This window comes from Pseudomonas sp. CFBP13528 (assembly GCF_005233615.1).
GTDB classification, from domain to species: domain Bacteria; phylum Pseudomonadota; class Gammaproteobacteria; order Pseudomonadales; family Pseudomonadaceae; genus Aquipseudomonas; species Aquipseudomonas fluorescens_AM.
Genome location: NZ_QGAJ01000002.1, coordinates 56,333 through 111,793, shown reverse-complemented (window position 1 = coordinate 111,793; position 55,461 = coordinate 56,333). Strand labels below are relative to the sequence as shown.

The window sequence follows — 55,461 nt, the reverse complement described above, 5'->3', positions numbered from 1 at the left end:
CTGGATTCTCGGCCTCACAGGCGGTATCGGCAGCGGTAAAAGCGCTGCGGCCGAGCACTTCACCAAGCTGGGTGTCGACCTGGTCGACGCCGATCATGCCGCCCGCTGGGTGGTCGAGCCCGGCCGGCCGGCGCTGGCGCGCATTGCCGAGCATTTCGGCAGCGGTGTGCTGCAGGCGGACGGCCAACTGGACCGCGCCGCGTTGCGCAAATTGATTTTTGAAGTACCCGAAGAACGTCGCTGGCTCGAAGGCCTGTTGCACCCGCTGATCGCTGACGAAATTCGCGATCACCTGGCACGCGCCCAGTCGCCTTACGCGATTCTGGTGTCACCGCTGCTGATCGAGTCCGGCCAATACAGCATGACCCAACGCATCCTGGTGATCGACGTGCCGCAATCACTGCAGATTCAGCGTACCCTGCAGCGCGACGGCATCAGCGAGCAACAGGTGCAGGCCATTCTCAAAGCCCAGTCGAGCCGCGAAGACCGCCTGAACCATGCCGATGACGTACTGGTCAATGACCAGGACCTTGCCTGGCTGCACGGCGAGGTCGAGCGACTGCACCACTTTTACCTTACTTTGCGTGGAGGCCGATCATGAGCCAACCCTTGACCGTCGATTGCCCAACCTGCGGCGCACCCGTGGAATGGAAAGCGACCAACCTCAACCGGCCGTTCTGCTCGGACCGTTGCAAACTCATCGACCTCGGTGCCTGGGCCGCTGAAGAACACAAAATCCCGGTGGCCCCGGACGCCGAAGACGAGTTGTTTTCCGAAGACCTGCCGCCGCGCCATTAAGGCCGCATAAAGGCGTACGCCTGTTGGTCGTCGAGGTTTTCCGCAAGGTATTGCAACTCGTCGGCCAAGTCTTCAAAGCTGCGAACGCCCTTGCTCTGCTGCACCACCGCGCTGAGCATGGCGCGCAGGGTCAAGCCCGGATCAAAACCGATTTCCTGCGCTGCATCCTGGCTTCTGCGCAACTCCTGCCGTGCCCATTCGTACACACTCATGATTGGTGCTCCTGAAGTTTCGCAGAGCATGGGCCTGTGCACTCATGCGCTTTTTGATCTGGATCAACGCCGCGAATCGTCGTCCTTCCACGGCGCCGAGAGGTAGCGGGTGCGGTTGAAAGTCTCCAGCCATTCAGGGCAGAACACCACCAGGGCACTGATCACCATGCCGTTGATAAAGGCTTCGGGAAAGATGATCAGCCAGAGGTAGCCGACAAAATCGCCCAGCCATTGCGGCATCGCAAATCGCCCGTCCAACCACAGCAGCCCCAGCCCGACCAACAGGCAAAGCAATGCCGACAGCGCCGCAGCGAAAAAGCCGGAACAGAAGATATACACAAAGGGGTTTCGCGGTTGCGCCCGCTCCACGAGTCGCGCGCAAAACTCGGTAATGAGTACCGGAAGACCAATCAGCAACAGACCATTGATGCCGACAGCGGCGAGGTCCTGCCGCCCCAGCCATACCAACCCCGACTGCGCGACAAACCCACCAACGATTGCCAGCGGCCAATCCAGCAACAGGGTCACTGCGGTCATGCCGATAAAGTGGTAGGACACCCCCGTATCGAAATCCCGTCGCACCAGCCACAACATGAACAGCGCGAACACCGTGCCGAACAGCAAATGCTGGCGCCGTCGATCAGCAAACAGTTCGATCCAGGGCGCACGCAAAATCGCCCAGATCACCACCGGGGCATACAACAACCAGCCGATGCCGAGCGTTTGCGGCGCCAGCACCGCCGCGCCGATCACCGTTTCACCTGCCTCACCGCCTCGCGACCTGTCACGGGCCTGGCTGCGTTGATCCTGCGCATAAACGCCTCGTTTCCAGAGTCATTGCCGGGTGGTCAGTCTACATCGCCAACGTTCGAGTTGCCGAGTAACGAGTTAGAGGCAGGCACGCGAAAAAGCCGGTACCGCATTGCGCTATTGATCGATAGAGAAACTAATACCAGCCGTAGTATTACTCCATTGCAGCCGCTGTCACCTTCAAATAAAACCTTGAGGTCTTTTAAACCAATCGAAGGAGCAGGAAAACAAGGCCTCTTGTGAGTACTGGGCGCATCTATGACAGACAGCATTACTTACCCGCTTTTAATCGATAAACACGTGGTAGCGAGTGACCGCGGCGCGCCGAAACTCGATGCGACTTTAAAACACACACTGATGAAGCGCACACCGCTACGCACCTCGCTCATTTATATCAACGCGGTATTGATCATTGCACTCGCCATGACCGGGCTACTGCTGGAAGAAAATGGCACGATTGATCTGCCCTGGTATGCCGCAAGCTTAAGCATGATCATCCTGGGGTTGGTTTACGCTCACTTTACCGAGCTACAACATGAACTGCTGCATGGACACGCCTTTAAATCACAACGGTTGAACCGGGGGTTGGGATTTATCTGCGGCCTGTTCATGCTTAACTCTTTTTCCCACTATAAATATCACCATCTTCGCCATCACCGGCATCTGGGCACTCCACAAAACAGTGAGTTTTTCAATTACCCGGAAAAAGGCATGGACAGCCCCTGGAAGCTGGCAAGTGCGGCCCTCAATCCAGGCAGATTCATTCGCGTGGGCGCGCTCATGTTCAAAAGCCTGACCGGAGCAAAATTGCAGGACATAGAAGACAGCAAAGCGCAAAAGCATACGAGGCAGGAATATTGCGCGTATTTTTTCATCGTTGCTGCGGCCGTCGTTTTCACCTTATTGACCGGCTCATGGTTTCTTGTGCTGGCCTGGCTCATCCCAATGGTGTTGATTGCCGAGCCCGCCCACTACCTGATCGAGCTACCGGAGCACTTCGGCCTCGATGCCTACACCGAACCGAACTTCAACAGGAATACCCGAAGCATCGAAGCATCCCGGTTGGCCCGTTGGTATACAAATGCAAACAACCTGCACACCGCACACCACAGTCTGGCGAGCGTGCCCATGGGTCGTTGCCAGACGCTACATGACTGCTCTCGTGCCAGCATGGAGGTGATCGAGCCGGATTATTGGACGTTTTATCGCAAGGTCATGTCCGGCGAGCTCAAGCCATTCAACCGCGCCAGTCAATGACCGCCCGACCTGGCTGACGGGCGTCGCAGGGAAACATAGATTATTTCCGATACCCGAAGACATAGATCATCCCTGCGCTCGCCAGGATTACGCCGACGACTTCAAGTGTGCTGGGCACCTCGGAAAGAACGAAGATTCCCAGCACACTGGCGATGCACGGGACCAGCCCACCGAAAATAGAGCCGCGTGTAGCGCCCAACACGGTCACGGCCTTGGTATAGAACAACAGCGCGACAATGGCGGCAAACACGCCTTGAAACAGTCCCTGGAACACTATTTCGGACAACGGAGCAGCCAGAATACCCGGCGTTCCCCACAGGACATACAGAGGCAGGTACAGCAGCATGGAGACTACGGACACCAGCGCCGTGGCCTGGAAGGCATCGACATCCCATGCGCGCGAGGCAATGGTATAAACCCCCCACAACGCGCCGGCCGCAATGAACAACAGATCCCCCAGCCAGACCTGCCCTCCACTGTCCGTCATACTCCGCCAGCCCGAGAGAGCAGCCCCCGCCATGACCACCAGAATTCCAATCAGTACGGCCTTCTCTGGTCGGTCGCGCAGTATGAACCAGCCTCCAAGGGTGGAAACCGCAATCATCGCACTGGGAATAAGCACACCGGCATGCCCGGCTGGCGCATAAGCCAGCCCGATGATACCAAGCAGTACGTGGGGAATACCCTGGCCCACCGTAAGAACCAGCGTCTTCGGCAAACCGAGGGTTCCGGTTCCTTTCTTCAGAACAAAAGGCAGCAGGATCAACCCGGCAACCATGAAACGCAGGGCGGCTATGTCATAAGCCGACAGCGTTTTTTGCACACCAAAACGGGAAAGGACAGGCCAGGCGCCCCAGATGAACGCTGACAGGAGCCCAAAGCAGACTGCGACGTAAAGTGTTTTTCGATCGACTGCATGCACGCTGCTCATGGCCTGTCCTTTTTCACTCACGCTGACTTTATGGAACGATCGGGTGCTGCGCTTTCAACCACATGCAGACCGTGGGTGAAATTCGAAAAGCGGTAAGGGTTCATAGGGTCATCACAACCGGCTTCAATCAGAATGTGCTGGCCCAGTCCGAGCGCCTGCGCCTGGTCGATCAAGACTTCAGTCATGATCTGATCCGCCAACGAAACGCCGGTGCTGTCGAAAATGGTTGGCTTCATCTGGTAGTGAGCATAGTCCTGCGGCGCTTTGACGATCTTGTGTAATTCAGGACCGATACAACCGTGTTCCTCCTCAGTCAATTGCTGACATTCACCCTCGTTCAACGCCTGCTCCAGGTAATCAGGAACCACGAACGAGCTTTTCAGCAATTGCGTCGATAACTCATATTTTCTTGGCGTGTCGGCCCCTACGGCATTGATATGCACATGCGGTTTCATGCCGCCCGCATGGACAACCGGCCCGGCATCAAGCCCGATAGAGGTCGCCACGCAAATAATGTCGGACTCGGCCAGCACCCTTTCCTTGGAAGCAATGGTCGGGGTAATGCCCAAGGCCGCTACGCGCTTGGCGAACGTAGCCTCCACTGTCGGATCTATGTCGTGTACCAAAACCGCGTCAAAATCATACATTCGGCTGAGCGCATGGGCCTGGGTCACGGCCATGGCGCCGGCGCCGATCAGTCCCAGCGTTTTACTTCCAGGGTGGGCCAGCAATTTTGATGCAACGGCCGATGACGCCCCCGTCCGCACCGCTGTCGCGAATACGCCGTCAACCACAGCGATAAGGTGACCGTCCCTGACGTCATATAAGGAGTTGGTCGCCATGACCGTCGGCATGCCGCGATTGAAGGGATTGCCCGGATGGTAGCCAACCACTTTGAGCGCAACGTTCTGGTCGCGGCGGTATGCGGGCATGAATTCAATCAGGCCCATCTCCGGCGTTTCATAGACAAATCCGGTACGCGGTTGGATTTCCACTTCGCCATTACCAAAAAGCGTAAGTGCATGACGTAACCTGGCAATCGTTTCGTCCATCAAGGTGTCGAGGCCGACTGCGGCGGCAATTTCACCGATATTTTCCTCCGAGAGGATAATGGTTGCTCGTTGTGCCACGGTGTCGCTCCTATAGGCTGCAAGCGTTGATTCAGAACTTAGGCGGGCGCCAAATGCTGTCGAGTGATTGATTCAACGAAAACGCCGAACGTTATTTTAAATAGAGGGATAGGCGGTGTATGGCATGAACACCCGCACACTGTTGACGCGATTTGATTCAGGCGATCACGCAGGTAAGTCAAAGGCTATTTAATCAAGCCTACGCCTGTTTCAAAAAATACGAGACTCTTGGAACAGAGTCGATGGAGTATTTCTTCAGGGGGCATTAGATTTACTAAAGGGCTAACGGCAGCGGATCCGGGCGGCCAATACCCTGCGCTGCGGCCCTGGGTTCATAAGCTTCTCAGCGAACCGGCCAGCGAACGGGTCAACCAGGCTTCGAACTTGTCCAGTGCCTGCATTTTCTGAGAGTACTCGGGTTTCAGGAAGGTATAGCAATTATTGCCAGGAAAGCGAGTCCCCAAGACTTTTTCCAACTGACCACTGCGTAACTCATGTTCGACCAGGATAGATTCTATTAACGCCAATCCCTGTCCATGTATGGCCGCGGTTAACGCCATATGCCCCTCGGTAAAGATCAATGCGGTCTTGCTGAGGTCCAGGGATAAACCCAGTTCACTGAAGACGCCCCTCCAGCTTTTATGCAGTTTTCTGTGGTCCTCAGTTTTTGATTCGTAACTGATTAACTTGTGCTCATACAGATCGGCATGATGATTGATCGCCGGTGATTTATTTATATAGGCAGGGCTGCCAACAATAATAATATCTGAACAGCCAAGCACCGTGCTGTTGGGTGGGAGGTTCTCACCCTTGCCGAACCTGATTGAGGCATCGATTCCATCACTGCGAAAACTCCTCACCTCGCAAGACGCATCAATCACAACATTGAGATCCACATGTTGTTCGTAAAACTTGTTCAAGTTTGGAATGAGCCACTTTACGGCGAATGAAGGCGGGGCGGAGATGGAAAGCGTCGTTCTTTGAGTACCGATAATTTCTTCGGCGACAGCGGCCAATTCGCCCAGTGCTTTCTGCGCTACGCCAGCGAGCCGCTGTCCGGCGTCAGTCAGCATCAGCCCCTTGGCATCCCTAATGAACAGTGGGCAGTTTACGTAGTTTTCAAGATTCTTGATCTGCTGGCTGGCCGCCCCTTGAGTGACGCATAGCTCCACTGCAGCCTTAGTTACACTCAAATGCCGAGAGACTGCTTCAAACGCTTTTACAGCATTCAGTGGCGGGGTCTTCATGGTCGTTTCTTATCTATCCATAGAAAATTCACTGTCTCGACTCTAACCCAAGCCACCGGTGTTGCCTAGACGTCCCCAAACTAAGTTCATCGCCAAACGCCCAGGCGCCGTTATGCGATATACGCAGTGGTCTTTTATCTCTCTCATGCAACTTCGCGCACTGTTTAAGTGCATGACGTAATGCCTTGAATACTTGCGCCAATGCGCCGCACCATCGCCGCGCACCCGGTGCATCGCCTGCCAGGCATCGGCGGTGTCGCAGCGAGTCTTCCTGCGGTCATCATTTGAACGCTAAGCTACGCAGATGGACGACTCAGATTATTTGCGGTTGCTCACCGTAGCAGCCGAACAAGCCAACGCGTTCCTGTCCAATGCCCGCAAATGGGAGCGTGAGCGTTGGGTCTGCCAGCGCCTGCTGCAAGGCTTGAACGTGCCCTATCGTGTCGAAGAGTTCCACGCCGCAGGCACCGAGCCGCCGGACGTGCTGTTTCGCGACGCCAGTTTTGAAGTGTTCTTTGTATTGGACGAAGGCCGCCGCCTGAACGACGAATGGCGCGACGAATTGCTGCGCAGGCGCAGCGCTTTCTCCTTGAGCCAACTGGTGCGGCGCGAAGCCAAGCCAAGGCGGATACCCGCCCATGAGTTCCTGTTGCGCCTGGCACCGACACTGCGCAAGAAAGCGCATAACTACAAAGAACGCGGCATGGACCTGGGGGAGCTGGACCTCATCGCCTTCACCAGCCTAAAGCGCGAAGTGCTGGACCTCAACAGCCACTTTCCGCCGCCAACCGAATATCTGCGCCAGGGCTGGCGCTCCCTGTCACTGGTGGGGCCTACCTTTGCGCGGGTACTGTTCGCTCATCCGGACGCGCCGGATTTCTTGCGCAACAACCTGGGCCGCAGCATAGTGTTCGATGTGGGCATCAGCCTTTGATCCACAGGCTGTAACGTGACGCCCTTTTGCAACGTCTACCTGACGAGGCCTTTATGACCAGCCGCCTGAAACCCGATGACCAACAGCATGTCGAAGAGTACCTGCAACTCTCCCAGCACAGAGTCGAGCGCAAGCCTTTCAGGCCCTGGCTGCTCCTCTGTGTGGTGCTGGTGGTGGTGATCGGGCTCGGTTTGCTGAGCCGCCTTTTGAGTTACCTGACGCTATGAGCTGCCTGGCGCTCGCGGGGGTAACTGCTCCGATTTCTTTTAGCCTTGCGAGATATCCCCATGACCCATCGTATTATTGTCGTCGGCGGCGGTGCCGGCGGCCTGGAGCTAGCGACCCGCCTGGGTAAGACTCTGGGCAAACGCGGCAAAGCCAGCATCACGCTGGTGGACGCCAACCTGACCCATATCTGGAAGCCGCTACTGCACGAAGTAGCGGCCGGCTCGCTGAACTCTTCGGAAGACGAACTCAATTACGTCGCCCAGGCGAAATGGAACCACTTCGAGTTCCAACTGGGGCGTATGAGCGGGCTTGACCGCGAACAGAAGAAAATCCAACTGGCCGCCACCCTCGACGAAGAAGGCCGGGAACTGGTGCCCGCGCGCGTACTCGGCTACGACAGCCTGGTCATTGCAGTGGGCAGCACCACTAACGATTTCGGCACCGAGGGCGCCGCGCAACATTGCCTGTTCCTTGACACCCGTAAACAGGCCGAACGCTTTCATCAACAATTGCTCAACCACTACCTGCGCGCCCACGCCGGGCAGACCGACACGGTTGAACAGATCAGCGTCGCCATCGTCGGCGCCGGCGCCACCGGCGTTGAACTGGCCGCTGAACTGCATAACGCCGCCCATGAGCTGGCGGCGTACGGCCTGGACCGCATCAAGCCGGAAAACATGCACATCACCCTGATCGAAGCCGGCCCACGGGTATTGCCCGCGCTGCCGGAGCGGATTGGCGGGCCTGTGCATAAAACCCTGGAGAAACTCGGGGTGACCGTGCTGACCAACTCGGCCGTCAGCGAGGTGACCGCCGACGCGCTGATCACCAGCAGCGGCCAAGTGATCCCGGCCAGCCTCAAAGTCTGGGCCGCCGGGATCCGCGCACCGGGCTTTCTCAAGGACATCGATGGCCTGGAGACCAACCGCATCAACCAGCTCCAGGTGCTGCCGACGCTGCAGACCACCCGCGACGAAAACATCTTTGCCTTCGGCGATTGCGCCGCCTGCCCGCAACCGGGCACCGACCGTAATGTTCCGCCACGCGCGCAAGCCGCTCACCAACAGGCTTCGTTACTCGCCAAGTCGCTGAAGCTGCGGATTGAAGGCAAGGAGCTGCCGACCTACAAATACACCGACTACGGGTCGCTGATCTCGCTGTCGCGCTTTTCTGCGGTGGGTAACTTGATGGGTAATCTGACCGGCAGTGTGATGCTCGAGGGCTGGTTGGCGCGGATGTTCTACGTGTCGCTGTACCGGATGCACCAGATGGCGCTGTATGGCTTTTTCCGCACGGCGATGCTGATGCTGGGCAGCAAGATCGGACGCGGGACCGAGCCGCGCCTGAAACTGCACTGACAACATAAAACATTGTGGGAGGGGGCACGCCCTCTCCCACATTTGATCTTCACCGTTAATAAGTTTTGCGCAGGCAAAAAAAATCCCCGTATCTTTCGATACGAGGATTTTTAATATGGTCGGGGTAGGGGGATTCGAACTCCCGACATCCTGCTCCCAAAGCAGGCGCGCTACCGGACTGCGCTATACCCCGGTAATAAAAAGGCGACCTTTCAGTCGCCTTCCTCGATCAGCGCTTTTGGCCTCTGATCTTAAGATCTGATTCCAGCGTGAGCTGGTCTCAAAAATGGTGGGTCGTGTGGGATTCGAACCTACGACCAATTGGTTAAAAGCCAACTGCTCTACCAACTGAGCTAACGACCCAAATATGGTCGGGGTAGGGGGATTCGAACTCCCGACATCCTGCTCCCAAAGCAGGCGCGCTACCGGACTGCGCTATACCCCGGTTTGAAATTGGCTCCGTGACCAGGACTCGAACCTGGGACCCAATGATTAACAGTCATTTGCTCTACCGACTGAGCTATCACGGAACTACATATTTCAAAGTACAACATTTACCGCCATGTAACCTTCTCTTCGACCCTGTCCGTATCGCTACGTTAGCGTCTCTGAGGCGCGCTATTCTACAATCTTAAAAACCCCTGTCAACCCTTTAAATTGCTTTTAAGACAATGATTTGCGCTTCTTTCTGATTTCTTCTTGGGGAGAAGAAACCCGTGGGCTGACGTTGCTGCGGGGCGCACTTTACAAGCCTTTGCCTTACAGTTCAACGCCCTATCGAAAAAAAAGGCCCCGCAATGCGGGGCCTTCTCTTATGGCACTGGCCGCGGGGCTTAATGGAAGACGATTTCGTCGTTCTCCACCGTCGCCTCGACGCTGGTGCCCGGCATAAAGCTGCCCGACAGGATCAGCTGTGCCAGCGGGTTCTCGATCCAGCGCTGGATCGCACGCTTCAACGGCCGCGCGCCATACACCGGGTCGTAGCCCACCGCGATCAGCTTGTCCAACGCCTCGCTGCTCAGCTCCAGGGCCAGCTCGCGCTCGGCCAGACGTGCACGCAAGCGTCCCAGCTGGATCTCGGTAATGCCGGCTATCTGATCCCGCGCCAACGGCTCGAAGATCACCACTTCATCCACCCGGTTGATAAATTCCGGCCGGAAGTGCGTGGTCAGCGCATCCATGACAGCGGCCCGCTGGGCCTCGCGATCACCTACCAGCTCCTGGATCTGCGACGAGCCCAGGTTGGAGGTCATTACGATCACCGTGTTGCGAAAATCCACCGTACGTCCGTGGCTGTCGGTCAGGCGACCGTCCTCCAGCACTTGCAGCAGGATGTTGAACACATCCGGATGCGCCTTCTCGACCTCATCCAGCAGGATCACCGAGTAGGGCTTGCGCCGTACGGCTTCGGTCAGGTAACCGCCCTCTTCATAGCCCACATAGCCTGGTGGCGCACCGATCAGGCGAGCCACCGAGTGTTTCTCCATGAACTCGGACATGTCGATGCGCACCATGGCCTCTTCAGTATCGAACAGAAATTCAGCCAAGGCTTTGCACAGCTCGGTCTTACCTACGCCGGTGGGCCCAAGGAACATGAACGAACCACTCGGGCGATTCGGGTCGGACAACCCGGCGCGGGAACGTCGTACCGCGTTGGACACCGCCACCACGGCCTCTTCCTGACCGATGACGCGCTGATGCAGCAGACTTTCCATCTTCAGCAGCTTGTCGCGTTCGCCTTCAAGCATCTTCGACACCGGGATACCGGTCCACTTGGAGACCACCTCGGCGATTTCTTCCTCGGTCACCTTGCTGCGCAACAGCTGGTTCTCGCTATGGCCATGCTGGTCGACCATCTGCAGGCTGCGCTCCAGGTCCGGGATCACCCCGTACTGCAACTCGGCCATGCGGTTCAGGTCGCCTTTACGGCGCGCGGCTTCCAGCTCCTGGCGCGACTGCTCGATCTTCTGCTGGATCTGCGCAGAGCCCTGCACTTCGGCTTTTTCCGAGGTCCAGATTTCTTCGAGGTCCGAATACTCGCGCTCCAGGCGCACAATCTCTTCCTGGAGTTTCTCCAGGCGTTTCTTCGCCGCCTCATCCTCTTCTTTTTTCAGCGCCTGGGATTCGACCTTCAGTTGAATCAGGCGGCGGTCCAGGCGGTCGAGCACTTCCGGCTTGGAATCGATCTCCATGCGGATGCGGCTGGCTGCCTCGTCGATCAGGTCGATGGCTTTGTCGGGCAACTGGCGATCGGTGATATAGCGATGGCTCAACTTGGCCGCCGCAATGATCGCGCCATCGGTAATCGCGACCTTATGGTGAACCTCATAGCGCTCTTTCAGGCCACGCAGGATGGCGATGGTGTCTTCTTCGCTGGGCTCTTCCACCAGAACTTTCTGGAAACGTCGCTCAAGCGCCGCATCCTTTTCTATGTACTGACGGTACTCGTTAAGCGTGGTTGCACCGACGCAATGCAACTCGCCTCGCGCCAGGGCGGGCTTGAGCATGTTGCCGGCATCCATGGACCCTTCGCCCTTGCCCGCGCCGACCATGGTGTGCAGTTCGTCGATAAACAGAATGATCTGCCCTTCCTGCTTCGATAATTCATTAAGCAGGGATTTCAGGCGCTCTTCGAACTCGCCACGGAACTTGGCGCCGGCGATCAACGAGCCCATGTCCAGGGACAGCAGGCGCTTGCCTTTAAGGCCGTCCGGCACTTCACCATTGATGATGCGCTGGGCCAGGCCCTCGGCGATGGCGGTTTTACCCACGCCAGGCTCACCGATCAGCACCGGGTTGTTCTTGGTGCGACGCTGCAGCACCTGGATAGTGCGGCGGATTTCGTCGTCACGGCCGATAACCGGGTCAAGCTTGCCCTCTTCGGCGCGCTTGGTCAGGTCAACGGTGTATTTATCCAGGGCCTGGCGCGACTCCTCATGGTTGGGGTCATTCACCGCCTCGCCGCCACGCAGGTTGTTGATGGCGTTTTCCAGGGCTTTCTTGCTCACGCCCTGGCCCAGCAACAACTTGCCGAGCTTGCTGTTGTCGTCCATGGCGGCGAGCAGCACCAGTTCGCTGGAGATGAACTGGTCACCTTTTTGCTGGGCCAGGCGGTCGGCCTGATTCAGCAGCCGCGCCAGGTCCTGCGACATATTCACGTCGCCGGTAGGGTTCTGGATTTTCGGCAGTTGGTCGAGCTCTTTGCTCAACTCCTTGCGCAGGCTGTTGACGTCAAAGCCCACCTGCATCAACAAGGGCTTGATAGAACCACCTTGTTGCTCGAGGAGCGCCTGCATCAAGTGCGCCGGTTCAATCGCCGGGTGGTCGAGACCGACCGCCAGGGACTGGGAGTCCGATAAGGCCAACTGCAATTTGCTGGTTAAACGATCAATACGCATTAGTCACCTTCCTTTTGAGCAGGCCGGAGCTATGAACAAACACATCCTGAATGAAGAAACCTGCCAGATACCCCTATAGATGGGGTGGATTCTGCGGGATTCAAGCAGTGGATGGTTGATACAGATCAGGACAGTCTAGCGGTCAAGCCAGACAAGGGAGGCGAATCGGCCCGTACGGGGGCTGCGTCGATAGGAAAAGAAACGCGGGTCGGTCACGGTGCAGTAACCGCCACCGTAGACGGCGGTAATACCCCGCACGGCAAGGCGCAGGCGAGCGAGCTGATAGATGTCAGCCATGAACTTGCCGGGATTACCGCTGGGAACGAAGGCCTGGGCAGTCGCCGGTAGTTGCTGCATGAACGCGTCACGCACCTCGGGACCGACTTCAAAGGCCTGCGGGCCAATGGCCGGACCGAGCCAGACCAGAACGTCGGCGGGCTTGCTCTCAAGGCTTTCGAAAGCCTTCTCCAGCACCCCCGCCGCCAACCCACGCCAACCGGCATGAGCCGCTGCGACACGGGTGCCCGCTCGATTACAGAACAATGCAGGCAGGCAATCAGCCGTCATCGAGGTGCAGGCGATACCCGGCGTGCTGGTCCAACTGCCATCGGCTTCGGCGATCCGGCCCGGATCGGCCTCGACCACCGTGGTGCCGTGGACCTGGCGCAACCAGGCCGGCTGGATATCGAACGCTTCGGTAAGGCGACGACGATTTTCGAGGACGGCCTCAAGGCTGTCCTCCACATGATCGCCCAGGTTGAGGCTGTCGAACGGCGCCACACTGACGCCGCCCGCACGAGTGGTGACGCAGGCTTTGACCTGAGACGGCGCGGGCCAGTCAGGCAGCAGCCAGTCACTCATCCGACAAACGCCTCACGATCCTGCTTGAGCAGTGACAACAGCCAGACCAGATCGTCTGGAAGCGGTGATTCCCAGCTCATGCGCTTACCGCTCGTCGGATGATCCAGCTCCAGGAAGCGTGCATGCAGCGCCTGGCGCGGGAACGTCTTGAGCGATTCAACCATGGTCTGGCTGGCCGCAGGCGGAATGCGGAAGCGACCACCGTAGGCCGGATCGCCGACCAACGGGAAGTTGATGTGGGCCATGTGCACGCGGATCTGGTGGGTACGACCGGTTTCCAGCTTGACCCGCACATGGGTGTGGGAACGGAAACGCTCCAGCACGCGATAGTGGCTGACGGCCTGCTTGCCGCCCTCCATCACCGCCATGCGCTGGCGCTGCTGGCCGTGGCGACCAATGGGTGCATTGATCTTGCCACCCGCCACCACCACCCCGATCACGATGCATTCGTAGATCCGGCTGACGCTGCGACTCTGCAATTGAGTAACAAGTTGCGTCTGCGCCTGAATGGTCTTGGCCACCACCATCAAGCCGGTGGTGTCCTTGTCCAGACGGTGCACGATGCCGCAGCGCGGCACGTTGATGATGTCCGGCACGTGGTGCAACAGGGCATTGAGCAAGGTGCCATCAGCGTGCCCGGCCGCCGGGTGAACCACCAGGCCTGCGGGTTTGTTGATGACCAGGATGTCATCGTCTTCATAGACGATATCCAGCTCGATGTCCTGGGCGACCCATTCTCCCTGGGCTTCCTGCTCGGCAGTCAGCTCAAGAATCGCACCGCCATGAACTATGTCTCGCGGGCGGATAACCGCTCCATCCACAGTCAGGCGGCCGTCTTTGATCCAGGCGGAAAGGCGCGAGCGCGAGTGCTCAGCGAATAATTGTGCGGCGACTTGATCGAGGCGTTGGCCGCCCAATTCGGACGGCACCTCTGCGCGAAGTTCAATTTTATCGGACATGCTCAGACTAGGCGTGGCACAGCCTTTGGTTTCGGCTGCGCGCTTGTGGTTAAATACGGCGTCTTTTGCCCCGAGGCTTTCAACGGGGCGCTCATCATAACAGGACGGCCCCGCCCAAGACAGCGGCCGTCATAGGGACGCAAGCCGCCATGCAAGTGAAACACCTGCTGCTGATCGCCATCCTCGCCATGACTGCTGCTTGCTCGTCAACAAAGGACGTCGTCGACGAAAACCTGAGCGAAGTCGAGCTGTACCAGCAAGCTCAGACAGACTTGGATAATAATAGCTACACCAGCGCCACAGCGAAGCTCAAGGCACTGGAGTCGCGCTATCCGTTCGGACGCTATGCCGACCAGGCCCAGCTCGAGCTGATCTACGCCAACTATAAAAACGCCGAGCCGGAAGCTGCCAAGTCCGCCGCCGAGCGTTTTATCCGCCTGCATCCGCAGCATCCGAACGTGGACTACGCCTACTACATGAAGGGCCTGACCTCGTTCGACCAGGACGTTGGCCTGCTGGCGCGCTTCCTGCCGCTGGACATGACCAAGCGCGACCCGGGCGCTGCCCGCGACTCCTACAACGAGTTCGCCCAGCTGACCAGCCGCTACCCGAACAGCCGCTACGCGCCGGACGCCAAGCAGCGCATGATCTACCTGCGCAACCTGCTGGCTTCCTACGAGATCCACGTGGCCCACTACTACCTGACCCGTCAGGCGTACGTAGCCGCTGCGAACCGTGGCCGCTATGTGGTGGAAAACTTCCAGGAAACCCCTTCCGTGGGTGACGGCCTGGCCGTGATGACCGAGGCTTACCAGCGCCTGCACCTGGATCAGCTGGCGACCACCAGCCTGGAAACCCTGAAGCTCAACTACCCGGACCACCCGAGCCTGAAAGACGGCCAGTTCGTGCCTCAGGTTGACGAAGCCGACAACCGTTCGTGGCTGAGCAAGTACACCCTGGGCCTGATCGAGTCCCGCCCACCGCTGCCGCCAGGCGAAACACGCGCCAACCAGGACGTGATCAAGCAATACCAGGACGCCAAGGACGCGATTCCTTCGGACCTCAAGCCGCACGACGAGAACGGCGATGTGATCGAAGAAGAAGAGCCGCAAGCCCTGGGTAACAACCAGGACCGCTCGTGGTTCAGCTACATGACCTTCGGTGTGTTCGACTGACCGTTTGACGCAACGCAAAAGGGAGCTCTCAGGAGCTCCCTTTTTCATGGGCGAGTATTTATTGCGCTGTGCGCCCACGGCGACCTTGGCTAAACTGGCGCATTCCTTATCGAGAAACTGCCCATCATGCTTCGTCTATTGTTCTGGATCGCCGTCATTGCCGCCGCGGTATGGCTCTGGCGCAAATTCAAAAGCCCTGCCGCCAGGCAACCGCGCACCGGCGAACCCAATGCCGCCTTGATGGTGCGTTGCGCCCATTGCGGTGTACACGTGCCGCAGGATCGGGCGCTGAGCTTGGGCCAGCAATGGTATTGCACCCAGGCGCATCTGCAGCAGGGGCCGAAGTCTATCCAGCGCTGACTCGACCGGCGGGCGCGTAAGGTGCCGGGTCGATAATCGGCGCATGCCCCAGCAGCAAGTCGGCAAACAGCTGGCAGGACGCCGGGGCAAGCACCAGGCCATTGCGGTAATGCCCGCAATTGAGCCACAGGCCCTTGAAGCCGGGTACCTCGCCGATATACGGGATACCTTCCGGCGAGCCGGGCCGCAACCCCGCCCAGTGCCCCACCACCTCGGCGTCCGCCAGGGCGGGAAGCAGCTCCTGCGCAGAGGCCTTGAGACTTTCCAGCGCGTTTTCAGTCGGCGTTTTGTCGAATCCCTCGTGTTCCAGGGTGCTGCCAATCAAAATATGCCCATCACGCCGCGGGATCGCATAGCGCCCTTTAGCCAGGACCATGCTCGACAAGAAGTCAGACGCGCATTTGTAGAGGATCATCTGACCCTTGACCGGCTCAACGGGCAGTGCCAAGCCTAGTTTTCCCAGCAAATCCCCGCTCCAGGCACCGGCTGCGAGCACGACCTGATCACCCGTCATGGCGCCGGCGCTCGTATTCACGCCTACCACGGTGTCGCCCTGCAAAATAAATCCATCGACTTCGCACTGCTCGTGAATCGTCACATCGGGCAGCGCCGACAACGCCGCCTTGAGGGATTTGACCAGGCGCGGGTTGCGCACATTGGCCACATCCGCCATGTAGATCGCCTGCGAATAACCGCCACCCAGCGCCGGAACTGCATCGTGGGCAGCCGATACGTCCACTTTGCTCAAGGGCCTGCCCTCACGCGCAGCCCAGGCCAGGGCATCGGCTTCGTCATCCAGATCGAGCCAATACAGACCTGTGGTGTGGACCTCAGGATCGACGCCGGTCGAGGCGAACAGCCGCTGTGCCAGTTGCGGGTAGAAATCCTGGGACCAATGAGCCAAGGCGGTCACCGCCGGGCTATAACGCCATGGATACAACGGCGAAACGATCCCGCCGCCAGCCCAGGAAGATTCCTGCCCAAGCCCGCCGCGCTCCAGCAAGATGACCGCTTGCCCCCGGTCAGCCAGGTTGTATGCGGTCAACAAACCAATCACTCCGCCGCCGACAATCACTACTCGCTGTTGCTTAGCCATCATTTGATCCAGCCGATAAAAAGGGAAAAGCGCGCCCGGCGCCCATTCATCCAGCACTCTCATCACTGCCCCCAGCATGCCTTGAGCGGCATTTGCGGCGTCGCTCCCGGATTGCTTCGCACACCGGTGCTGGTCAAGCTGAATTGGCCGCAGGCGTCGTCCGCCATGACTGAGTCCGCGGCAGGCGTGGCGAGCAGGACAAAATCATGAGGGTTCAATACGGCGCTGATTCTATAGTGATCATTGCCTGTACTGACGCCGCTTGCATCAATAAAAGTGCCGTTGCGAGTGTAAAAACGCTCCAGATGTTGAGCGTGCTCGCTCAGCAGCGCGACGACTTGCACCCGATACACCTTTTTCACCTGGCCGGTATATCCGGGGTAAGCGATCCCGGCCAGCAACGCGATGATCGCCACCGCGATCAACAATTCGATCAGGGTAAAGCCCTGGCTATCCATGCCCATTGAATTGCTCCTTATTGAAGTTGCCGCCATAAGACTCGCCGAAACCTCGCGCCGTCGCCCTCCTCCACCCGCGCATACACGGTCTCAAGCACCGTGCGCGACTGGCCACCCAGCCCCACGGCCGTCACCCGGAAGAGCGCAGCCGGTGTGAGCGGCGGTAAATGCGCCAGGCCCATCCCCACCCCCAGGGATTGAACGCCATACACCCCGTCCTTGAACGCCACCCAATTCACCGCCGAGACCGGATTTGGCCCAGGGCCAACCACCGAAAATGCATCAGCGGGCGGCGCGCAGTTGATGATCGAGTGGCAAAGTGGCAGCGCAAGCCCGCCCCTGCGCACCGCCGACTCCCCCAGCCGCAGGCCACTTTCGGCCGTCTGGAACGATTGATTACGTTGCCACAGGCTACTGGCGACCTTCTGCTGAGAGATCGCGCCCTGCATTGATGACAACCCCACCAGTGACAACAACAGCAGAAATACCAGGCTGATCAGCAATACCATCCCGGCCTGGCGCACAGCGTTCCCCCCCATCGAGATCATCGTCCTACGCCAGCCGGTTGCGCAGTGCGGCCACGACGCTGTAGGCCTGATCCTTCACTCGTCCGGTCGGGTCACGCAGGGTCATGCGGATGCGCACGCTGCGGATCAACGATGCGTCGGCCGGGTGGCTGTCGTAGCGCGCCACGTCCGTCGATTCAGGCCTGGCCGCTACCCCGAAACTGATCTCGAAGGCCCGCACGTTATCTATCAGCACTGCCTTGGCCGGTACCGACGGGGTACTGATCTTCAACTGCCCCGCCTCATAGGTGTAGGTGAGCTCACGGATGGCAAACCGAATCTGGCCGGGCGCGATCGCAGGCGGTGCGCCGGCGTGAGCCTGTGCCGCGTCCTTGCAGTCGGACACCACCGTCCAGTCTGGCTTGCCGGCACCGTCGCCGGCATTGGCGGTCACCAGCGTCAGTGACGTCGCGCTTGCCGACATTTCCCAGTCAATCGGCCGATCAAAGGTCGCCGGGGCATTGTCGATAAAAGCCGGGGCCAAACACCCCAGCATGCCTGCCTGGCGAATATCCAGGACCAACTTGCTCAGGACGAATCGGGCATCATCCTGCAGCACCATAGCGGCCTGCTGGCTGGCCTGGGTCAGCCGCGAACCGATCAGCACCTGGCTTGCGCCAAGGATCAGCACCAGCCCGACAGCCAGCGCCAGCAGCAACTCCACCAACCCGAAACCACGTGCAGGACGGATCATTGCAAGCTGCCTTGGCCATTGGCGATACGGCTGGTCAGGGTGAAGGTTTGCCGCGCACCCAGGCTGCTCGCCGCCCGGGTGTCCGCCCAACTGATGCTGATAGTGACTTCATTGCCGCTGACCGCCACGGCACCTTTGGCGTCCTTGCCGGCAAAACCTGTGATATTGGCTTCGAAATCATGCAAGTCCAGGTCGCGCACGCTGGCGGTCGAGGTGCTGGGCGGCGCGCGCTCGGCTTGGGCCCAGGCGTAATCGACCCCGGCATTGGCGCGAATTCGATCGAGCATGTCGTAGGCAATGAAACTGGCCTGGCTGGTCATCCGTGCACTGTCAGTGTATTTGAGCGCGTTGAGCTGGATAGCCGCGGCACCCAGCAGCCCGAGAGCCAGGACCAGTACCGCTACCAGTACCTCGATCAGGGTCATGCCGGATTGAGGTCGAAGAACTGCGCGTAGAAATAAGGTGTTCCGGCAGAAAGGCATTACCGTCGTCATCCATGTCGAAGGCCTTAGAAAAACAGCAGAACCCTGCTGCACGCCCCCAAGACTAGCGCCGGTTTTTGGCGGCTGCCGCTATCGGAACAAAGGGAAATACATTGGACGTAAAGGCCATCATTCAACATCAGGGCCCAAACGCTATACCTATGCCTGTCACTTGAAGATCAACCCGCATCCACGGAGGGGCGCACATGACACAACGAGGGTTCACCTTGATTGAATTACTGCTGGGGCTGGTCGTGACGGGCGTCCTGGCGCAACTGGCCCTACCCGGCTTCAAGGGGTTGCTGGCATCGCAGCAGCAACAAAGCGTGGCCCAGTCACTGGCCGACGGGCTGCGTTATGCGCGCACGGAGGCGATCACACGCAGTCGTGCAGTGGTCATCCACGCGCGGGAGCAAGACTGGAGCCAAGGGTGGCGGGTGATCCTGGATATCAGTGGTCGCGGCCATCTGGATGACGAGAATCCGGTGCTACTGGAGCGACAGGACAGCGGGCGTGTGCCGATGGCAGGTAATGGCCCGGTCAGCAGCCAGGTCCGTTTCAACGCTTTGGGAGAACCGGTGTTTGCCGGCGGCGGGTTTCGTGCCGGCACCGTGCATGTGTGCGACACGATGCACGCGCAGAGCCTGTATCAGGTGGTGCTGGCGCCGAGCGGGCGTGTCAGCCTGCGCAGTGACAAGACCGAGCAGGCATTATGCCGCGGTTAATCAAGCCGCCAGGGGTTCAGAGCAGCGAGCGCACCCGCAATTCCTTGGGCATCGAAAACGTAATATTTTCTTCGCGCCCCGCCAATTCATCGGCGCCGGTGGCCCCCCAGGCGTGCAATTGCTGGATGACGCCACGCACCAGGACTTCCGGGGCCGAGGCGCCCGCCGTGATGCCGATGCGCTCGACGCCGTCGAACCAGCTACGCTGCATATCCTCGGCGCCGTCGATCAGGTACGCCGGTGTCGCCATACGCTCGGCCAGCTCTCGCAAGCGATTGGAGTTGGAGCTATTGGGGCTGCCGACCACCAGCACTACATCACACTCATCGGCCAGTTGCTTGACCGCGTCCTGGCGGTTTTGCGTGGCGTAGCAGATGTCGTCTTTGCGTGGGCCGCCAATGGCCGGGAATCGCGTGCGCAGCGCATCGATAACGCGACTGGTGTCGTCCATGGACAAGGTAGTCTGGGTAACGAACGCCAAGCGCTCCGGGTTCTGCACGTGCAAGTTGGCGACGTCTTTTTCGTCTTCCACCAGATAGATGGCGCCGCCATTGCTGGCGTCGTACTGGCCCATGGTGCCTTCGACTTCCGGATGACCGGCGTGGCCGATCAGAATGCACTCACGACCATCACGGCTGTAGCGCGCCACCTCGATGTGCACCTTGGTCACCAGCGGGCATGTGGCATCGAACACTTTCAGGCCACGGCCGGACGCTTCGGTGCGCACCGCCTGGGAAACACCGTGGGCACTGAAGATAACGATGACATCGTCAGGCACCTGGTCGAGTTCTTCGACGAAGATGGCGCCGCGAGCACGCAGATCTTCAACCACGAATTTGTTGTGAACGACTTCATGCCGCACGTAAATCGGCGGCCCGAAAACTTCCAGGGCGCGGTTGACGATTTCGATCGCCCGGTCCACACCGGCACAGAAGCCACGGGGGTTGGCGAGTTTGATTTGCATGCTGTGCCTCGTGTCTTGCCATGTAGGAGCGAGCTTGCTCGCGAAAATTTCACAGGCACCGCGATCATGCAGGATGCCAGGATTATCGTTGAAGACCTTCGCGAGCAAGCTCGCTCCTACAATAGGCTGAAATCGTCAGTTAGAGCGCTTTGACGTTGATGATCTCGACGTCAAAGGTCAGTGTCTTGCCGGCCAACGGATGGTTGAAGTCGATGGTCACTTGCGTGTCATCGAAGGCTTTGACCACACCGGGCAATTCCGTATTCGCCGCATCATTGAAGATCACCAGCAGGCCTTCCGACAGGTCCATGCCTTCGAACTGCGAACGCGCGATGATCTGCACATTTTGCGGGTTGGGCTGGCCGAAGGCGTTTTCCGGCAGAATCTGCAGGGTACGCTTATCGCCGGCCTTGAAGCCGAACAGAGCCGCTTCAAACCCCGGCAACAGGTTGCCGTCACCGACCTTGAAGGTAGCAGGGGCTTTGTCGAAGGTGCTGTCGACCGTGTCGCCATTCTCCAGGCGCAATGCGAAATGCAAAGTGACTTCCGTGTTCTGGCCGATGCGTTGCTCAGCCAATACCTGATCAGTCATTGACGGTCTCTCCGGTTTTCTTGCTCTTGAACATGTCCAGCGCCAGCATGATTGCACCGACGGTGATAGCGCTGTCGGCGAAGTTGAACGCCGGGAAGTAATGGCGGTTCTGCCAATGCACCAGGATGAAGTCGATCACATGGCCCAGGGCAATGCGGTCGTACAGGTTACCCAGCGCGCCGCCCAGCACCAGTGCCAGCGCGATCGCCAGCCAGGTGTCGTCCCGGCCCAGGCGCTTGAGCCAGACCACCAGCACCGCACTGACCACAACGGCGATCAGCGCGAACAGCCAGCGCTGCCAGCCACCGCCATCGGCGAGGAAGCTGAAAGCGGCGCCGGTGTTGTAGGCCAGGGTCCAACTGAAGTAATCCGGGATCACCACGATTTGCTGGAACATCTCCAGGCTGCCTTCGAAATGAGCCTTGCTGACCTGGTCGATGACCAGGACCAGCACGCTCAATACAAGCCAGCCAAGACGCCCGAAACGACTGGCAGAGTTAGGCATAGTGACGAACCTCGCCTTCGCCGCTGATGTTATCAACGCAACGACCGCAGATTTCCGGATGCTCGGGGTTCACGCCGACATCTTCACGGCAGTGCCAGCAACGGGCGCATTTAGGGAAGGCCGACTTGACCACCTTGAGCTTCAAGCCCGGCACATCGGTCGCCACGGCATCTGCCGGAGCGTGGGCGAAGGGGGCCAGGCTTGCGGTGGAGGTGATCAACACAAAGCGCAGTTCGTTGCTCAGCTTGGCGAGGTCGGCGGTCAGGCCGTCCTCGGCAAACAGGGTGACTTCGGCTTGCAGGTTGCCACCCACGGCCTTGGCCGCGCGCTGCACTTCCAGCTCCTTGTTCACCGCAACCTTCACGGCCATCACGCCTTCCCAGTACTCGCGGCCCAGTTCGAAGTCGGCCGGCAGTTCGGTCAAGCCTTCGTACCAGGTGTTGAGCATGACGGACTCGTTACGCTCACCCGGCAGGTACTCCCACAATTCGTCGGCGGTGAACGCGAGGATCGGTGCGATCCAGCGCACCAGCGCTTCGCTGATGTGGTACAGCGCGGTCTGCGCCGAGCGGCGCGCCTTGCTGTTGGCACCGGTGGTGTACTGGCGGTCCTTGATGATGTCGAGGTAGAAACCACCGAGCTCCTGCACGCAGAAGTTGTGGATCTTGGAGTAGACATTCCAGAAGCGGTACTCGCCGTAGTGTTCCTGCAACTCGCGCTGCAGCAACAGAGCGCGGTCCACGGCCCAACGGTCGAGGGCGAGCATGTCTTCGGCCGGCAGCAGGTCGGTGGCCGGGTTGAAACCGGTCAGGTTCGACAGCAGGAAGCGCGCGGTATTACGGATGCGACGGTAGGCATCGGCGCTGCGGGCCAGGATCTGGTCGGAGACGGCGATCTCGCCCGAGTAATCGGTCGAAGCGACCCACAGACGCATGATATCGGCGCCCAGGGTCTCGTTGATCTTTTTCGGCTCGATCACGTTCTTCAACGACTTGGACATCTTGCGGCCGTTTTCGTCGACGGTGAAGCCGTGGGTCAACAGCTCCCGGTACGGCGCGTGGTTGTCGATGGCGCAACCGGTCAGCAGCGACGAGTGGAACCAGCCACGGTGCTGGTCCGAACCTTCCAGGTACAGGTCGGCACGCGGGCCGGTCTCGTGGCCCATCGGGTGCGAACCGCGCAGCACGTGCCAGTGGGTGGTGCCCGAGTCGAACCATACGTCGAGGGTGTCGCTGATCTTGTCGTACTGCGGCGCTTCATCACCGAGCAGTTCGGCAGCGTCCATCTTGAACCAGGCTTCGATGCCTTCCTGCTCAACGCGCTGGGCCACGACCTCCATGAGTTCGACGGTGCGCGGGTGCAGTTCGCCGCTTTCCTTGTTCAGGAAGAACGGGATCGGCACGCCCCAGTTACGCTGGCGGGAGATGCACCAGTCCGGACGGTTGGCGATCATCGAGTGCAGGCGCGCCTGGCCCCAGGCCGGGACGAACTTGGTGCCTTCGACGGCCTTGAGCGAGCGTATGCGCAGGGTTTCGCCGCGGGTCGGCTCTTTGTCCATGCCGATAAACCACTGCGCGGTGGCGCGGTAGATCAACGGGGTCTTGTGGCGCCAGCAGTGCATGTAGCTGTGCTTGATAGTTTCGGTGTGCAACAGCGAACCGACTTCGCGCAACTTGTCGATGATCGGCTCGTTGGCCTTGAAGATGAACTGGCCGCCGAAGAACTCCAGCGACGGCGCGTACACGCCATTGCTCTGCACCGGGTTGAGGATGTCGTCGTTGACCATGCCGTAGGCTTTGCAGGTCACGAAGTCGTCCACACCGTAGGCAGGCGCGGAGTGAACCACGCCGGTGCCGGAACCCAGTTCGACGTAGTCAGCCAGGTACACCGGCGACAGGCGGTCGTAGAACGGATGACGGAAGGTGATCAGTTCCAGCGCGGAGCCGGTAGTGGTGGCGATCACCGAACCTTGCAGCTCGTAACGCGCCAGGCACGACTCGACCATTTCTTCGGCCAGCACCAGCAGGCGATCGCCAACGTCCACCAGCGCGTAGGTGAACTCGGGGTGCACGTTCAGCGCCTGGTTGGCCGGGATGGTCCATGGCGTGGTGGTCCAGATCACGATGGCCGCCGGCTTGGCCAGCGATGCCAGGCCAAAGGCCTCGGCGAGCTTGGCCTCATCGGCAACCGGGAAGGCCACGTCGATGGTCGAGGACTTCTTGTCCTCGTACTCGACTTCCGCCTCGGCCAGGGCCGAACCGCAGTCAAAGCACCAGTTCACGGGCTTGAGGCCCTTGAACACGAAACCGCCCTTGACGATTTCGGCCAGGGCGCGGATTTCACCGGCCTCGTTCTTGAAGTTCATGGTCTTGTACGGGTTGTCCCACTCGCCCAGGACACCCAGGCGGATGAATTCGGACTTCTGCCCTTCGATCTGCTCGGTGGCGTAGGCACGGCACAGTTCGCGGGTTTTATCCGCGCCCAGGTTCTTGCCGTAGGTCACTTCGACTTTGTGTTCGATCGGCAGGCCGTGGCAGTCCCAACCCGGGACATACGGCGCGTCGAAGCCCGACAGGGTTTTCGAACGCAGGATCATGTCCTTGAGAATCTTGTTCAGCGCGTGACCGATGTGAATGGTGCCGTTGGCGTAAGGAGGGCCGTCGTGCAGGACGAACTTCGGACGATCCTTGCCAATTTCGCGCAACTTTCCGTACAGGCCAATACTGTCCCAGCGCTGCAGGATCTGCGGTTCGCGCTGTGGCAGGCCGGCCTTCATTGGGAAGGCGGTGTCCGGAAGGTTTAGCGTGGCTTTATAGTCGGTCATTTAAGGCTCTTCGGTTAGCGATGGGCGCTAGGTGCGGCTAGTGCACGGGCGGCGGCGACATCCGCATTGATCGCCGTTTTCAACGCCTCAAGGGAGGCGAAACGCTGCTCTTCACGCAGCTTCTGGTGGAAAACCACCGTTAAACGCCGGTCATACAAGTCACCGGCAAAATCCAAAAGATGAACTTCCAGGTGGGCCTTGCCATCACCTGCAACCGTGGGCCTGACGCCTATGTTGGCGACTCCCGGCCACGATTGGCCGTCGATATCGACACTCACCAGGTAAACCCCGGTCAGCGGCACACGACGGCGCTTGAGTTGCACGTTGGCGGTTGGCGTACCCAGTTGGCGCGCCAGCTTCTGGCCGTGCAGTACCCGCCCGGCAATGCGGAACGGGCGACCGAGCAAACGCTCGGCCAAGGCGAAGTCGGCAGCGGCCAGGGCGTTACGCACCTGGGTACTGCTCACGCGCAGGCCGTCCAGTTCGACGGTTTGCGCGGCTTCGACGGTAAAACCCTGGTTGACGCCGGCGTGTTGCAGGAAATCGAAATCGCCGACGCGGTCGCAACCGAAACGAAAGTCGTCGCCGACCTCCAAATGCTGCACGCCGAGACCATCGACGAGGATGCGGTCGACAAACTCGGCAGCGCTAAGGCTTTGCAGACGCTGGTTGAAAGCCAGGCAGAGGACGCGGTCTACGCCTTCTTCAGCCAACAGTTGCAGCTTGTCTCGCAGGCGGGCCAGCCGGGCCGGTGCCGTTTCCGGGGTGAAGAACTCCCGCGGCTGCGGCTCAAAAATCACCACGCAGCTGGGCACGCCCAACTCGACCGCACGCTCGCGCAGCCTGGCCAGGATAGCCTGGTGGCCACGGTGAACACCGTCAAAGTTGCCAATAGTGGCGACGCAGCCCCGGTGCTCGGGGCGCAGGTTGTGGAGACCTCGAACCAGCTGCATAACGCGCTTCTTGCTCATAAAGTGGTCGATTATAACCACACCCGGCCCCGGACGACAGGCAACACCGCAGGCCAAATGGATCGATTCGATAAAACAGCCGTTTTATCGCGGCAAACTCTCTACCCCAGCGACTTGCGATTGAAATCGCGCAGGCGGAAACCCTGCAGCAGCAACATCCCGAAGTACACCACCACGCCAGCCACTACCAGCACGCCCAGGCGCATGAAGCGCTCCAGCATATGGCCCTGGTCCCAGGCCGGCATCACGTGCATCAGCCCAATCAACACGGCCGACATCGCGGCGACCGCCACCAGCAACTTGAGGGTGAACGCCCCCCAGCCAGGCTGCGGCTGGTACATCTGCTGCTTGCGCAGTTGATAAAACAGCAGGCCGGCATTGATACAGGCACCGGCACTGATCGCGAGCGCCAGGCCGGCATGGGCCAGCGGGCCGATAAACACCAGGTTGAGCAGTTGCGTGACGACCAGTGTGAAAATCGCGATCTTCACCGGTGTGCGGATGTTTTGTTGGGCATAGAAGCCCGGCGCCAGCACTTTGATCACGATAATGCCGAGCAAACCCACGGAGTAAGCCACCAGAGCATGCTGGGTCATCAGGGCGTCGTGCGCATCGAATTGCCCGTATTGAAACAGCGAGACCGTCAGGGGTTCGGCCAGGATTCCCAGGGCCAGGGAGCATGGCAGCACCAGCAGGAAGCACAGGCGCAGGCCCCAGTCGAGAATGCGCGAGTATTCCTGGCGGTCCTTGCTCGCATAGGTGCGCGCCAGGGTCGGCAGCAAAATGGTGCCCAAGGCCACCCCGAGCACGCCGGACGGCAATTCCATCAGGCGGTCGGCGTAGTACATCCACGACACCGACCCGGACACCAGCAACGACGCGAACGCCGTATTGATGATCAGGGAGATCTGACTCACCGACACGCCGAGGATAGCCGGCAGCATATTGCGCATCACGCGCCAGACGCCGGTGTCCTTGAGGTTCAGCCGGGGCAGTACAAGCATGCCGATCTTTTTCAAATGCGGCAGTTGGTAGAGCAATTGTGCCAGGCCGCCAGCCAGGACGGCCCACCCCAGGGCCATTACCGGCGGATCGAAGTACGGCGTAAGGAACAGCGCGAAGATAATCATGCTGACATTAAGCAGCGTCGGCACGAAGGCCGGCACCGAGAAACGGTTCCAGGTATTGAGAATCGCCCCGGCGAGCGATGACAGCGAGATCAGCAATATATAAGGAAAGGTCACGCGCAGCAGATCAGTGGTCAGTGCGAACTTTTCCGGGGTATTGGCAAAGCCGGGAGCCGTGGCCCAGATCACCCAGGGCGCGGCGAGCATGCCGAGCACGGTCACCAGCATCAACACCAGCGTCAGAAGGCCCGAGACATAGGCGATAAAGGTGCGGGTCGCCTCCTCCCCCTGCTGCGTCTTGTATTCGGCCAGGATCGGCACGAAGGCCTGGGAAAACGCGCCTTCGGCGAAAATCCGGCGCAACAGGTTGGGCAGTTTAAAGGCAATGAAGAAGGCATCCGTGGCCATACTGGCGCCAAAAATGCGTGCCAGCAGGGTGTCACGCACAAACCCCAAAACCCGGGAAATCATCGTGATAGAGCTGACGGCGGCCAACGATTTGAGCAGATTCATTGAAAGAGTTTGCGCCTATAGATAAAGAGCAGGCGAACAAAGCGCCTACTTATGCGATACTGCGCGCCTGCAACAGCACAGCGCCAAAGCTCGCGAGTTTACAGGTCAAGCGCCGGAAATAAATCACCCGCCTCTTCAGATCGACCACTCAGCAGTTCGCATCAGCCGCCCTTGACAACCCATCAAGTCATCGGCATGATTCGCGGCCTATTTTGTTTGCTATTTCCTAAAAAGTCTTTCGAGGAGCTCGACGGTGGCCAACACACCTTCCGCCAAAAAACGTGCAAAACAGGCTGAGAAGCGTCGCAGCCACAACGCCAGCCTGCGTTCCATGGTTCGTACCTACATCAAGAATGTAGTTAAAGCCATCGACACCAAAGACGCTGAAAAAGCTCAAGCTGCTTACGTTCTGGCCGTGCCAGTTATCGACCGTATGGCCGATAAAGGCATCATCCACAAGAACAAGGCCGCTCGTCATAAGAGCCGCCTGAATGGCCACATCAAGGCTCTGAACGTTGCTGCTGCAGCCTAAGTGGTAACAACTGCCACGCGACCTCAGGTTGCGTACAGTTAAGAAATGCCCCGTACCGAAAGGTCCGGGGCATTTTTGTTTTCTGGAATACACAGATCAAAATGTGGGAGGGGGCTTGCCCCCGATAGCGGTGTATCAGTAAGAAATACTTTGACTGACACACCGCCATCGGGGGCAAGCCCCCTCCCACATTTGGATTGCGGTGAATTTCAGATAAAAAAACGCCCCGAACCAGTCGGGGCGTTTTTGCTACCGATTGATCAAACCACAATCAATGGTGATGACCGCCTTCACCGTGGACGTGGCCATGAGCCACTTCTTCTTGGGAAGCGTCGCGAATGGCAACGATCTTCACCTGGAAGTTCAGGCGCTGGCCAGCCAGAGGGTGGTTACCGTCAACGGTCACGTCGTCGCCGTCCAGATCGCGGATGGTCACGATCTGCATTTGGCCGTCCGGCGCGGAAGCGTGGAACTGCATGCCGACTTCCAGCTCATCAACACCTTCGAACATGCTGCGGCTCAAGGTGCTGACCAGTTCGGCGGAGTATTCGCCGTAGGCATCTTCAGGTTCTATGGCAACGGTCAGTTCATCACCAACCGCCTTGCCTTCCAGCGCCTTTTCCAGGCCTGGGATGATGTTACCCGCGCCTTGCAGGTAGACCAGCGGCGCGCCGCCGGCTGAGCTGTCGATGACCTCACCAGCGTCGTTGGTCAGGGTATAGTCGATGGAGACAGCCTTGTTAGCGGCGATCGTCATGGGGCGAGACCTTTTGCATAAGAATGAAGAACGGACAAGTCTAAACAAGGATTTGCCCGAAAGCGAACAGAACCCGGACGGACGGGGCCGACCAACGGTCTCGACGATAACCGGATTCCACCAGGACGACGACCTGCACTGGGTCGCCGAGCTGTCCTGCGGCCACACCCAGCATCTGCGCCACCAGCCGCCGTGGCAGTCGCGCGCCTGGGTGCTCGACCCCGCGCTACGCCTTGAAAAAATAGGCCAACCCTTTGCCTGCGGCTGGTGTGCGCAACAGCACGAATAACGATAACCTTGGCGCCTGATTCGCGGTAGGCGCTCAAGCATAGAGCGCCACCCCAGCCATGCACCTCCAGAGAATTCGCATGCAGACTTTTTTTATCGCGCCCACCGATTTTGGTGTGGGCCTGACCTCCATCAGCCTTGGGCTGGTGCGTACCCTGGAACGAGCCGGGCTGAAAGTCGGTTTTTTCAAACCGATTGCCCAGCCACATCCTGGCGATACCGGCCCTGAGCGCTCCACCGAACTGGTGGCGCGCACCCACGGCCTGAAACCGCCCCACCCCCTGGGCCTGGCCCATGTCGAGCGCATGCTCGGCGACGGCCAGCTGGATGAGTTGCTCGAAGAAATCATCACGCTGTACCAGCAAGCCGCCGTGGGCAAGGATGTGCTGATCGTCGAAGGCATGGTGCCGACCCGCAGCGCCAGTTATGCGGCCCGGGTCAACCTGCACCTGGCCAAGAGCCTGGATGCCGAAGTAATCCTGGTCTCGGCCCCGGAAAACGAAGTGCTCACCGAACTGTCCGGTCGCGTGGAACTGCAGGCGCAATTGTTCGGCGGCCCGAAAGACCCGAAAGTACTCGGCGTGATCCTCAACAAAGTGCGCACCGACGAAAGCATGGAGGCCTTCTCGGCGCGTCTCAAGGAGCACTCGCCGTTGTTGCGCAGCGGTGATTTCCGCCTGCTCGGCTGCATTCCCTACCAGCCCGAACTCAACGCGCCGCGTACCCGCGACGTGGCCGACCTGATGGGCGCGCAGATTCTCAATGCCGGCGACTACGAAACCCGGCGCATGACCAAGATCATCATCTGCGCCCGCACCATGCGCAACACCGTGGAGCTGCTCAAGCCCGGCGTGCTGGTGGTGACACCCGGCGATCGCGACGACATCATCCTCGCCGTCAGCCTGGCTGCAATCAACGGCGTGCCGCTGGCCGGCCTGCTGCTGACCAGCGACACCCTGCCCGACCCGCGCATCATGGACCTGTGCCGCGGTGCGTTCCAGGCCGGGTTGCCGGTGCTGTCGGTGAGCACCGGTTCCTACGACACCGCCAACCAGCTCAATAGCCTCAACAAGGAAATCCCCATCGATGACCGCGAACGTGCGGAGATCATCACCGACTTCGTCGCCAGCCACCTCGATGCGCGCTGGCTGCACCAACGCTGCGGCACACCACGGGAGATGCGCCTGTCACCTGCGGTATTCCGCTACCAGTTGATCCAGCGCGCCCAGGCCGCCAATAAACGCATCGTGTTGCCCGAAGGCAGCGAGCCGCTGACCGTGCAGGCCGCCGCGATCTGCCAGGCGCGGGGCATCGCGCGCTGCGTGCTGCTGGCCAAGCCGGCGGACGTGGAAGCCGTCGCTCGCGCCCACGGCATCGATTTGCCCGAAGGCCTGGAGATTCTCGACCCGGACCTGATCCGCCAGCGCTACGTCGAGCCAATGGTGGCACTGCGCAAGAGCAAGAGCCTGAACGCACCGATGGCCGAGCAGCAGCTGGAAGACACCGTGGTGATCGCCACCATGATGCTCGCCCTGGACGAAGTGGACGGCCTGGTCTCCGGCGTTATCCATTCCACCGCCAACACCATCCGCCCGGCCCTGCAGCTGATTAAAACAGCACCGGGCTGCACCCTGGTGTCGTCGGTGTTCTTCATGTTGTTCCCCGAGCAAGTGCTGGTGTACGGCGACTGTGTGATGAACCCGCACCCCAGCGCTGCGGAGCTGGCGGAAATTGCCTTGCAAAGCGCCGACTCGGCGGCCGCGTTCGGCATCGCCCCGCGCGTGGCGATGATCAGTTATTCCAGCGGCGATTCGGCCAGTGGCGAAGAAGTGGAAAAAGTCCGCGAGGCCACCCTGCTCGCCCACGAACAGCAAAGCTCACTGCTGATCGACGGCCCGCTGCAATACGACGCGGCCGCCAATGAAAGCGTGGCCCGGCAATTGGCGCCCAACAGCCAGGTCGCCGGCAAGGCTACGGTATTCGTGTTCCCCGATCTGAACACTGGCAACACCACCTACAAAGCCGTGCAGCGCAGCGCCGATTGCGTAAGCCTGGGGCCGATGCTCCAAGGCTTGCGCAAACCGGTCAACGACCTGCCACGCGGCGCCCAGGTGGATGACATCGTATACACCATCGCCCTCACCGCGATCCAAGCCGCCAACCGACCTATGGATATCTAAATGCTGGATTTTCTACCTGCCGCCGTGCGCGGGGTAATCGCTTCCCTGCTGCTGGCGCTGAACACGATCCTGCTGTGCTCGTTCCTGTTTATCGTCGCGCTGTTCAAGGCGCTGCCCTTCGCCAAGCGCTTCAGCGAATGGCTGATGAATCACACCCACGAGGCCTGGGTCACCAACAACAAGGGCTGGATGAACCTGGTACGGCGCACACGCTGGCACCTGAGCGGCCTTGAAGGCCTGGATTATCAGCATTCCTATCTGGTGACCAGCAACCACCAGAGCTGGGTCGACATCATGGTGCTGCAATACGTACTCAATCGGCGGATTCGCCCGCTGAAGTTCTTTCTCAAACAGGAACTGATCTGGGTGCCGGTGATTGGCCTGGCGTGGTGGGCCCTGGGCTTTCCGTTCATGAAGCGCTACAGCAAGGCGTACCTGGAAAAACACCCGGAAAAGAAAGGCAAGGACCTGGAAACCACGCGCAAGACCTGTGCGAAGTTTCGCGACAACCCGGTGGGCATCTTCAACTTCGCCGAAGGCACGCGGTTCACGCCGGGCAAGCATGCGCAACAGAATTCACCGTTTCGCTATCTGCTCAAGCCCAAGGCCGGCGGAATCGCGTTTGTGCTGGATGCCATGGGTGAGCAATTGAAGTCACTGGTGAATGTGACCATTCACTACCCTGGCGGGCGTCCGGGGTATTGGGACTTACTGTGCGGGAATGTGAAGGACGTGGTGGTGCAGTTCGAAGAAGTGCGGATTCCGGCCGAGTTTATTGGCAGGAATTATGAGCAGGATGGGGAGTATCGGTTGGCGTTCCAGGGTTGGATCAACCAGCTGTGGGAAGACAAGGATGCATTGCTGGACAAGCTGCACACCGATTTCCCAGACAAAAGATAATCAAAATGTGGGAGGGGGCTTGCCCCCGATTGCGGTGTGCCAGTCAAAAGATGCAGTGACTGACACTCAGCAATCGGGGGCAAGCCCCCTCCCACATTTGACCGAGTACTGGCTTAGATCGCGCCACGCTGGCGCAACAACTCCAGCACCTGCTTGACGCTGTCTTCCAGCGACAGGCTCTGGGTGTCGATCACCAGATCGGCATTCAACGGCACGTCGTACGGGAACGACTCGCCCGGGATGTTATCGCCACCGGCAGCGTACAAGCCTTGCGGATCACGCTCGGCACACACCAGCGGCGAAGCCTGCACATAGACGGTCAGCAGACGGTCAGCACCAATCAACGCCTTCGCCTGCTCACGGCCTTCGGCATCCGGGGCGACGAACGCAGCCAGGGTCAGCAAGCCAGCCTCGTTGAACTGGCGCGCCACGTGAGCGGCGCGGCGCCAGTTTTCGGTACGCCCGGCGCGGTCCTGCGGCAGACCTTTGTTCAGGTCGTGACGCAAGTTCTGGCCGTCCAGTACAAACACCGCACGCCCCATGTCGAACAGCTTGCGCTCGACCGCATAAGCCAAGGTGCTCTTGCCGGCGCCGGACAGGCCGCTGAACAACACGGTGGCTGGCTGCTGGCCGAAGCGCAGGGCACGTTCTTCGGTAGCCACATGCGCGAGGCTGCCGTGCTGCGCAGAACCGCCATGATTGACCGGTGGCGCGATGATCATGCCCGCAGCCACAGTGCCATTGGTCAAACGGTCGATGACGATGAAGGCGCCCGTGGTGCGGTTGCTGTCATAGCCATCCAGCGCAATGGCGGCATCGAGACTGACCTTGACCCGACCAATTTCATTCAACTGCAGGGAACTGGCCGGGCCTTCGGCCAGGGTGTTCACGTCCACACGGTGCACGATGCTGGTGATGGAACCCGGCACGTAGCTGGTGGCGCGCTTGATGTCATATTTCTTGCCCGGCAGCATCGGCTCTTCGGCCATCCACACCAGCATGGCGTCGAAGGCGTCGGTCACTTGCGGCACGTTGTCGGCGTGTACCAGCAGGTCGCCACGGGAGATATCGATCTCGTCTTCCATGGTCAGCGTCACCGCCTGACCGGGACCTGCGTGCTCCAGCTCGCCCTCGAACGTGACGATGGATTTGACGCGGCTGCTCTTGCCCGACGGCAGCACCACGACTTCGTCGCCCTTGTGCACGATGCCGCTGGCCAGGGTGCCGGCAAAACCACGAAAGTTCAGGTTCGGGCGGTTGACGTACTGCACCGGGAAACGCAGGTCGGTGTAGTTGCGGTCGTTGGCGATCTCGACGGTTTCGAGGATCTCCATCAGCGACTGGCCGGTGTACCAGGGCGACCGCTCGCTCTTGTTCACCACGTTGTCACCCTTGAGCGCCGACATCGGCACAAAGGCCAGGGTGCTCGGCTTGAAGGCGATGCCGTCGGCAAACTTCAGGTAATCGGCCTTGATCGACTCGAACACGCGCTGGTCAAAGCCGTTGATGTCCATCTTGTTGACGGCAACCACGATGTGCTTGATGCCCAGCAGCGAGGCAATGAAGCTGTGGCGCCGGGTCTGGGTCTGCACGCCGTAGCGGGCGTCGATCAGGATGATCGCCAGGTCACAGGTGGACGCACCGGTGGCCATGTTGCGGGTGTACTGCTCGTGGCCTGGGGTGTCGGCGATGATGAATTTGCGCTTGGCGGTGGAGAAGTAGCGGTAGGCGACATCAATGGTGATGCCTTGCTCACGCTCGGCCTGCAGGCCGTCGACCAGCAAGGCCAGGTCGATGTCATTGCCGGTGGTGCCGGATTTCTTCGAATCGCGGGTGATGGCTTCCAGGTGATCTTCGTAGATCATCTTGGAGTCGTGCAGCAGGCGCCCGATCAGGGTGCTCTTGCCGTCGTCGACGTTGCCACAGGTCAGGAAGCGCAACATTTCCTTGCGCTCGTGCTGGCCCAGATAGGCGAGGATGTCCTCGCTGATCAAATCAGATTGATGGCTCATTGGGTTCAAGCTCCGAGCTGTAAGCTTCAAGCGGCAAGCTTGTCGGCGTACAGCTAGTCAGAAATTTTGTTGATCAGGGCGCAAAGCATTTTAGACAGCTCGCGAGTTTCTGTAATCCAGTTGGCAGCCAGCGGTTGAGCGATGTAAGCGATGTCGCTGCCGATGAGAATCTGCGTACGCAACTCTCCACAAGAAGCCTTAGCAATCCAAAGAAAACGGACCTTCTCTTTGGCACTGCAACGCTCCATGCCTTCAGCAATGTTGGAGGGCACCGAAAGTGCCGAGCGGGTAATCTGATCCTTGAAACCAAAATCCCGACACTGCGCAAACTCTCGATAAATTCCCACCGCCAGACATTTGCTTCTCTGCCAAACAACCAACTTCTCGAAATCCATTACGAGTCACTCAATAGCGGCTCGCAACAACCGGCTGCAAGCACCAAACTGCAAAATTACGCATACCGCCTTTAACTTGCAGCTTGCCGCTTGTAACTCGAAGCTTAAAAGTACCCTTGACGTTTTTTATCTTCCATCGAGCCTGCGCCATCGTGGTCGATGACCCGGCCCTGGCGCTCGGAAGTTCGCGTCAGGAGCATTTCCTGAATAATGTCCGTCAGCGTCTCGGCTTCGGACTCCACCGCGCCCGTCAACGGGTAGCAGCCAAGGGTGCGGAAACGGACTTTCTTTTTGACGATGCGGGCTTTGTCTTCGTCGGACAGGTGCTCGAGGATGCGGTCGTCGTCGATCATGATCAACGTGCCGTTCTTCTCGATCACGTCGCGCTCGGCGGCGAAATACAACGGCACGATCGGTATGCCTTCCAGGTAGATGTACTGCCAGATGTCCAGCTCGGTCCAGTTGGACAGCGGGAACACGCGGATCGACTCGCCCTTGTTGACGTTGCCGTTGTAGACGTTCCACAGCTCCGGGCGCTGGTTCTTCGGGTCCCAGCGGTGCTTGCTGTCGCGGAATGAATACACGCGCTCTTTGGCACGGGATTTCTCTTCATCGCGACGCGCGCCGCCAAAGGCAGCGTCGAAACCATGCTTGTCCAGGGCCTGCTTGAGGCCTTCGGTCTTCATGATGTCGGTGTGCTTGGCGCTGCCGTGGGTGAACGGGTTGATGCCCTGCGCCACACCGTCAGGGTTGACGTGGGTGATCAGGTCCAGGCCCAGCTCCTCGACCATTTTGTCGCGGAACCTGTACATCTCCTGGAATTTCCAGCGGGTGTCGACGTGCATCACCGGAAACGGCAATTTGCCCGGGAAGAAGGCCTTGCGTGCCAGGTGCAGCATCACGGCGGAGTCTTTACCGATCGAGTAGAGCATCACCGGGTTGTCGAACTCGGCGGCGACCTCGCGGATGATGTGGATGCTTTCCGCCTCCAGCTGTTTCAGATGCGTCAGTTTGTCGACCATGGCTACTCACGGAAAAACGATCTTGTGGACGGCCAGCGGGCCGTGTTCGAGCGGGGCATGCTAGCACAGCACCTGCTTCTATTCAGGGCGCCAACTAGATCGAAACGGTATATGAATATACCCCTGAGTTTGGCCTCGAGTGTGGAAGGGGGCTTGCCCCCGATAGCGGTGGAACAGTGAAATAGGTGCTGACTGACACACCGCAATCGGGGGCAAGCCCCCTCCCACATTGTGCCCTGCGACAGGTTTAGATCGGGTTGGGGCAATCGATGAACAGATGTTCCAGGGCAAAGCGTCGCGCCAGGTAATCGCCCAGTGCCTGCACGCCATACCGCTCGGTGGCGTGATGGCCGGCGGCGATGAAGCTGATGTCGTTTTCGCGGGCGCTGTGGAAGGTCTGCTCGGACGCTTCGCCGCTGATGAACAAGTCGACGCCCGCGGCAATCGCGTTGTCGATGTAACCCTGGCCGCCTCCGGTGCACCAACCGACGCGGCGGATCATCTCGCCGCCTTCGATCAACAGTGGCTCACGGCCCATCACGTCCTGCACGCGACGGGCAAAGTCGCGCGGTGACAGCGGCTCGGCAAGCGAGCCGACCAGGCCAACGATTTTGGGATTGCCGGGGTCCAGCGGGCCTTCGACGGTGATGTCCAGTTGCCTGGCAAGCTGCACGTTATTGCCTACCTCTGGGTGCAGGTCCAATGGCAGGTGGTAGGCCAGCAGGCTGATGTCGTGCTTGAGCAAGGTTTTCAGGCGGCGCTGCTTCATGCCGGTGACGCAGGGGTTTTCACCCTTCCAGAAATACCCGTGGTGCACCAGGATCAGGTCGGCCTGGGCTTCGACGGCGGCGTCCAGCAGGGCCTGGCTGGCGGTGACGCCGCTGACGATGCGCATCACCTGGGGCCGGCCCTCGACTTGCAGGCCATTTGGGCAGTAGTCGGCGATTTTCAGGCTGCCAAGGTAGCGGTCCGCTTCCTCGACGAGGGTGGTAAGGGGGACGGCCATAAAAGACTCCTAAATATCCGGTTCGCAGGCGTCACAGCCTCGTATAATGCGCGACATTATGGGCGCTCCCGCGCCCCCTGCAACCTGTCAGGACTTACTTGATGCTCAAGGCACTGCGTTTTTTTGGATGGCCATTGCTGGCTGGCGTGCTGATCGCGATGCTGATCATTCAGCGTTATCCCCAGTGGGTGGGCCTGCCCAGCCTGGATGTGAACCTGCAGCAGGCCCCGCAAACCAGTACCGTGGTGCAAGGCCCGGTGACCTATGCGGACGCCGTGGTCATCGCCGCCCCCGCCGTGGTCAACCTGTACACCACCAAGGTCATCAACAAGCCGGCACATCCCCTGTTCGAAGACCCGCAGTTCCGCCGCTATTTCGGTGACAACGGGCCCAAGCAGCGCCGCATGGAGTCCAGCCTCGGTTCCGGGGTGATCATGAGCCCCGAAGGCTACATCCTCACCAATAATCACGTGACCACCGGCGCCGACCAGATCGTGGTGGCCCTGCGTGACGGCCGCGAGACCCTGGCCCGCGTCGTGGGCAGCGATCCGGAAACCGATCTTGCGGTACTGAAGATCGACCTGAAGGACCTGCCGTCGATCACCCTCGGCCGCTCCGACGGCCTGCGCGTCGGTGACGTGGCGCTGGCCATCGGCAACCCGTTCGGCGTCGGCCAGACGGTGACCATGGGCATCATCAGCGCCACCGGGCGTAACCAACTGGGCCTTAACAGCTACGAAGACTTCATCCAGACCGACGCGGCGATCAACCCCGGCAACTCCGGCGGCGCGCTGGTGGACGCCAACGGCAACCTGACAGGCATCAACACGGCGATTTTCTCCAAGTCCGGCGGCTCCCAGGGCATCGGTTTTGCGATTCCGGTGAAGCTGGCGATGGAGGTGATGAAGTCGATCATTGAACACGGCCAGGTGATTCGCGGCTGGCTGGGCATTGAAGTCCAGCCCTTGACCAAAGAGCTGGCCGAGTCGTTCGGCCTGACCGGACGCCCGGGCATCGTGGTCGCGGGGATCTTCCGCGACGGGCCGGCGCAGAAAGCCGGCCTGCAACTGGGCGATGTGATCCTCAGCATCGACGGCGCACCCGCCGGTGATGGCCGCAAGTCGATGAACCAGGTGGCGCGGATCAAGCCGACCGACAAGGTGGCGATCCAGGTGATGCGCAACGGCAAGGAAATCAAGCTGTCGGCGGAAATCGGCCTGCGCCCGCCGCCGGCCACGGCGCCGGTGAAGGAAGAGGAATAAGCGGCAGCGCACCAGTGCCCGTCAGTGGGCGCTGGTGCATTGATATTACCTAGCAATCCCTCTCATTAGACATGTTATATTGTTTCAATATCGACATTGGAACGCTCTATCATGCCGTCTCGAAAGTTTGCGCCCCTGGCCGGGCTGGCCCTGGGTTTGCTGCTCGACCCTGCCTACGCCGAAGAAAACACCCTGGAACTGGACACCATCAGCGTCACCACCGACGCCTATGAGTCGGCGACCGGCCCGGTGCAGGGTTACCGCGCGACCCGCTCCGCCAGCGCCACCAAGACCGATACCGCCCTGCGCGATATCCCGCAATCAATCAGCGTGATTCCCGCCACGGTGCTCAAGGACCTGGGCAGCACCAGCGTGGAACGCGCCCTGGAGTTTGCCGGCGGCGTCTCCAAGCAAAACAATTTCGGCGGCCTGACCCTTTACCAATACAGCGTGCGCGGCTTCACCACCTCCGAGTTCTACCAGGATGGCTTCAGCGCCAACCGCGGCTACCCGAGCACGCCGGACGCGGCGAACATCGAACGCATCGAAGTGCTCAAGGGGCCTGCGGCCAGCCTGTACGGGCGTGGCGACCCCGGCGGCACAGTGAACATCGTCAGCAAGAAACCCCAGCCCGAGGCCTTCACCACGTTGCAAACCAGCGCGGGCAGCTGGGATCGCTACCGCACCGCACTGGACGTGAATACGCCGCTGGACAATGAGGGCCGCGTGCTGTCACGCGTGAACCTGGCGGTTGAAGACAACCACAGTTTTCGCGATCACGTGGACGCCAAGCGAGTGTTCGTCGCACCGTCCTTCAGCTGGCAACTGGACCCGGACACCAGCCTGCTGGTGGAAAGCGAGTTCGTGCGCCACAACTCCACGTTTGACCGCGGCATGGTCGCCAACACCGGCATGTCCCGCTCCACGTTCCTCGGCGAGCCCGACGACGGCAATATCCGCAACCACAACAACCGCATCCAGGCGGCACTCGAGCATCACCTCAACGATGCCTGGAAGCTGCGCCTGGCCAGTCATTACAAACAAGGCAGCCTGTGGGGCGACGCGTCGGAAAGCCGTGCGCTGAATGCCGATGGCCACACCGTCAACCGTCTCTACCGCGAGCGCTCAACCGGTTGGCACGACAGCATCACCCAACTGGAACTGCGCGGCCTGTTTGATATTGGCAGCTGGCAGCATGAATTACTGCTCGGCACCGAATACGAGGACTACCGCAAGAAGGAACGGGTGACCGCCATAGGCGGCAGCCACTACCCCATTGATCTCTACAACCCGGTGTACGGCCAGCCAAAACCCAATGGCACGCGCACCGGCACCGATTTCTTCGAGCAGACCCAAAGCCATGCGCTGAACCTGCAAGACCAGATCGTCTTCACCGACCGCCTGCGCGGCATGGTGGGCGCGCGCTTCGAGCATTTCGAACAGAGCACCGACGACTTCACCCGCAACCATGCCAAAAGCCGGCAAACCCATGACGCCCTCACCCAGCGCGCCGGCCTGCTTTATCAACTCACGCCGCAGGTTGGGGTATTCGCCAATGCCTCCACCTCGTTCAAGCCCAACAGCGGCCTGGATGCCGGTGGCAAGACCTTCAAGCCGGAAGAAGGCGTGGGCTATGAAGTCGGGGTCAAGAGCGAGCTGTTTGACGACCGCCTCAGCGCCACCGTCGCCGCCTTCCATATCGAGAAGGAAAACGTGCTGACCCTCGACCCGGCGACCAACACCAACCGCGCCATGGGCAAGGCGCGCAGCCAGGGCCTGGATGTGCAACTGACCGGGCAGGTCACCGACGCCATCCGCGTGATCGGCGCTTTGGCCTACATCGACGCCGAAGTGACCAAGGGCGATAAGACCCTTCCTGCCGGCAGCCGCATCCTCGGCGTCGCCAAACGCAGCGGCAGTCTGTTGGGGGTGTACGAATTCCAGGACGGCGCGTTGCGCGGTTCCGACCTGGGGGCGGCGTTTACGTATGTGGGTGATCGCTCCGGTGAGGCGGGAACAGGTTTTGAACTGCCCGCTTACCACACCGTCGATCTGCTGGCGCATTACAAGGCGACGGAGAATGTCACCGTGGGGCTGAACCTCAACAACCTGTTCAATGAGAAGTACTACGAGCGGTCCTACAGCAGCTACTGGGTCAACCCGGGCGAACCGCGTAACTTCACCGTCAGCCTTACACTCAATCTATAAACGGGCACCGTACAAATGTGGGAGGGGGCTTGCCCCCGATGGCGGTGTATCAGTCAAACATGCTGAGACTGACACTCTGCTATCGGGGGCAAGCCCCCTCCCACAATTGGATCACCGCAAGGCTTGATTGAGCCGCACAACGTCACCGTCAGCCTGAGCCTTAACCTTTGACAGACATGGGACTCAATGTGGGAGGGGGCTTGCCCCCGATAGCAGTATGTCAGTCTCAACATTTCTGACTGATACACCGCTATCGGGAGCAAGCCCCCTCCCACAATTGGATCACCGCAAGGCGTGATTACAACGTAACCGGCGCTCTTTCGCAGAGGGTATTGAGCGCCTCCGCCCACTGCGGGTCATCGTTCAAGCAGGGCACCAGCACCAACTCTTCGCCCCCCGCCTCACGAAACTGCTCCAGCCCGCGATCACCGATTTCCTCCAGGGTCTCGATGCAATCGGCGACAAACGCGGGGCACATCACCAGCAGTTTTTTCACGCCTTGCTGCGCCAGGGCCTCAAGACGCGCCTCGGTGTAGGGTTCGATCCATTTGGCGCGGCCCAGGCGCGACTGGAACGCCACCGACCACTTGCCGTCCGGCAACCCCAGCCGCTCGGCCACATCGCGGGCAACGCTGAAACATTGCGCGCGGTAACAGGTGGCAAGCACCTCAGGCGAGGCATTCTTGCAGCAATCGGCATCCTTGAAACAATGCTGGCCGGTCGGGTCGAGTTTGGTCAGATGACGCTCGGGCAAGCCGTGGAAACTCAACAACAGATGATCGTAAGCCTGTTCCACATGCGGCCGCACACTTGCGGCCAAGGCATCGAGGTACTCAGGCTGGTCGTAGAACGGCTGCAGGATGGAGAATTGCACCTTCAGTTTCTTGTCGCGCACCACACGCCTGGCTTCCTCTACCACCGTGGTCACGGTGCTGTCGGCAAACTGCGGGTACAGCGGCGCCAGCGTCACGTTCTGAATGCCCTGGGCGGCCAGGCGCGTCAGCACCGTTTCAAGCGAAGGCTCGCCATAACGCATGGCCAGTTCTACGGGGCCTTGGGTCCATTGCGCGGTCATCTGCTGCTGCAGGCGACGGCTGAGGACCACCAGTGGCGAGCCTTCGTGCCACCAGATGGACGCATAGGCATGGGCCGACTGCTCGGGGCGCTTGATCAGGATCAGTGACACCAGCAAGCGACGTACCGGCCACGGCAGGTCGATGACATAAGGGTCCATCAGGAACTGATTGAGGTAGCTGCGCACATCGGCCACCGAAGTGGACTTCGGCGAGCCCAGATTGACCAGTAACAACGCGTGATCGCTCATGCAACATCCTATTTCTAGAGGCGGCCGGACAAGTCGTCCAGGGCCGCACGCAACTCAGTGAACTGGAAAGTGAAACCTGCGGCCAGCAGCCGCTCGGGCAGTGCCTTTTGTCCGCCCAGCAACAAGCCCGATAACTCGCCCAAACCGACCTTCAGCGCAAAGGCCGGCATCGGCATGAACGCCGGGCGGTGCAACACCTGGCCCAACGTCTTGGCAAACTCGCGGTTGCGCACCGGGTGTGGCGCGCAGGCATTATAAGGACCACGGGCGTCAGCCTTGTGCAGAAGAAAATCAATCAGGGCGATTTGATCGCGGATATGCACCCACGGCATCCATTGCCGGCCATTGCCGATCGGCCCGCCCAGCGCCAGTTTGAACGGCAGCAACAGGCGCGACAAAAAGCCGCCCTCGGCCGCCAGCACCAGGCCGGTACGCACCAGCACCACGCGAATGCCCAAGGCCTCGGCACGCGCGGCGGTTTCTTCCCAGGCGATACACAACTGGCTGGGAAAATCATCCTGCACAGGGCCGCTGTCTTCAGTCAATTCGCGCTCGCCGCCATCGCCATACCAGCCCACGGCGGAACCTGAGATCAGCACCGCCGGCTTCTGCTCCAGGCGTTCCAGCCACGCCAGCAGGCTTTCGGTCAGGCTGATGCGACTGCTCCACAACAAGGCCTTGCGCTTGTGGGTCCAGGGACGGTCGGCAATCGGCGCACCGGCAAGGTTGACCACCGCATCCACCGCGCCGATCACGTCCTGCAGGCGCCCAACGCCCAGGACCTGCGCGCCGCAAATACGCGCAACGGATTCGGGTGTACGGCTCAACACGGTCAAGCGATGGCCCTGGGCAAGCCAGTGCCGGCACAGTTGACGGCCGATCAAGCCGGTACCGCCGGTCAGCAAAATATGCATGGGACTCTCCTCATGTAACGTTCGCCGCCGCTCACTGGTCTATTTTATAAGCAGGGATCGATTTGATATTCGAGCGTGACCATCGTTTAGCCTGTTGGCTTAACCATAGGCCACGTCACACAATCAGGCACGCCAAAACTTATACCAAAAAACAATATTGTACAGCTATTGGTGTCGGCGTAGTCTGTACCCAACGGTAAAACGAGGCCTCCCATGACTGTCCCCATCGCGATCATAGGTGCCGGCATCGCCGGTCTCTCCGCCGCCCGAGCGTTACGAGACGCGGGGCACGTTGTACAACTCTTCGATAAAAGCCGCGGCAGCGGTGGCCGTATGTCCAGCAAGCGCAGCGACGCCGGCGCGCTGGACATGGGCGCACAGTACTTCACCGCCCGCGACCGGCGCTTCGTCAACGAGGTGCAGCGCTGGCAAAGCCATGGCTGGGCCGAGCAGTGGAAACCCCAGCTGTATAACTTCAAGGCCGGCCAACTGACGCCCTCCCCCGATGAACAGATCCGCTGGGTCGGTACGCCGCGCATGAGCGCCATTACCCGCGCCCTGCTCGATGACCTGCCGGTGCAATTCGGTTGCCGCATTACCGAGGTGTTCCAGGGCACCCAGCACTGGAACCTGCTCGATGCCGATGGCGGCAGTCACGGTCCGTTCAGCCATGTGATCATCGCCACGCCGGCGCCCCAGGCCACCACCTTGTTGGCCGCCGCACCGAAGCTGGCGAGCGCCGTGGCCGGGGTGAAAATGGAGCCGACCTGGGCCATCGCCCTGGCCTTCGACACGCCTCTGGATACGCCGATGGAAGGTTGCTTCGTACAAGACAGCGCCCTCGACTGGCTGGCACGCAACCGCAGCAAGCCCGGGCGTGATGTCAGCCTCGACACCTGGGTGCTGCATGCCACCAGCACCTGGAGCAAGGCGCACCTGGACCTGTCCAGGGAAGCTGTGATCGAACACCTGCACGGCGCCTTCGCCGAATTGCTGCACTGCACCATGCCCGCGCCATCATTCAGCCTGGCGCATCGCTGGCTCTACGCCAGGCCGTCCAGCAGCCATGAATTCGGTGTGCTGGCCGATGCCGACCTGGGCCTGTTCGTCTGCGGCGACTGGTGTTTGTCCGGACGCGTCGAAGGCGCCTGGCTCAGTGGCCAGGAGGCGGCGCGACGGTTGATCGAGCACCTGCAATGAACCGCTTGAATCCGGCCAAATTGCTGCTGTCGAAATGGACCGCGACATCTCCAAAAAACAAGGAAAAACACTTCCTCGTCACCGAGCTGTTCCGTGACGAGGAAGGCACCGTACTGGAAATCGAACTGCAAGCGGTGATGACCCGGCGCAGCGAACGCCTCCCATGGCAGGCCCTGCAGAACCCTGAAAGCTGGAAAATGGGCTGGACGTAAATCAGGGCGAAAATACCTGTACAAAATTATTGACTTGTACAAGATCAAATCTATGATGAGATTAGTTGTACAGGGATAAAAGACTGTACAGGAATTTCGCAGAGGTTTACCCATGCCCCATTCCGTGAAACCCAAGATCGGCATCAGCGCCTGCCTGCTGGGCGAGAACGTGCGTTTCAACGGCGGGCATAAGCAATCCCTCCTGTGCACCCAGACCCTGGCCGACTACTTCGACTACGTGCCGCTGTGCCCGGAAGTCGCCATCGGCCTGGGCATCCCCCGTGAAACCATTCGCCTGGTCGGCGACGCGGCCAACCCGCAGGCCGTGGGCACCGTGCACCGCGAACTCAACGTGACCCAGCCGCTGGATCAATACGGCCAGCAGATGGCGGCCGAACACACCGACCTGTGCGGCTACATCTTTATGCAAAAGTCGCCCTCCTGTGGCCTGGAGCGGGTCAAGGTGTACCGGGAGAACGGCGCCCCGGTGGATGGCGGCGGGCGCGGCATCTACGCCCAGGCGTTCTGCGCGCGCCACCCCAATCTGCCGGTGGAAGAGGACGGTCGCCTGAATGATCCGGTGTTGCGCGAAAATTTCCTCACCCGCGTATTCGTCTACGCCAGCTGGCAACGATTGCTCGCCGAAGGCCTGACGCGTCACCGCCTGCTGGCCTTCCATTCGCGCTACAAATACTTGTTGATGGCCCACAGCCCGGCGCATTACAAAAGCCTCGGCCACCTGCTGGGCAGCATGACCAAGGACACCCACCTGGACGAATTGGCCAGTTGCTACTTCAGCGACCTGATGACCGGCCTGACCAAGTGCGCTACCCGTGGCACCCACACCAATGTGCTGCAACACATCAGCGGCTACCTGAAGCAGGCGATCAGCGCCGATGACAAACAGGAAATGCAAACCGTCATCAGCCAGTACCGCCAAGGCATCGTGCCGCTGGTGGTGCCGCTCACGTTGCTCAAGCACCACTTTCGTCAACACCCGGACCGCTACATTGCGCAGCAGGCCTACCTGCAACCGCACCCGGAAAACCTCAGCCTGCGCAATGCGATCTAAACCATGACAGCTGCCCTGCAAGACGAACCCGGCGAAGACATCGCCCAAGCCCTGCAAAACGGCTGGCTGCCGATCCGCGAGGTGGCGCGCCAGACCGGGGTCAATGCCGTGACCCTGCGCGCCTGGGAGCGCCGTTACGGCCTGATCGTGCCCCAGCGCACGCCCAAGGGGCATCGCTTGTTCAGCGCCGACCACGTGCAACACATCCATGCCATCCTCACCTGGCTCAATCGCGGCGTGCCTGTCAGCCAGGTAAAAGGCTTGATCGACTCCGCCCAAGCCTCCCCCGAACCGATGGAAAACGAATGGCACACCTTGCGCCAAACCTTGCTGACGGCCATCGCTGAGCTGGCTGAACGTCGGGTCGACGATGCCTTCAATCAGGCCATGGCGCTCTACCCGCCACGCACCTTGTGCGAGCAATTGATGCTGCCACTGCTCAGCGAGCTGGAACAGAAATGGCAGGGTCAGTTCGGCGCGCAGATGGAGCGGGTATTTTTCCTGTCCTGGTTGCGCAGCAAGTTCGGCGCGCGCATTTACCACAACAACCGGCAAGTCCACGGCGCCCCGCTGCTGCTGGTCAACCACTCCGACTTGCCCCTGGAGCCGCACCTGTGGCTCAGCGCCTGGCTGGCCAGCAGCGCCGACTGCCCGGTAGAGGTGTTCGACTGGCCGCTGCCCCCCGGCGAATTGGTGCTGGCGGTGGAGCATCTGCAACCGCGCGCGGTACTGCTGTATTCCAGCAAGGCGCTGCAGGTCGCGGCACTCACAAAACTGCTGGCAGGCATCCGTTGCCCGATATTGATTGCCGGACCGACGGTCTGCATCCACCACGCCGAGTTGGCCGTATTAACCCGTGACATCCCCGAGTTGTTCGTCGCCGAAGACCCGTTGGCGGCCCACCAGATATTGATCCAGCGTGGAATCGTCTAAATGCACTTGATCTGGCTGCGCACCGACCTGCGCCTTCACGACAACACCGCCCTGACTGCCGCCAGCCAGCGAGGCCCGGTCGCGGCCGTTTACCTGATCACCCCGCAACAATGGCTGGCCCACGATGATGCGCCGTGCAAGGTCGATTTCTGGCTGCGCAACCTGCACGCGTTGGAGCAGGCGCTCGCAGACGTGAACATCCCGCTGCTGATCCGCCACGCCGACACCTGGGACCAGGCGCCAGGCGTATTGAGACAGCTATGCCGGGAGCTCAAGGTAGAGTCGGTGCACGTCAACGAGGAATACGGTATCCACGAGAGCCGTCGCGACCGCGCCGTGGCCCAGGCGCTGGAAGCAGACGGCGTGACCTTCCACAGCTACCTCGACCAGTTGTTTTTCCAGCCGGGCAGCGTGTTGACCAAGTCCGGCACCTACTTTCAAGTGTTCAGCCAGTTCCGCAAGGTCTGTTACACCCGTCTGCACAGTGCTTTACCGCGCCTGGTGGAAAGCCCCAAGGCCCAGGCCAGGCTCGACCTGCAAAGCGATGCCATCCCCACCACCGTTAAAGGGTTCGCGCCACCCAGTGAAACCTTGCGCGCCCTCTGGCCCGCCGGTGAAAACGAAGCACGCCGGCGCCTCGACGCCTTCGCCGATGAGCAGATCAGCTATTACAAGGATGAGCGCGACTTTCCCGCCAAGCCCGGCACCAGCCAGTTGTCCGCCTACCTTGCCGCCGGGGTGGTGTCGCCGCGCCAGTGCCTGCACGCCGCGTTGCAGTCCAACCAGGGCGAGTTCGAAAGCGGTGACATCGGCACGATCACCTGGATCAACGAACTGCTGTGGCGCGAATTCTACAAACATATCCTGGTGGGCTACCCGCGCGTCTCCCGCCACCGGGCGTTCCGCCCTGAAACCGAAGCCGTGGCCTGGCGCGACGCGCCCAAGGACCTGGCCGCCTGGCAACAAGCGCGCACCGGCTTGCCGATCATCGATGCGGCCATGCGCCAACTGCTGGAAACCGGCTGGATGCACAACCGCCTGCGCATGGTGGTGGCGATGTTCCTGACCAAGAACCTGCTCATCGACTGGCGCGAGGGCGAGCGCTTCTTCATGCGACACCTGATCGACGGCGACCTCGCGGCCAACAACGGTGGCTGGCAGTGGAGTTCCTCGACGGGCACCGACTCGGCGCCATATTTCCGGATTTTCAGCCCGCTGAGCCAGTCGGAAAAATTCGACAGCGAAGGTCTGTTCATCAAGCACTGGCTGCCGGAACTGGCCGCGCTGAATAAAAAAGAGGTGCACAACCCCGAAGCGTCTGGCGGCTTGTTCGGCGTGGCCGACTACCCGCGCGCCATTGTCGACCTGAAGAAATCCCGCGAGCGTGCCCTTGCTGCCTTTCGCAGCCTGCCTTCGCGTCAGGAGATGGCCGACCATGAGTGACTTCCTGCGCCATTTCGGCCATACCTTTGCCACGCTGGACAAGCACAACCTGCATCTGCTCGACAGCCTGTACAGCGACGACATCGTGTTTGCCGACCCGCTGCATGAAGTCCACGGCTTGCCCGAGCTGCATCGTTACTTCGCGCAGCTGTACAGCAACGTCAACCAGCTGAGCTTTGACTTCCACGGCTTCGACCAAACGGCCGAAGGCGAAGGCTACCTGCGCTGGACCATGAACTTTCGTCACCCGCGCCTGGCTGGCGGCGAGCTGATCAGGGTGCAGGGCTGTTCCCACTTGATGTGGCACGCCAAGGTTTACCGACATCGCGATTATTTCGATGCCGGGGCTCTGCTTTACGAACACCTGCCGGTCCTCGGCGGCGTCATCAGTTGGCTGAAAAGGAGAATGGGATGAGCCTGACACTGCCCCGCCGCTATTGGTTGACCGGCGCCAGCAGCGGCATCGGTGCCGCGCTCGCCGTGGAGTTGCTCAACAGTGGCGCCCATGTGGCGCTCAGTTCCCGCACCAAGGGCCCGCTGGAAGCGCTCGCCCAGCGTTACCCGGGGCAAGTGCTGGTGGTGGCCGGCGACCTGACCAACAGCCAGACCGTGCGCGAAATCGGTGAGCGAATCAGCGCGGTCTGGGGTTCGCTGGATACGGTGATCCTCAACGCTGGCACCTGTGAATATGTCGACGCCAGGCAATTCGATGCGTCGATCATCGAACATGTGGTGCGCACCAACCTGCTGGCCAGCAGTTATTGCATCGAAGCGGCACTGCCGTTGTTGCGTGCCGGGCGTACGCCGCACCTGGTGGGCGTGGCCAGCGCCGTGACCTACCTGCCCATGCCCCGCGCTGAAGCCTATGGCGCCTCGAAGGCGGGGCTGCGCTATTTGTTCGAGTCTCTGCGCATCAGCCTGTCGCCCGAGAACATCGACGTCACGGTGATCAGCCCGGGGTTTGTCGACACGCCGCTGACCGAACGCAATGATTTCCCCATGCCCCTGAGCTGGCCGGCCGACAAGGCCGCCAGACATATCTTCGCCAAGCTGGAAAAGCGCCCCCTGGAGATCGCCTTTCCGGCCTTGTTCATCGCCACCCTGTGGCCGTTGTCGAAGCTGCCTAACCGCGCACAACTGATCATCGGCAAACGCATGTTGCGCAGCCCGCCGCCGCAAAAGGACGACCTGTGAAGATTGCCATTATCGGCAGCGGTATCGCCGGGCTGACCAGCGCCTACCTGCTCAGTCGTCGCCATGACATCACGCTGTTCGAAGCGGGCGACTGCCTGGGCGGGCATACCCATACCGCCAACGTGACGGTCGAAGGCAAGCGCTATGCGGTGGACACCGGTTTCATCGTGTTCAACGACTGGACCTACCCGAACTTTATCCGCCTGCTGGGGCAGATCGGGGTCACGTTCAAACCCACCGAAATGAGTTTTTCGGTGTGCGACCAAAGTACGGGATTGGAATACAACGGCAACAACCTCAACAGCCTGTTTGCCCAGCGCCGCAACATTCTGTCGCCGGGGTTCTGGGGCATGCTGCGCGATATCCTGCGCTTCAACCGCCAGGCGCCGCTGGATCTGCAAGAGCAGCGCATCAATGCCGACATGACCCTGGGCGACTATCTCGACGCCGGCGGCTATGGCCCGCGGTTTATCCGACATTACATCGTGCCGATGGGCGCGGCGATCTGGTCGATGTCGTTGGCCGACATGCTCAAGTTCCCGTTGCAGTTCTTCGTGCGTTTTTTCAAGAATCATGGCCTGCTTTCGGTGAGCAACCGGCCGCAATGGTGCGTGATTGAAGGGGGCTCCAGCAGCTATATAGAACCCTTGACCCGCAGCTTTCGCGAACAGATACGCCTCAACTGTCCTGTGCATAACGTGCAACGCACAGACGCCGGCGTGGTTATCCACAGCCCGGTCGGCCGCGAGACGTTCGACCGCGTGGTGTTCGCCTGCCACAGCGACCAGGCCCTGGCATTGCTCGCCGACCCCAGCGAGGCCGAACAGCAGATCCTCGGCGCCCTGCCCTATGCCGACAACGACGTGGTGCTGCACACCGACACGCGACTGCTGCCCGACCGCACGCTGGCCTGGGCCAGTTGGAATTACCGGCTGGGCGGCAATCAACAGCAGCAGGCCGCCGTCACTTATGACATGAACATCCTGCAAGGCATCGACAGCGCCACCACCTTTTGCGTAAGCCTCAACCAGACATCAATGATCAACCCGCTGAAGATCCTGGCGCGCTACACCTACGCCCATCCGCAATACAGCCTGGCGGCGGTGGCCGCACAGGCGCGCTGGGAAGAATTGCACGGCGCGCGCAACACGTTCTACTGCGGCGCCTATTGGGCCAACGGTTTCCATGAAGACGGCGTGGTCAGCGCGCTGCGCGTGGCCCAGGCGTTCGGGGAAACCCTGTGAACAGCGCACTGTACAGCGGCTGGATCGCCCATCGGCGGTTTGCGCCCAAGGCCCATGCCTTTCGCTACCGCATCGGCCTGCTGTACCTGGACCTCAGCGAACAGGACGCCGTGCTCGGGCTCTCGCCCCTGGCAGGCAGCAGTCGCCTGGCGCCCTTCGGCTTTCGCCAGCAGGATTACCTGCGCGAGTTCACCCGCCACGGCATGTCCTTGAGCGATGCGGTGCGCCATGAAGTCGGCAAAGCCCTGGGGCGCACGCCACAAGGCCCTATCTGCCTGCTGACCCAGGCCCGCAGCTGGGGCCTGGCATTCAATCCGGTGAGCTTCTTCTATTGCTTCGAAGCCGACGGGCAACTGGCGGCGATCCTGTGCGAAGTCACCAACACCCCGTGGCGCGAGCGTTATCACTACGTATTGCCGGCCCAGGCGCTCGGCGCCGATGAACACCAGCACTTCGCCGTGGCCAAGGCGTTCCATGTGTCGCCCTTCCTGCCGCGCGACCTGGAATACCGCATGAGCTTCAGCCCGCCCGCCGCCAGGCTCGGCGTGCACATGGCCGATTGGCAAGGCGCGCAGAAAGTCTTCGACGCCACCTTGAGCCTGCAAAAAGAAACCCTGAACCGCGCCAGCCTGCATCGCTATTTATGGCGCTTTCCCTGGATGACCGCCAAGACCTGCCTGGCGATTTACTGGCAGGCCTTGCGCCTGTTGCTCAAACGCACCCCGATTTTTTCCCACCGGGCCGCCGATGGCGCCTCCAGCACCGCCGTCGGGTACACCAAGGATCGCCGTCATGAAATCCCCTAGCTTATCGGTCAAGACCCATCGTCTGAACGTCAATGGCATGACCGCTGCGCTGCTGCGCAAGGGCGTGCTGCGCCAACTCGGCCAATTGCGCCACGGCCAATTGGTGATCGTCGAGGATGGCGAGCGACACGTGTTCGGCGCACGGGAAGCGCACCTGTTGGGGGAAATCCAGATCCTGGACTCGGCGGTGTGGGGCCTGGTGGCTGCCAACGGTTCGATCGGTGCCGGCGAAGCGTTTATCCACGGCTACTGGAGCAGCCCGGACCTGACCGCCGTGGTGCGTGTGATGGTCAGCAACCTGGAGGTGCTCGATGCCATGGAGGGCGGCCTGGCCCGCCTGGCGCGACCGTTCACCCAGGGCCTGCATTGGCTCAATCGCAATACACGCAAGGGCTCGCAGAAAAACATCGCAGCCCACTACGACCTGGGCAACGAGCTGTTCGAGGAGTTTCTCGACCCGACCATGATGTATTCGGCGGCGCAATTTCTCAGCGCCGACGACACCCTGGAACAAGCGCAACTGAACAAGCTGGAGCGCATCTGCCAGAAACTGTCGCTCAAGCCTACCGACCATCTGCTGGAAATCGGCACCGGGTGGGGCAGCATGGCGCTGTATGCGGCGCAGCATTATGGTTGCAAGGTCACCACCACGACCCTGTCCCGGGAACAGTTCGCCTACACCGCGCAGCGCATCGAAGCGGCGGGCCTGCAAGCGCAGGTGACATTGTTGCTGCAGGACTACCGCGACCTGAGCGGTAAATACGACAAGCTGGTGTCCATCGAAATGATCGAAGCGGTGGGCCATCGCTTCCTGCCCACGTATTTCAAACAGTGCGCGCATCTGCTCAAACCCGACGGCCTGATGCTGCTGCAAGCCATCACCATCCGCGAACAACGTTATGAGCAGGCCAGGAACAGCGTCGACTTTATCCAGCGCTACATCTTTCCCGGCGGCGCCCTGCCCAGCGTGCAGAACATGCTGCAGATCGTCTGCCGCGACACCGACATGAACCTGCTGCACATGGAGGATTTCGGGCTGCACTACGCGCGCACCCTGCGCCTGTGGCATGAGAACTTTCGCCGCGCCCATGGCCGCCTCGCCGAGCTTGGCTACGACGAGTACTTCCTGCGCTTGTGGGAATTCTACCTGTGCTACTGCGAAGGCGGTTTCATGGAGCGCACGATCGGTACCGCGCAGTTGCTGCTGGCCAAGCCGGCAGCCATCAACCCGCCGTTGCTCGGGCGCTTCAGTGCTTAAATCCCTGGCCAACGCCGCGCTGTTTCAATGCGGCTGGTTTGCCTGTGTGCTCGGCGGCGACAGCCTGTGGTTGCTGGTAGGGTTGGCGGTACTGCTCGTCCATTTGCTGTGGATCAGCTCATTGACCGATGAAGGCGCGCTGATCATCGGCGTGACACTCGCCGGTACGTTGCTCGACACGCTGTTGCGCACCCTCGGGGTTTTTCACTTCAGCGAGCCGGGGCCGTTGATTCCATTCTGGCTGATGCTGCTGTGGGCCTTGCTGGCCACCACCTTGCGCCATTGCCTGGCCTGGAGCGCCCGCCCCTGGTGGCGCGCCGCACTGTTGGGCGCGGTGGGTGGGCCGCTGTCATATTACGCCGGCAGCCAACTGGCTGGCGTGCAGTTCGGCTATGGCCTGGGCCCTACAATGGTCGGACTGGCGGTACTCTGGGCCGTGGTTTTCCCGCTGCTGGCAGCGGCAGCCACACGTGGCGAATTCCCAACAACGCTTAAAAGATGAAGCCGGTCGGCTTCTGCTTGCAGCTTGCCGCTTAAAGCTTGAAGCTGCCGCCCTATGACCCACATCCCTCACATCCAGATCACCGAACCCGCCGTCACCTGCTCGACGTGCGCGGCCTGCTGCTGCCAGCTGGAAGTCATGCTGATCACCGACACCGGCGTGCCGCAGCGCTATATCGACACCGATGACTGGGGCGGCGAAGTGATGCTGCGCCTGGATGATGGCTGGTGTGCGGCGTTGGACCGGGACACGATGATGTGCACGATCTATGAGCTCAGGCCGTTGATATGCCGGGAATTCGAGATGGGGGCGCCGGAGTGCCTTGAAGAGCGTGCAGGGATTGCCACGGTCTACCGTTGATATTCAAATGAGTACAGATCCAAATGTGGGAGGGGGCTTGCCCCCGATAGCGGTGGGTCAGTTGTACATCTATTGACTGACACTCTGCCATCGGGGGCAAGCCCCCTCCCACATTGGTTTTTCAGTGTTCCTTTACAGCGGCATGGTGTAGTGCAGCGCGTAGCTCTCTACCCCATCGTTATTGCTGCTGATCCCGGCGTTGGAATAATGCGTGGCACGAATACCCACTTCATGCCCGCCGGCAAACCGCAGGCCGAAACCCAGGCGGTCTTCGAACTGAAAGGACTGGCCGATGTTGTTATCTTCCAGCTTGGTGCGGGAGAACAACGCCACCCCGATCCCGGCCTCGATGTATGGCTTGACCGATTCCCCGGCAAACTCATACACAAACACGGGCGAGAACGACAGGCTGCTGGCGCCTGCACGGTCATCACCTTCCCAATACGTATAAGCGCCGCTCCAGTAGCCCGTCAGGCGACCGACATTGCTCTGCATCCAGCTTTTGTCCCAATCGGAGGTCAGGCCCAGACGGTAGGTCAGCGTTGAATCGCTGGTGCTGCCCAGCCCGAACTCCAGGCCGGCGGCCTGGGTGGTAATAGAGTGTCCCACCATCACAGCCGCAATAGCAGCCATACAGAACAAGCGCTTCATAGAAACTACCTTTGCGAACGAAGTTATTGATTATTTACAGGCCATCTCGTAATAGAAGCCAGCATAGAGCCAGAAGTTCAGCGAGATTTCACGAAATTTTCACGAGGCGAAGCTTCGCACAACTCCGGGATATTTCCAAAGTGTTGGTAGGATATTTCTGAGGTGATACACATCGCCGCTGGTCCAGAACTGCGCAGTCAGGGGTGCGCCGCCGGCCAGCAAGTCCCGCTCGCCCAGTAGACGCTTGAGCTGGCGCGCGACGGCGGCACCGGTGTCGATCAGGATGATGCTCGCGGGCAGCATCTGCGCCAGCAGTGGCTTGAGGAAGGGATAGTGGGTGCAGCCGAGGATGATGGTGTCGCAGCCGGCGCTGAGCAGCGGTTCGATATAGCCCTGCAATAACTGGCGCAGGGCCGGGCTGTTCAGGTCGCCGGTTTCAATCAGCTCCACCAGGCCCGGACATGGCTGGGTAATCACCCGCACGTCAGTGGCGAAGCGGTCGAGCAAGGCGGCGAACTTGGCGCTTTGCAGGGTGCCGGTGGTGGCCAGCACGCCGACCACGCCACTGCGCGTCGCGGCGGCCGCCGGTTTTACCGCAGGCTCCATGCCGACCAAGGGCCAACCGGGGTAGTCCTGGCGCAAATCGGCAACGGCGGCAACCGTCGCAGTGTTGCACGCAATCACGAACGCCTTGGCGCCCTGCCCGCGAAAAAACTCGGCGACCAGGCGCGAGCGCTCGCGGATGAAGGCCGGGGTTTTCTCGCCATAGGGGATGTGCCCGCAATCGGCCACGTACAACAGTGACTCATGGGGCAGTAACCGTTGGATTTCGTCCAGTACCGACAGGCCGCCGACCCCGGAATCGAACACACCGACGGGCGCGTCCTTAAGCATGGTGCGTCCCGCACACGCTGCAACCCGGGTCACGCTTGACGCGCAGCTCACGCAACCGCGTAGTCAACGCATCGATCAGCAACAAGCGCCCCACCAGCGGCTCACCAAACCCGGCCAGCAGTTTCAAGGCTTCCAACGCTTGCAGGCTGCCGACCAGCCCCACCAGCGGGCCGATGACGCCGGCTTCGCTGCAGCTCAGTTCGGTGTCACTGCCGTGCCCGTACAAGCAGTGGTAGCACGGGCTTTCGGGGCGCCGTGGGTCGAAGACCGACAACTGCCCTTCAAGGCGAATCGCCGCGCCACTGACCAACGGTTTGCCGGCGACAACACACGCGGCATTGACCGCTTCGCGGGTGGAAAAGTTGTCGCTGCAATCGAGTACCACGTCCACCGCCGCAACCGCCGCCGCCAACGAGTCGACATCCAGCGCGGCGCGGTGGGCGATCAGTGTGACTTCGGGATTGATGGCGCCCAGCCGACGCATGGCCGAATCAACCTTGGTCTGCCCGACGCTGTCGGTGTCATGGATAATCTGGCGTTGCAGGTTGGTCAGATCGACGCTGTCGAAATCCGCCAGATGCAACTCGCCGACCCCAGCGGCGGCCAGGTACAGCGCGACCGGCGCCCCCAGCCCTCCCAGGCCGACGATCAACGCGCGGCTGTTTTTCAGGCGCAACTGGCCGTCGATGTCGACCTGCTGCAACAGAATCTGTCGGCTGTAGCGCAACAGCTCGTGGTCACTCAGCACGAGCGGCGTCCCAGGGTGATGCGTTCGTGGCCGCCGAGGTCGATACGGCTGTGCACCTGTTCAAAGCCCTCACCGAGCAACAGGTCACGCACGGCCAAGGCCTGGTCGTAGCCATGTTCCAGCAACAGACGGCCACCGGCATTCAAGTAGGCCGGAGCCTGTCGGATGATCAGGCGCAGGTCGTCCAGCCCGTCATGGCCGGCCACCAGTGCGCTGGCCGGCTCGAAACGCACATCGCCCGCGGCCAGGTGCGGGTCGTTGGCGGCGATATACGGCGGGTTGCTGATGATCAGGTCATAGGTACGGCCTTGCAGCGCGCCGAACCAATGGCTGTTGAGCACCACCGCATTATTGAGATGCAGCCGCTGGCGGTTGCGCTCGGCCAGGGCCACAGCCTCCAGTACGCGGTCGACGGCCGTGACCTGCCACATCGGACGCTCACTGGCCAGGGCCAGGGCAATGGCACCGCTGCCGGTGCCCAGGTCCAGGACCTTGGCGGGAATGGCCGGCAACAGTTCCAGGGCGGCTTCCACCAGCAGCTCCGTATCCGGACGCGGGATCAGCGTGTGGGGGGCGACTTCCAGGTCCAGCTTCCAGAAGCCTTGCTGGCCGAGGATATAGGCCACCGGTTCACCACCACGACGGCGCTGCAGGTAGTCGGCAAAGGTCAGGGCGTGCTCGCTGCTGACGATCTTTTCCGGCCAGGTGTGCAAATAGCTGCGGGACTTGCCCAGGGCAGCGGCCAGCAGCAATTCGGCATCCAGGCGCGCGGTGGGCGAGTCGGGCAGGTCGGCGGCGCGCAACAGGCTGGCAATAATGGTCATTTACTCACCTATCGCCGCCAATTGATCGGCCTGGTATTCGGCGAGCAGCGGCTCGATCACCGCGTCAACGCCACCGGCAAGGATTTCATCCAGGGAATACAGGGTGAGGTTGACCCGATGGTCGGTGACCCGGCCCTGGGCAAAG

At 60.6% G+C, this 55,461-nt stretch carries 58 protein-coding genes and 4 tRNA genes (2 of these 62 only partly in view); 27 read left to right on the top strand and 35 right to left on the bottom strand.

Annotation, left to right across the window (positions count from 1 at the left end; all coding sequences use genetic code 11):
* Together coaE and yacG are read left to right on the top strand one after the other, a co-directional pair.
* Positions 1-601, top strand: the 3' portion of a protein-coding gene (coaE, locus tag PspCFBP13528_RS04050; protein WP_137199684.1) for a dephospho-CoA kinase. Its footprint begins 23 nt before the window's first position; 601 of the gene's 624 nt are visible here — the last part of the coding sequence; its start codon lies off the left edge, out of view; it ends in the stop codon at positions 599-601.
* Positions 598-798, top strand: a complete 201-nt coding sequence (yacG, locus tag PspCFBP13528_RS04045) for a DNA gyrase inhibitor YacG (RefSeq protein ID WP_003188437.1) — start codon at positions 598-600, stop codon at positions 796-798. The genes coaE and yacG overlap by 4 nt, the downstream gene beginning before the upstream one ends.
* Here the strand turns inward: yacG and PspCFBP13528_RS04040 are convergent.
* A complete protein-coding gene (locus PspCFBP13528_RS04040) occupies positions 795-1,010 on the bottom strand; it encodes a hypothetical protein (protein ID WP_065950651.1) in 216 nt (71 codons plus the stop codon). The genes yacG and PspCFBP13528_RS04040 overlap by 4 nt on opposite strands.
* 63 nt (positions 1,011-1,073) lie before the next feature.
* Positions 1,074-1,763, bottom strand: a complete 690-nt coding sequence (locus PspCFBP13528_RS04035) for an energy-coupling factor ABC transporter permease (protein ID WP_065950650.1) — start codon at positions 1,761-1,763, stop codon at positions 1,074-1,076.
* Positions 1,764-2,078: 315 nt separating this feature from the next.
* On the opposite strand from PspCFBP13528_RS04035, the gene PspCFBP13528_RS04030 reads away from it, so the two are divergent.
* Complete coding sequence (locus PspCFBP13528_RS04030; RefSeq protein WP_101218203.1) at positions 2,079-3,077, top strand: fatty acid desaturase; 999 nt, start codon at positions 2,079-2,081, stop codon at positions 3,075-3,077.
* A 40-nt stretch (positions 3,078-3,117) separates the two neighbouring features.
* On the opposite strand, the gene PspCFBP13528_RS04025 is transcribed toward PspCFBP13528_RS04030, so the two are convergent.
* The 3 genes from PspCFBP13528_RS04025 to PspCFBP13528_RS04015 form a co-directional block, all read right to left on the bottom strand.
* Positions 3,118-4,008, bottom strand: coding sequence for a DMT family transporter (locus PspCFBP13528_RS04025; RefSeq protein WP_065950648.1), 891 nt, complete (start codon positions 4,006-4,008; stop codon positions 3,118-3,120).
* Positions 4,009-4,025: 17 nt separating this feature from the next.
* Positions 4,026-5,138, bottom strand: a complete 1,113-nt coding sequence (locus PspCFBP13528_RS04020) for an ornithine cyclodeaminase family protein (RefSeq protein WP_137199683.1) — start codon at positions 5,136-5,138, stop codon at positions 4,026-4,028.
* A gap of 332 nt (positions 5,139-5,470) precedes the next feature.
* Positions 5,471-6,385 (bottom strand): LysR family transcriptional regulator, encoded by a 915-nt coding sequence (locus tag PspCFBP13528_RS04015; RefSeq protein WP_137199682.1) that lies wholly within the window; start codon positions 6,383-6,385, stop codon positions 5,471-5,473.
* Between the two features lie 304 nt (positions 6,386-6,689).
* On the opposite strand from PspCFBP13528_RS04015, the gene PspCFBP13528_RS04010 reads away from it, so the two are divergent.
* The 3 genes from PspCFBP13528_RS04010 to PspCFBP13528_RS04000 are packed head-to-tail and all read left to right on the top strand — an operon-like array spanning position 6,690 to position 8,905.
* A complete protein-coding gene (locus tag PspCFBP13528_RS04010) occupies positions 6,690-7,319 on the top strand; it encodes a DUF1780 domain-containing protein (RefSeq protein WP_065950645.1) in 630 nt (209 codons plus the stop codon).
* A gap of 53 nt (positions 7,320-7,372) precedes the next feature.
* On the top strand, positions 7,373-7,546 hold the full coding sequence (locus tag PspCFBP13528_RS04005) for a DUF3094 family protein (RefSeq protein WP_065950644.1): 174 nt from the start codon (positions 7,373-7,375) through the stop codon (positions 7,544-7,546).
* 60 nt (positions 7,547-7,606) lie between these two features.
* Positions 7,607-8,905, top strand: a complete 1,299-nt coding sequence (locus PspCFBP13528_RS04000; RefSeq protein ID WP_065950643.1) for an NAD(P)/FAD-dependent oxidoreductase — start codon at positions 7,607-7,609, stop codon at positions 8,903-8,905.
* A gap of 116 nt (positions 8,906-9,021) precedes the next feature.
* Here the strand turns inward: PspCFBP13528_RS04000 and PspCFBP13528_RS03995 are convergent.
* The 7 genes from PspCFBP13528_RS03995 to rluD form a co-directional block, all read right to left on the bottom strand.
* Positions 9,022-9,098: transfer RNA gene (locus tag PspCFBP13528_RS03995), tRNA-Pro, on the bottom strand.
* Between the two features lie 94 nt (positions 9,099-9,192).
* Positions 9,193-9,268 (bottom strand) — tRNA-Lys (locus PspCFBP13528_RS03990).
* A 5-nt stretch (positions 9,269-9,273) separates the two neighbouring features.
* A tRNA-Pro gene (locus tag PspCFBP13528_RS03985) sits at positions 9,274-9,350 on the bottom strand.
* Between the two features lie 9 nt (positions 9,351-9,359).
* Positions 9,360-9,435: transfer RNA gene (locus tag PspCFBP13528_RS03980), tRNA-Asn, on the bottom strand.
* 303 nt (positions 9,436-9,738) lie between these two features.
* Positions 9,739-12,303: an ATP-dependent chaperone ClpB gene (gene clpB / locus PspCFBP13528_RS03975; RefSeq protein ID WP_057725840.1), complete on the bottom strand. Its 2,565-nt coding sequence runs from the start codon at positions 12,301-12,303 to the stop codon at positions 9,739-9,741.
* 135 nt (positions 12,304-12,438) lie between these two features.
* On the bottom strand, positions 12,439-13,164 hold the full coding sequence (gene pgeF / locus PspCFBP13528_RS03970) for a peptidoglycan editing factor PgeF (RefSeq protein ID WP_065950642.1): 726 nt from the start codon (positions 13,162-13,164) through the stop codon (positions 12,439-12,441).
* On the bottom strand, positions 13,161-14,123 hold the full coding sequence (gene rluD, locus PspCFBP13528_RS03965) for a 23S rRNA pseudouridine(1911/1915/1917) synthase RluD (RefSeq protein WP_003188422.1): 963 nt from the start codon (positions 14,121-14,123) through the stop codon (positions 13,161-13,163). The genes pgeF and rluD overlap by 4 nt, the downstream gene beginning before the upstream one ends.
* Positions 14,124-14,272: 149 nt before the next feature.
* Between rluD and PspCFBP13528_RS03960 the strand changes: the two genes are divergently transcribed.
* Entirely contained in the window at positions 14,273-15,298 is a 1,026-nt protein-coding gene (locus PspCFBP13528_RS03960; protein ID WP_065932408.1) for an outer membrane protein assembly factor BamD, read from the top strand.
* Positions 15,299-15,424: 126 nt separating this feature from the next.
* The gene (locus PspCFBP13528_RS03955; protein ID WP_101218199.1) at positions 15,425-15,658 is read left to right on the top strand and encodes a PP0621 family protein; all 234 of its coding nucleotides are present in this window, start codon (positions 15,425-15,427) and stop codon (positions 15,656-15,658) included.
* Here the strand turns inward: PspCFBP13528_RS03955 and thiO are convergent.
* From thiO to pilV, 5 genes are all read right to left on the bottom strand, one after another.
* Entirely contained in the window at positions 15,645-16,754 is a 1,110-nt protein-coding gene (gene thiO / locus PspCFBP13528_RS03950) for a glycine oxidase ThiO (protein ID WP_137199681.1), read from the bottom strand. The genes PspCFBP13528_RS03955 and thiO overlap by 14 nt on opposite strands.
* A gap of 62 nt (positions 16,755-16,816) precedes the next feature.
* Complete coding sequence (locus PspCFBP13528_RS03945; protein ID WP_065950640.1) at positions 16,817-17,218, bottom strand: type IV pilin protein; 402 nt, start codon at positions 17,216-17,218, stop codon at positions 16,817-16,819.
* Between the two features lie 11 nt (positions 17,219-17,229).
* The gene (locus PspCFBP13528_RS03940) at positions 17,230-17,760 is read right to left on the bottom strand and encodes a PilX N-terminal domain-containing pilus assembly protein (protein ID WP_137199680.1); all 531 of its coding nucleotides are present in this window, start codon (positions 17,758-17,760) and stop codon (positions 17,230-17,232) included.
* A 4-nt stretch (positions 17,761-17,764) separates the two neighbouring features.
* Entirely contained in the window at positions 17,765-18,472 is a 708-nt protein-coding gene (locus tag PspCFBP13528_RS03935) for a prepilin-type N-terminal cleavage/methylation domain-containing protein (protein WP_137199679.1), read from the bottom strand.
* Entirely contained in the window at positions 18,469-18,954 is a 486-nt protein-coding gene (pilV, locus tag PspCFBP13528_RS03930) for a type IV pilus modification protein PilV (RefSeq protein WP_065950637.1), read from the bottom strand. Before pilV ends, PspCFBP13528_RS03935 begins: the two co-directional genes overlap by 4 nt.
* A 206-nt stretch (positions 18,955-19,160) precedes the next feature.
* Between pilV and PspCFBP13528_RS03925 the strand changes: the two genes are divergently transcribed.
* Positions 19,161-19,679, top strand: a complete 519-nt coding sequence (locus PspCFBP13528_RS03925; RefSeq protein WP_065950636.1) for a GspH/FimT family protein — start codon at positions 19,161-19,163, stop codon at positions 19,677-19,679.
* Positions 19,680-19,695: 16 nt separating this feature from the next.
* Here the strand turns inward: PspCFBP13528_RS03925 and ispH are convergent, their stop codons facing one another.
* From ispH to murJ, 6 genes are all read right to left on the bottom strand, one after another.
* A complete protein-coding gene (gene ispH, locus PspCFBP13528_RS03920; RefSeq protein ID WP_065950635.1) occupies positions 19,696-20,643 on the bottom strand; it encodes a 4-hydroxy-3-methylbut-2-enyl diphosphate reductase in 948 nt (315 codons plus the stop codon).
* 139 nt (positions 20,644-20,782) lie between these two features.
* Positions 20,783-21,220, bottom strand: coding sequence for a peptidylprolyl isomerase (locus tag PspCFBP13528_RS03915; RefSeq protein ID WP_175413270.1), 438 nt, complete (start codon positions 21,218-21,220; stop codon positions 20,783-20,785).
* 7 nt (positions 21,221-21,227) lie between these two features.
* On the bottom strand, positions 21,228-21,740 hold the full coding sequence (gene lspA / locus PspCFBP13528_RS03910) for a signal peptidase II (RefSeq protein ID WP_065950633.1): 513 nt from the start codon (positions 21,738-21,740) through the stop codon (positions 21,228-21,230).
* Positions 21,733-24,564: an isoleucine--tRNA ligase gene (gene ileS, locus PspCFBP13528_RS03905; protein WP_137199678.1), complete on the bottom strand. Its 2,832-nt coding sequence runs from the start codon at positions 24,562-24,564 to the stop codon at positions 21,733-21,735. The genes lspA and ileS overlap by 8 nt, the downstream gene beginning before the upstream one ends.
* 14 nt (positions 24,565-24,578) lie before the next feature.
* The gene (ribF, locus tag PspCFBP13528_RS03900) at positions 24,579-25,517 is read right to left on the bottom strand and encodes a bifunctional riboflavin kinase/FAD synthetase (RefSeq protein WP_065888011.1); all 939 of its coding nucleotides are present in this window, start codon (positions 25,515-25,517) and stop codon (positions 24,579-24,581) included.
* Positions 25,518-25,636: 119 nt separating this feature from the next.
* A complete protein-coding gene (murJ, locus tag PspCFBP13528_RS03895; RefSeq protein ID WP_065950631.1) occupies positions 25,637-27,175 on the bottom strand; it encodes a murein biosynthesis integral membrane protein MurJ in 1,539 nt (512 codons plus the stop codon).
* Positions 27,176-27,428: 253 nt separating this feature from the next.
* On the opposite strand from murJ, the gene rpsT reads away from it, so the two are divergent.
* The gene (gene rpsT / locus PspCFBP13528_RS03890; protein WP_003171647.1) at positions 27,429-27,707 is read left to right on the top strand and encodes a 30S ribosomal protein S20; all 279 of its coding nucleotides are present in this window, start codon (positions 27,429-27,431) and stop codon (positions 27,705-27,707) included.
* Between the two features lie 271 nt (positions 27,708-27,978).
* On the opposite strand, the gene PspCFBP13528_RS03885 is transcribed toward rpsT, so the two are convergent.
* A complete protein-coding gene (locus PspCFBP13528_RS03885; RefSeq protein WP_065950630.1) occupies positions 27,979-28,464 on the bottom strand; it encodes a peptidylprolyl isomerase in 486 nt (161 codons plus the stop codon).
* Here PspCFBP13528_RS03885 and PspCFBP13528_RS03880 point away from each other — a divergent pair.
* The 3 genes from PspCFBP13528_RS03880 to PspCFBP13528_RS03870 all read left to right on the top strand — a co-directional run bounded on the left by PspCFBP13528_RS03880 (position 28,463) and on the right by PspCFBP13528_RS03870 (position 31,832).
* Positions 28,463-28,753, top strand: a complete 291-nt coding sequence (locus tag PspCFBP13528_RS03880; protein ID WP_101218191.1) for a DUF3565 domain-containing protein — start codon at positions 28,463-28,465, stop codon at positions 28,751-28,753. The two genes, PspCFBP13528_RS03885 and PspCFBP13528_RS03880, sit on opposite strands and share 2 nt — an antisense overlap.
* Positions 28,754-28,832: 79 nt before the next feature.
* Entirely contained in the window at positions 28,833-30,932 is a 2,100-nt protein-coding gene (gene pta / locus PspCFBP13528_RS03875) for a phosphate acetyltransferase (RefSeq protein ID WP_065950628.1), read from the top strand.
* A complete protein-coding gene (locus PspCFBP13528_RS03870) occupies positions 30,933-31,832 on the top strand; it encodes an acyltransferase (protein ID WP_137199677.1) in 900 nt (299 codons plus the stop codon).
* 113 nt (positions 31,833-31,945) lie between these two features.
* Here PspCFBP13528_RS03870 and cysN read toward each other — a convergent pair whose 3' ends face one another.
* The 4 genes from cysN to PspCFBP13528_RS03845 all read right to left on the bottom strand — a co-directional run bounded on the left by cysN (position 31,946) and on the right by PspCFBP13528_RS03845 (position 36,267).
* Positions 31,946-33,844 (bottom strand): sulfate adenylyltransferase subunit CysN, encoded by a 1,899-nt coding sequence (gene cysN / locus PspCFBP13528_RS03865; RefSeq protein ID WP_137199676.1) that lies wholly within the window; start codon positions 33,842-33,844, stop codon positions 31,946-31,948.
* Positions 33,845-33,897: 53 nt separating this feature from the next.
* A complete protein-coding gene (locus PspCFBP13528_RS03860; RefSeq protein WP_065950625.1) occupies positions 33,898-34,239 on the bottom strand; it encodes a four helix bundle protein in 342 nt (113 codons plus the stop codon).
* 104 nt (positions 34,240-34,343) lie between these two features.
* Positions 34,344-35,261 (bottom strand): sulfate adenylyltransferase subunit CysD, encoded by a 918-nt coding sequence (cysD, locus tag PspCFBP13528_RS03855; RefSeq protein ID WP_017529888.1) that lies wholly within the window; start codon positions 35,259-35,261, stop codon positions 34,344-34,346.
* A 247-nt stretch (positions 35,262-35,508) separates the two neighbouring features.
* A complete protein-coding gene (locus PspCFBP13528_RS03845) occupies positions 35,509-36,267 on the bottom strand; it encodes a Nif3-like dinuclear metal center hexameric protein (RefSeq protein WP_065950624.1) in 759 nt (252 codons plus the stop codon).
* 101 nt (positions 36,268-36,368) lie between these two features.
* Here PspCFBP13528_RS03845 and algW point away from each other — a divergent pair, with 101 nt between their 5' ends.
* Together algW and PspCFBP13528_RS03835 are read left to right on the top strand one after the other, a co-directional pair.
* Positions 36,369-37,529, top strand: coding sequence for a Do family serine endopeptidase AlgW (gene algW, locus PspCFBP13528_RS03840; RefSeq protein WP_057725862.1), 1,161 nt, complete (start codon positions 36,369-36,371; stop codon positions 37,527-37,529).
* A 111-nt stretch (positions 37,530-37,640) separates the two neighbouring features.
* Complete coding sequence (locus tag PspCFBP13528_RS03835; protein ID WP_137199674.1) at positions 37,641-39,737, top strand: TonB-dependent siderophore receptor; 2,097 nt, start codon at positions 37,641-37,643, stop codon at positions 39,735-39,737.
* 298 nt (positions 39,738-40,035) lie between these two features.
* Here PspCFBP13528_RS03835 and hemH read toward each other — a convergent pair whose 3' ends face one another.
* Together hemH and PspCFBP13528_RS03825 are read right to left on the bottom strand one after the other, a co-directional pair.
* Entirely contained in the window at positions 40,036-41,061 is a 1,026-nt protein-coding gene (gene hemH / locus PspCFBP13528_RS03830) for a ferrochelatase (RefSeq protein WP_137199673.1), read from the bottom strand.
* Positions 41,062-41,075: 14 nt separating this feature from the next.
* The gene (locus PspCFBP13528_RS03825; protein WP_137199672.1) at positions 41,076-41,975 is read right to left on the bottom strand and encodes a TIGR01777 family oxidoreductase; all 900 of its coding nucleotides are present in this window, start codon (positions 41,973-41,975) and stop codon (positions 41,076-41,078) included.
* 213 nt (positions 41,976-42,188) lie between these two features.
* On the opposite strand from PspCFBP13528_RS03825, the gene PspCFBP13528_RS03820 reads away from it, so the two are divergent.
* From PspCFBP13528_RS03820 to PspCFBP13528_RS03765, 12 genes are all read left to right on the top strand, one after another.
* Complete coding sequence (locus tag PspCFBP13528_RS03820; RefSeq protein ID WP_065950620.1) at positions 42,189-43,175, top strand: FAD-dependent oxidoreductase; 987 nt, start codon at positions 42,189-42,191, stop codon at positions 43,173-43,175.
* Positions 43,172-43,387, top strand: coding sequence for a TIGR02450 family Trp-rich protein (locus PspCFBP13528_RS03815; protein WP_101218185.1), 216 nt, complete (start codon positions 43,172-43,174; stop codon positions 43,385-43,387). The genes PspCFBP13528_RS03820 and PspCFBP13528_RS03815 overlap by 4 nt, the downstream gene beginning before the upstream one ends.
* A 112-nt stretch (positions 43,388-43,499) precedes the next feature.
* Positions 43,500-44,459: a DUF523 and DUF1722 domain-containing protein gene (locus PspCFBP13528_RS03810; RefSeq protein ID WP_137199671.1), complete on the top strand. Its 960-nt coding sequence runs from the start codon at positions 43,500-43,502 to the stop codon at positions 44,457-44,459.
* A gap of 3 nt (positions 44,460-44,462) precedes the next feature.
* The gene (locus PspCFBP13528_RS03805; protein WP_137199670.1) at positions 44,463-45,392 is read left to right on the top strand and encodes a MerR family transcriptional regulator; all 930 of its coding nucleotides are present in this window, start codon (positions 44,463-44,465) and stop codon (positions 45,390-45,392) included.
* Positions 45,393-46,835 carry a deoxyribodipyrimidine photo-lyase gene (gene phrB, locus PspCFBP13528_RS03800; RefSeq protein ID WP_137199669.1) on the top strand — a complete coding sequence of 481 codons (1,443 nt, stop codon included), beginning with the start codon at positions 45,393-45,395 and terminating at the stop codon, positions 46,833-46,835.
* Positions 46,828-47,250 carry a nuclear transport factor 2 family protein gene (locus PspCFBP13528_RS03795; protein ID WP_137199668.1) on the top strand — a complete coding sequence of 141 codons (423 nt, stop codon included), beginning with the start codon at positions 46,828-46,830 and terminating at the stop codon, positions 47,248-47,250. Before phrB ends, PspCFBP13528_RS03795 begins: the two co-directional genes overlap by 8 nt.
* Positions 47,247-48,029, top strand: coding sequence for an SDR family NAD(P)-dependent oxidoreductase (locus PspCFBP13528_RS03790; RefSeq protein ID WP_065950614.1), 783 nt, complete (start codon positions 47,247-47,249; stop codon positions 48,027-48,029). The genes PspCFBP13528_RS03795 and PspCFBP13528_RS03790 overlap by 4 nt, the downstream gene beginning before the upstream one ends.
* Complete coding sequence (locus PspCFBP13528_RS03785) at positions 48,026-49,273, top strand: FAD-dependent oxidoreductase (protein WP_065950613.1); 1,248 nt, start codon at positions 48,026-48,028, stop codon at positions 49,271-49,273. Before PspCFBP13528_RS03790 ends, PspCFBP13528_RS03785 begins: the two co-directional genes overlap by 4 nt.
* Positions 49,270-50,079 carry a DUF1365 domain-containing protein gene (locus tag PspCFBP13528_RS03780; protein WP_137199667.1) on the top strand — a complete coding sequence of 270 codons (810 nt, stop codon included), beginning with the start codon at positions 49,270-49,272 and terminating at the stop codon, positions 50,077-50,079. The genes PspCFBP13528_RS03785 and PspCFBP13528_RS03780 overlap by 4 nt, the downstream gene beginning before the upstream one ends.
* Positions 50,066-51,337: a cyclopropane-fatty-acyl-phospholipid synthase family protein gene (locus tag PspCFBP13528_RS03775; RefSeq protein WP_065950611.1), complete on the top strand. Its 1,272-nt coding sequence runs from the start codon at positions 50,066-50,068 to the stop codon at positions 51,335-51,337. The genes PspCFBP13528_RS03780 and PspCFBP13528_RS03775 overlap by 14 nt, the downstream gene beginning before the upstream one ends.
* Positions 51,330-51,839: a DUF2878 domain-containing protein gene (locus tag PspCFBP13528_RS03770; protein WP_137199666.1), complete on the top strand. Its 510-nt coding sequence runs from the start codon at positions 51,330-51,332 to the stop codon at positions 51,837-51,839. Before PspCFBP13528_RS03775 ends, PspCFBP13528_RS03770 begins: the two co-directional genes overlap by 8 nt.
* A gap of 54 nt (positions 51,840-51,893) precedes the next feature.
* Positions 51,894-52,199 (top strand): YkgJ family cysteine cluster protein, encoded by a 306-nt coding sequence (locus tag PspCFBP13528_RS03765; RefSeq protein ID WP_065950609.1) that lies wholly within the window; start codon positions 51,894-51,896, stop codon positions 52,197-52,199.
* Between the two features lie 132 nt (positions 52,200-52,331).
* Here the strand turns inward: PspCFBP13528_RS03765 and PspCFBP13528_RS03760 are convergent, their stop codons facing one another.
* From PspCFBP13528_RS03760 to prfA, 5 genes are all read right to left on the bottom strand, one after another.
* Positions 52,332-52,850: an acyloxyacyl hydrolase gene (locus PspCFBP13528_RS03760; RefSeq protein WP_065888032.1), complete on the bottom strand. Its 519-nt coding sequence runs from the start codon at positions 52,848-52,850 to the stop codon at positions 52,332-52,334.
* 99 nt (positions 52,851-52,949) lie between these two features.
* Positions 52,950-53,744, bottom strand: coding sequence for a glutamate racemase (gene murI, locus PspCFBP13528_RS03755; protein WP_065950608.1), 795 nt, complete (start codon positions 53,742-53,744; stop codon positions 52,950-52,952).
* On the bottom strand, positions 53,737-54,492 hold the full coding sequence (locus tag PspCFBP13528_RS03750) for a molybdopterin-synthase adenylyltransferase MoeB (protein WP_137199665.1): 756 nt from the start codon (positions 54,490-54,492) through the stop codon (positions 53,737-53,739). The genes murI and PspCFBP13528_RS03750 overlap by 8 nt, the downstream gene beginning before the upstream one ends.
* Positions 54,486-55,316 carry a peptide chain release factor N(5)-glutamine methyltransferase gene (gene prmC, locus PspCFBP13528_RS03745; RefSeq protein WP_137199664.1) on the bottom strand — a complete coding sequence of 277 codons (831 nt, stop codon included), beginning with the start codon at positions 55,314-55,316 and terminating at the stop codon, positions 54,486-54,488. The genes PspCFBP13528_RS03750 and prmC overlap by 7 nt, the downstream gene beginning before the upstream one ends.
* On the bottom strand, positions 55,317-55,461 hold the 3' portion of the coding sequence (prfA, locus tag PspCFBP13528_RS03740; protein WP_065950605.1) for a peptide chain release factor 1. 938 nt of this gene lie beyond the right edge of the window; only the last 145 of its 1,083 coding nucleotides appear in the window; its start codon lies off the right edge, out of view; the stop codon is at positions 55,317-55,319.

Bases quoted from the DNA above. Each gene is read 5' to 3' on its own strand.
- PspCFBP13528_RS04010 (WP_065950645.1), top strand. From the start codon at position 6,690: ATGGACGACTCAGATTATTTGCGGTTGCTCACCGTAGCAGCCGAACAA.
- PspCFBP13528_RS03815 (WP_101218185.1), top strand. From the start codon at position 43,172: ATGAACCGCTTGAATCCGGCCAAATTGCTGCTGTCGAAATGGACCGCG.
- PspCFBP13528_RS03765 (WP_065950609.1), top strand. From the start codon at position 51,894: ATGACCCACATCCCTCACATCCAGATCACCGAACCCGCCGTCACCTGC.
- PspCFBP13528_RS03810 (WP_137199671.1), top strand. From the start codon at position 43,500: ATGCCCCATTCCGTGAAACCCAAGATCGGCATCAGCGCCTGCCTGCTG.
- PspCFBP13528_RS03760 (WP_065888032.1), bottom strand. From the start codon at position 52,850: ATGAAGCGCTTGTTCTGTATGGCTGCTATTGCGGCTGTGATGGTGGGA.
- lspA (WP_065950633.1), bottom strand. From the start codon at position 21,740: ATGCCTAACTCTGCCAGTCGTTTCGGGCGTCTTGGCTGGCTTGTATTG.
- PspCFBP13528_RS03775 (WP_065950611.1), top strand. From the start codon at position 50,066: ATGAAATCCCCTAGCTTATCGGTCAAGACCCATCGTCTGAACGTCAAT.
- PspCFBP13528_RS03860 (WP_065950625.1), bottom strand. From the start codon at position 34,239: ATGGATTTCGAGAAGTTGGTTGTTTGGCAGAGAAGCAAATGTCTGGCG.
- ribF (WP_065888011.1), bottom strand. From the start codon at position 25,517: ATGCAGCTGGTTCGAGGTCTCCACAACCTGCGCCCCGAGCACCGGGGC.
- cysN (WP_137199676.1), bottom strand. From the start codon at position 33,844: ATGAGCCATCAATCTGATTTGATCAGCGAGGACATCCTCGCCTATCTG.
- PspCFBP13528_RS04030 (WP_101218203.1), top strand. From the start codon at position 2,079: ATGACAGACAGCATTACTTACCCGCTTTTAATCGATAAACACGTGGTA.
- pilV (WP_065950637.1), bottom strand. From the start codon at position 18,954: ATGCCTTTCTGCCGGAACACCTTATTTCTACGCGCAGTTCTTCGACCT.
- hemH (WP_137199673.1), bottom strand. From the start codon at position 41,061: ATGAGCGATCACGCGTTGTTACTGGTCAATCTGGGCTCGCCGAAGTCC.
- cysD (WP_017529888.1), bottom strand. From the start codon at position 35,261: ATGGTCGACAAACTGACGCATCTGAAACAGCTGGAGGCGGAAAGCATC.
- PspCFBP13528_RS03820 (WP_065950620.1), top strand. From the start codon at position 42,189: ATGACTGTCCCCATCGCGATCATAGGTGCCGGCATCGCCGGTCTCTCC.
- yacG (WP_003188437.1), top strand. From the start codon at position 598: ATGAGCCAACCCTTGACCGTCGATTGCCCAACCTGCGGCGCACCCGTG.
- PspCFBP13528_RS04000 (WP_065950643.1), top strand. From the start codon at position 7,607: ATGACCCATCGTATTATTGTCGTCGGCGGCGGTGCCGGCGGCCTGGAG.
- PspCFBP13528_RS03955 (WP_101218199.1), top strand. From the start codon at position 15,425: ATGCTTCGTCTATTGTTCTGGATCGCCGTCATTGCCGCCGCGGTATGG.
- murJ (WP_065950631.1), bottom strand. From the start codon at position 27,175: ATGAATCTGCTCAAATCGTTGGCCGCCGTCAGCTCTATCACGATGATT.
- PspCFBP13528_RS03835 (WP_137199674.1), top strand. From the start codon at position 37,641: ATGCCGTCTCGAAAGTTTGCGCCCCTGGCCGGGCTGGCCCTGGGTTTG.
- PspCFBP13528_RS03880 (WP_101218191.1), top strand. From the start codon at position 28,463: ATGGGGCGAGACCTTTTGCATAAGAATGAAGAACGGACAAGTCTAAAC.
- PspCFBP13528_RS03845 (WP_065950624.1), bottom strand. From the start codon at position 36,267: ATGGCCGTCCCCCTTACCACCCTCGTCGAGGAAGCGGACCGCTACCTT.
- pgeF (WP_065950642.1), bottom strand. From the start codon at position 13,164: ATGAGTGACTGGCTGCTGCCTGACTGGCCCGCGCCGTCTCAGGTCAAA.
- PspCFBP13528_RS03925 (WP_065950636.1), top strand. From the start codon at position 19,161: ATGACACAACGAGGGTTCACCTTGATTGAATTACTGCTGGGGCTGGTC.
- PspCFBP13528_RS03960 (WP_065932408.1), top strand. From the start codon at position 14,273: ATGCAAGTGAAACACCTGCTGCTGATCGCCATCCTCGCCATGACTGCT.
- murI (WP_065950608.1), bottom strand. From the start codon at position 53,744: ATGCTTAAGGACGCGCCCGTCGGTGTGTTCGATTCCGGGGTCGGCGGC.
- PspCFBP13528_RS03805 (WP_137199670.1), top strand. From the start codon at position 44,463: ATGACAGCTGCCCTGCAAGACGAACCCGGCGAAGACATCGCCCAAGCC.
- PspCFBP13528_RS04025 (WP_065950648.1), bottom strand. From the start codon at position 4,008: ATGAGCAGCGTGCATGCAGTCGATCGAAAAACACTTTACGTCGCAGTC.
- phrB (WP_137199669.1), top strand. From the start codon at position 45,393: ATGCACTTGATCTGGCTGCGCACCGACCTGCGCCTTCACGACAACACC.
- pta (WP_065950628.1), top strand. From the start codon at position 28,833: ATGCAGACTTTTTTTATCGCGCCCACCGATTTTGGTGTGGGCCTGACC.
- PspCFBP13528_RS04015 (WP_137199682.1), bottom strand. From the start codon at position 6,385: ATGAAGACCCCGCCACTGAATGCTGTAAAAGCGTTTGAAGCAGTCTCT.
- prmC (WP_137199664.1), bottom strand. From the start codon at position 55,316: ATGACCATTATTGCCAGCCTGTTGCGCGCCGCCGACCTGCCCGACTCG.
- PspCFBP13528_RS03795 (WP_137199668.1), top strand. From the start codon at position 46,828: ATGAGTGACTTCCTGCGCCATTTCGGCCATACCTTTGCCACGCTGGAC.
- thiO (WP_137199681.1), bottom strand. From the start codon at position 16,754: ATGGCTAAGCAACAGCGAGTAGTGATTGTCGGCGGCGGAGTGATTGGT.
- PspCFBP13528_RS03825 (WP_137199672.1), bottom strand. From the start codon at position 41,975: ATGCATATTTTGCTGACCGGCGGTACCGGCTTGATCGGCCGTCAACTG.
- algW (WP_057725862.1), top strand. From the start codon at position 36,369: ATGCTCAAGGCACTGCGTTTTTTTGGATGGCCATTGCTGGCTGGCGTG.
- rluD (WP_003188422.1), bottom strand. From the start codon at position 14,123: ATGTCCGATAAAATTGAACTTCGCGCAGAGGTGCCGTCCGAATTGGGC.
- PspCFBP13528_RS03870 (WP_137199677.1), top strand. From the start codon at position 30,933: ATGCTGGATTTTCTACCTGCCGCCGTGCGCGGGGTAATCGCTTCCCTG.
- clpB (WP_057725840.1), bottom strand. From the start codon at position 12,303: ATGCGTATTGATCGTTTAACCAGCAAATTGCAGTTGGCCTTATCGGAC.
- ispH (WP_065950635.1), bottom strand. From the start codon at position 20,643: ATGCAAATCAAACTCGCCAACCCCCGTGGCTTCTGTGCCGGTGTGGAC.
- PspCFBP13528_RS03885 (WP_065950630.1), bottom strand. From the start codon at position 28,464: ATGACGATCGCCGCTAACAAGGCTGTCTCCATCGACTATACCCTGACC.
- PspCFBP13528_RS03935 (WP_137199679.1), bottom strand. From the start codon at position 18,472: ATGATCCGTCCTGCACGTGGTTTCGGGTTGGTGGAGTTGCTGCTGGCG.
- PspCFBP13528_RS04005 (WP_065950644.1), top strand. From the start codon at position 7,373: ATGACCAGCCGCCTGAAACCCGATGACCAACAGCATGTCGAAGAGTAC.
- ileS (WP_137199678.1), bottom strand. From the start codon at position 24,564: ATGACCGACTATAAAGCCACGCTAAACCTTCCGGACACCGCCTTCCCA.
- PspCFBP13528_RS03790 (WP_065950614.1), top strand. From the start codon at position 47,247: ATGAGCCTGACACTGCCCCGCCGCTATTGGTTGACCGGCGCCAGCAGC.
- PspCFBP13528_RS03940 (WP_137199680.1), bottom strand. From the start codon at position 17,760: ATGATCTCGATGGGGGGGAACGCTGTGCGCCAGGCCGGGATGGTATTG.
- PspCFBP13528_RS04040 (WP_065950651.1), bottom strand. From the start codon at position 1,010: ATGAGTGTGTACGAATGGGCACGGCAGGAGTTGCGCAGAAGCCAGGAT.
- PspCFBP13528_RS03945 (WP_065950640.1), bottom strand. From the start codon at position 17,218: ATGGGCATGGATAGCCAGGGCTTTACCCTGATCGAATTGTTGATCGCG.